At 74.6% G+C, this 55,237-nt stretch carries 56 protein-coding genes and 2 pseudogenes (2 of these 58 only partly in view); 24 read left to right on the top strand and 34 right to left on the bottom strand.

The window, feature by feature from the left end; translation table 11 throughout:
- The 7 genes from KBX06_RS11885 to pgsA all read right to left on the bottom strand — a co-directional run.
- A protein-coding gene (locus KBX06_RS11885) for a YebC/PmpR family DNA-binding transcriptional regulator (RefSeq protein ID WP_210834534.1) crosses the window boundary here: on the bottom strand, window positions 1-97 show its start. Its footprint begins 653 nt before the window's first position; 97 of the gene's 750 nt are visible here — the first part of the coding sequence; its start codon is at window positions 95-97; its stop codon lies off the left edge, out of view.
- A gap of 306 nt (window positions 98-403) precedes the next feature.
- Window positions 404-1,012, bottom strand: coding sequence for a pyridoxal 5'-phosphate synthase glutaminase subunit PdxT (gene pdxT, locus KBX06_RS11880; RefSeq protein WP_210834533.1), 609 nt, complete (start codon window positions 1,010-1,012; stop codon window positions 404-406).
- 99 nt (window positions 1,013-1,111) lie between these two features.
- Window positions 1,112-2,029: a pyridoxal 5'-phosphate synthase lyase subunit PdxS gene (gene pdxS, locus KBX06_RS11875; protein ID WP_210834532.1), complete on the bottom strand. Its 918-nt coding sequence runs from the start codon at window positions 2,027-2,029 to the stop codon at window positions 1,112-1,114.
- A 284-nt stretch (window positions 2,030-2,313) separates the two neighbouring features.
- Window positions 2,314-2,814 (bottom strand): hypothetical protein, encoded by a 501-nt coding sequence (locus KBX06_RS11870; protein ID WP_210834531.1) that lies wholly within the window; start codon window positions 2,812-2,814, stop codon window positions 2,314-2,316.
- Between the two features lie 2 nt (window positions 2,815-2,816).
- The gene (locus tag KBX06_RS11865) at window positions 2,817-3,977 is read right to left on the bottom strand and encodes a glycosyltransferase family 4 protein (RefSeq protein ID WP_210834530.1); all 1,161 of its coding nucleotides are present in this window, start codon (window positions 3,975-3,977) and stop codon (window positions 2,817-2,819) included.
- Window positions 3,978-3,992: 15 nt separating this feature from the next.
- The gene (locus tag KBX06_RS11860) at window positions 3,993-4,925 is read right to left on the bottom strand and encodes a phosphatidylinositol mannoside acyltransferase (RefSeq protein ID WP_210834529.1); all 933 of its coding nucleotides are present in this window, start codon (window positions 4,923-4,925) and stop codon (window positions 3,993-3,995) included.
- A 43-nt stretch (window positions 4,926-4,968) separates the two neighbouring features.
- Window positions 4,969-5,601, bottom strand: coding sequence for a phosphatidylinositol phosphate synthase (pgsA, locus tag KBX06_RS11855; RefSeq protein WP_210834528.1), 633 nt, complete (start codon window positions 5,599-5,601; stop codon window positions 4,969-4,971).
- 252 nt (window positions 5,602-5,853) lie between these two features.
- Here pgsA and KBX06_RS11850 point away from each other — a divergent pair, with 252 nt between their 5' ends.
- Window positions 5,854-8,016: an elongation factor G-like protein EF-G2 gene (locus tag KBX06_RS11850; RefSeq protein ID WP_210834527.1), complete on the top strand. Its 2,163-nt coding sequence runs from the start codon at window positions 5,854-5,856 to the stop codon at window positions 8,014-8,016.
- A gap of 97 nt (window positions 8,017-8,113) precedes the next feature.
- On the opposite strand, the gene KBX06_RS11845 is transcribed toward KBX06_RS11850, so the two are convergent.
- Together KBX06_RS11845 and KBX06_RS11840 are read right to left on the bottom strand one after the other, a co-directional pair.
- Entirely contained in the window at window positions 8,114-9,172 is a 1,059-nt protein-coding gene (locus KBX06_RS11845) for an aldo/keto reductase (protein ID WP_210834526.1), read from the bottom strand.
- Window positions 9,173-9,238: 66 nt separating this feature from the next.
- Window positions 9,239-9,751 (bottom strand): HIT domain-containing protein, encoded by a 513-nt coding sequence (locus KBX06_RS11840; protein WP_210834665.1) that lies wholly within the window; start codon window positions 9,749-9,751, stop codon window positions 9,239-9,241.
- A gap of 210 nt (window positions 9,752-9,961) precedes the next feature.
- Between KBX06_RS11840 and KBX06_RS28350 the strand changes: the two genes are divergently transcribed.
- Window positions 9,962-10,711: a D-Ala-D-Ala carboxypeptidase family metallohydrolase gene (locus KBX06_RS28350; RefSeq protein ID WP_374225619.1), complete on the top strand. Its 750-nt coding sequence runs from the start codon at window positions 9,962-9,964 to the stop codon at window positions 10,709-10,711.
- 78 nt (window positions 10,712-10,789) lie between these two features.
- Here the strand turns inward: KBX06_RS28350 and thrS are convergent, their stop codons facing one another.
- Complete coding sequence (thrS, locus tag KBX06_RS11830) at window positions 10,790-12,790, bottom strand: threonine--tRNA ligase (RefSeq protein ID WP_210834524.1); 2,001 nt, start codon at window positions 12,788-12,790, stop codon at window positions 10,790-10,792.
- Window positions 12,791-12,917: 127 nt separating this feature from the next.
- On the bottom strand, window positions 12,918-13,838 hold the full coding sequence (locus KBX06_RS11825) for an ADP-ribosylglycohydrolase family protein (RefSeq protein ID WP_210834523.1): 921 nt from the start codon (window positions 13,836-13,838) through the stop codon (window positions 12,918-12,920).
- A gap of 74 nt (window positions 13,839-13,912) precedes the next feature.
- Here KBX06_RS11825 and KBX06_RS11820 point away from each other — a divergent pair, with 74 nt between their 5' ends.
- Both KBX06_RS11820 and KBX06_RS11815 read left to right on the top strand, forming a co-directional pair.
- Window positions 13,913-14,602 (top strand): response regulator transcription factor, encoded by a 690-nt coding sequence (locus KBX06_RS11820; RefSeq protein WP_089001050.1) that lies wholly within the window; start codon window positions 13,913-13,915, stop codon window positions 14,600-14,602.
- 29 nt (window positions 14,603-14,631) lie between these two features.
- On the top strand, window positions 14,632-16,020 hold the full coding sequence (locus tag KBX06_RS11815) for a HAMP domain-containing sensor histidine kinase (RefSeq protein WP_210834522.1): 1,389 nt from the start codon (window positions 14,632-14,634) through the stop codon (window positions 16,018-16,020).
- 251 nt (window positions 16,021-16,271) lie between these two features.
- On the opposite strand, the gene KBX06_RS11810 is transcribed toward KBX06_RS11815, so the two are convergent.
- On the bottom strand, window positions 16,272-17,297 hold the full coding sequence (locus tag KBX06_RS11810; protein WP_210834521.1) for an adenosine deaminase: 1,026 nt from the start codon (window positions 17,295-17,297) through the stop codon (window positions 16,272-16,274).
- A pseudogene (locus KBX06_RS11805) lies at window positions 17,294-17,650 on the bottom strand (trans-aconitate 2-methyltransferase); the annotation flags it as partial. The pseudogene KBX06_RS11805 and the gene KBX06_RS11810, both read right to left, overlap by 4 nt.
- 77 nt (window positions 17,651-17,727) lie before the next feature.
- On the opposite strand from KBX06_RS11805, the gene KBX06_RS11800 reads away from it, so the two are divergent.
- Together KBX06_RS11800 and KBX06_RS11795 are read left to right on the top strand one after the other, a co-directional pair.
- Window positions 17,728-18,711, top strand: coding sequence for an aldo/keto reductase (locus tag KBX06_RS11800; RefSeq protein WP_210834520.1), 984 nt, complete (start codon window positions 17,728-17,730; stop codon window positions 18,709-18,711).
- 40 nt (window positions 18,712-18,751) lie between these two features.
- Window positions 18,752-18,946 (top strand): hypothetical protein, encoded by a 195-nt coding sequence (locus KBX06_RS11795; RefSeq protein ID WP_210834519.1) that lies wholly within the window; start codon window positions 18,752-18,754, stop codon window positions 18,944-18,946.
- A gap of 232 nt (window positions 18,947-19,178) precedes the next feature.
- On the opposite strand, the gene KBX06_RS11790 is transcribed toward KBX06_RS11795, so the two are convergent.
- The 7 genes from KBX06_RS11790 to KBX06_RS11760 form a co-directional block, all read right to left on the bottom strand.
- Entirely contained in the window at window positions 19,179-19,382 is a 204-nt protein-coding gene (locus tag KBX06_RS11790) for a cold-shock protein (RefSeq protein ID WP_007075740.1), read from the bottom strand.
- A gap of 289 nt (window positions 19,383-19,671) precedes the next feature.
- Window positions 19,672-19,944, bottom strand: a complete 273-nt coding sequence (locus tag KBX06_RS11785) for a DUF4235 domain-containing protein (protein WP_210834518.1) — start codon at window positions 19,942-19,944, stop codon at window positions 19,672-19,674.
- A complete protein-coding gene (locus tag KBX06_RS11780) occupies window positions 19,941-20,291 on the bottom strand; it encodes a DUF3618 domain-containing protein (protein WP_210834517.1) in 351 nt (116 codons plus the stop codon). Before KBX06_RS11780 ends, KBX06_RS11785 begins: the two co-directional genes overlap by 4 nt.
- A complete protein-coding gene (locus tag KBX06_RS11775; RefSeq protein ID WP_210834516.1) occupies window positions 20,288-20,722 on the bottom strand; it encodes a phage holin family protein in 435 nt (144 codons plus the stop codon). Before KBX06_RS11775 ends, KBX06_RS11780 begins: the two co-directional genes overlap by 4 nt.
- Before the next feature lie 266 nt (window positions 20,723-20,988).
- Window positions 20,989-22,185 (bottom strand): mechanosensitive ion channel family protein, encoded by a 1,197-nt coding sequence (locus KBX06_RS11770; protein ID WP_210834515.1) that lies wholly within the window; start codon window positions 22,183-22,185, stop codon window positions 20,989-20,991.
- Window positions 22,186-22,268: 83 nt separating this feature from the next.
- A complete protein-coding gene (locus KBX06_RS11765) occupies window positions 22,269-23,090 on the bottom strand; it encodes a DUF1206 domain-containing protein (RefSeq protein WP_210834514.1) in 822 nt (273 codons plus the stop codon).
- 58 nt (window positions 23,091-23,148) lie between these two features.
- The gene (locus KBX06_RS11760; RefSeq protein WP_210834513.1) at window positions 23,149-23,514 is read right to left on the bottom strand and encodes a hypothetical protein; all 366 of its coding nucleotides are present in this window, start codon (window positions 23,512-23,514) and stop codon (window positions 23,149-23,151) included.
- Window positions 23,515-23,604: 90 nt separating this feature from the next.
- On the opposite strand from KBX06_RS11760, the gene KBX06_RS11755 reads away from it, so the two are divergent.
- Both KBX06_RS11755 and KBX06_RS11750 read left to right on the top strand, forming a co-directional pair.
- Window positions 23,605-24,831 (top strand): cysteine desulfurase-like protein, encoded by a 1,227-nt coding sequence (locus KBX06_RS11755; RefSeq protein WP_210834512.1) that lies wholly within the window; start codon window positions 23,605-23,607, stop codon window positions 24,829-24,831.
- Window positions 24,828-25,115, top strand: a complete 288-nt coding sequence (locus tag KBX06_RS11750; RefSeq protein WP_210834511.1) for a GNAT family N-acetyltransferase — start codon at window positions 24,828-24,830, stop codon at window positions 25,113-25,115. The genes KBX06_RS11755 and KBX06_RS11750 overlap by 4 nt, the downstream gene beginning before the upstream one ends.
- 88 nt (window positions 25,116-25,203) lie before the next feature.
- Here the strand turns inward: KBX06_RS11750 and KBX06_RS11745 are convergent, their stop codons facing one another.
- Window positions 25,204-26,700 carry a glycoside hydrolase family 3 protein gene (locus tag KBX06_RS11745; RefSeq protein WP_210834510.1) on the bottom strand — a complete coding sequence of 499 codons (1,497 nt, stop codon included), beginning with the start codon at window positions 26,698-26,700 and terminating at the stop codon, window positions 25,204-25,206.
- Between the two features lie 178 nt (window positions 26,701-26,878).
- Between KBX06_RS11745 and KBX06_RS28225 the strand changes: the two genes are divergently transcribed.
- The 5 genes from KBX06_RS28225 (at window position 26,879) to KBX06_RS11725 (ending at window position 31,685) form a co-directional block, all read left to right on the top strand.
- On the top strand, window positions 26,879-27,001 hold the full coding sequence (locus KBX06_RS28225; RefSeq protein WP_255474757.1) for a hypothetical protein: 123 nt from the start codon (window positions 26,879-26,881) through the stop codon (window positions 26,999-27,001).
- A gap of 84 nt (window positions 27,002-27,085) precedes the next feature.
- A complete protein-coding gene (locus KBX06_RS11740) occupies window positions 27,086-28,036 on the top strand; it encodes a TIGR03557 family F420-dependent LLM class oxidoreductase (protein WP_210834509.1) in 951 nt (316 codons plus the stop codon).
- Between the two features lie 238 nt (window positions 28,037-28,274).
- Window positions 28,275-29,906: a RecQ family ATP-dependent DNA helicase gene (locus tag KBX06_RS11735; RefSeq protein WP_210834508.1), complete on the top strand. Its 1,632-nt coding sequence runs from the start codon at window positions 28,275-28,277 to the stop codon at window positions 29,904-29,906.
- Window positions 29,907-29,972: 66 nt separating this feature from the next.
- Complete coding sequence (locus tag KBX06_RS11730) at window positions 29,973-30,476, top strand: hypothetical protein (protein ID WP_101409152.1); 504 nt, start codon at window positions 29,973-29,975, stop codon at window positions 30,474-30,476.
- 171 nt (window positions 30,477-30,647) lie between these two features.
- Window positions 30,648-31,685, top strand: coding sequence for a helix-turn-helix domain-containing protein (locus tag KBX06_RS11725; RefSeq protein ID WP_210834507.1), 1,038 nt, complete (start codon window positions 30,648-30,650; stop codon window positions 31,683-31,685).
- A gap of 194 nt (window positions 31,686-31,879) precedes the next feature.
- On the opposite strand, the gene KBX06_RS11720 is transcribed toward KBX06_RS11725, so the two are convergent.
- The 8 genes and pseudogenes from KBX06_RS11720 to KBX06_RS11685 all read right to left on the bottom strand — a co-directional run bounded on the left by KBX06_RS11720 (window position 31,880) and on the right by KBX06_RS11685 (window position 40,583).
- The gene (locus tag KBX06_RS11720) at window positions 31,880-32,863 is read right to left on the bottom strand and encodes a DNA topoisomerase IB (RefSeq protein ID WP_210834506.1); all 984 of its coding nucleotides are present in this window, start codon (window positions 32,861-32,863) and stop codon (window positions 31,880-31,882) included.
- Window positions 32,847-33,800, bottom strand: coding sequence for a glycosyltransferase family 9 protein (locus tag KBX06_RS11715; RefSeq protein ID WP_210834505.1), 954 nt, complete (start codon window positions 33,798-33,800; stop codon window positions 32,847-32,849). Before KBX06_RS11715 ends, KBX06_RS11720 begins: the two co-directional genes overlap by 17 nt.
- Window positions 33,797-34,498 (bottom strand): SDR family oxidoreductase, encoded by a 702-nt coding sequence (locus tag KBX06_RS11710; RefSeq protein WP_210834504.1) that lies wholly within the window; start codon window positions 34,496-34,498, stop codon window positions 33,797-33,799. The genes KBX06_RS11715 and KBX06_RS11710 overlap by 4 nt, the downstream gene beginning before the upstream one ends.
- A gap of 86 nt (window positions 34,499-34,584) precedes the next feature.
- Window positions 34,585-36,057: pseudogene (locus KBX06_RS11705) on the bottom strand (PfkB family carbohydrate kinase); the annotation flags it as partial.
- Complete coding sequence (locus tag KBX06_RS11700) at window positions 36,054-36,719, bottom strand: SIS domain-containing protein (RefSeq protein ID WP_210834663.1); 666 nt, start codon at window positions 36,717-36,719, stop codon at window positions 36,054-36,056. The gene KBX06_RS11700 and the pseudogene KBX06_RS11705, both read right to left, overlap by 4 nt.
- On the bottom strand, window positions 36,716-37,933 hold the full coding sequence (locus KBX06_RS11695; protein WP_210834502.1) for a glycosyltransferase: 1,218 nt from the start codon (window positions 37,931-37,933) through the stop codon (window positions 36,716-36,718). The genes KBX06_RS11700 and KBX06_RS11695 overlap by 4 nt, the downstream gene beginning before the upstream one ends.
- A complete protein-coding gene (locus KBX06_RS11690) occupies window positions 37,918-38,895 on the bottom strand; it encodes a glycosyltransferase (protein ID WP_210834501.1) in 978 nt (325 codons plus the stop codon). The genes KBX06_RS11695 and KBX06_RS11690 overlap by 16 nt, the downstream gene beginning before the upstream one ends.
- Window positions 38,892-40,583, bottom strand: coding sequence for an HAD-IIIA family hydrolase (locus KBX06_RS11685; RefSeq protein ID WP_307854607.1), 1,692 nt, complete (start codon window positions 40,581-40,583; stop codon window positions 38,892-38,894). The genes KBX06_RS11690 and KBX06_RS11685 overlap by 4 nt, the downstream gene beginning before the upstream one ends.
- 236 nt (window positions 40,584-40,819) lie before the next feature.
- Here KBX06_RS11685 and KBX06_RS11680 point away from each other — a divergent pair, with 236 nt between their 5' ends.
- The 3 genes from KBX06_RS11680 to KBX06_RS11670 all read left to right on the top strand — a co-directional run bounded on the left by KBX06_RS11680 (window position 40,820) and on the right by KBX06_RS11670 (window position 43,150).
- Window positions 40,820-41,266, top strand: a complete 447-nt coding sequence (locus tag KBX06_RS11680) for an SRPBCC family protein (RefSeq protein WP_210834499.1) — start codon at window positions 40,820-40,822, stop codon at window positions 41,264-41,266.
- A complete protein-coding gene (locus KBX06_RS11675) occupies window positions 41,263-42,264 on the top strand; it encodes an SDR family oxidoreductase (RefSeq protein ID WP_210834498.1) in 1,002 nt (333 codons plus the stop codon). Before KBX06_RS11680 ends, KBX06_RS11675 begins: the two co-directional genes overlap by 4 nt.
- Before the next feature lie 118 nt (window positions 42,265-42,382).
- Window positions 42,383-43,150: a polyprenol monophosphomannose synthase gene (locus KBX06_RS11670; protein WP_210834497.1), complete on the top strand. Its 768-nt coding sequence runs from the start codon at window positions 42,383-42,385 to the stop codon at window positions 43,148-43,150.
- A 734-nt stretch (window positions 43,151-43,884) separates the two neighbouring features.
- On the opposite strand, the gene KBX06_RS11665 is transcribed toward KBX06_RS11670, so the two are convergent.
- A complete protein-coding gene (locus KBX06_RS11665) occupies window positions 43,885-45,489 on the bottom strand; it encodes an NAD(P)/FAD-dependent oxidoreductase (protein ID WP_210834496.1) in 1,605 nt (534 codons plus the stop codon).
- Between the two features lie 70 nt (window positions 45,490-45,559).
- On the opposite strand from KBX06_RS11665, the gene KBX06_RS11660 reads away from it, so the two are divergent.
- Window positions 45,560-46,993 carry an aldehyde dehydrogenase gene (locus KBX06_RS11660; RefSeq protein ID WP_210834495.1) on the top strand — a complete coding sequence of 478 codons (1,434 nt, stop codon included), beginning with the start codon at window positions 45,560-45,562 and terminating at the stop codon, window positions 46,991-46,993.
- Window positions 46,994-47,073: 80 nt separating this feature from the next.
- On the opposite strand, the gene KBX06_RS11655 is transcribed toward KBX06_RS11660, so the two are convergent.
- The gene (locus tag KBX06_RS11655) at window positions 47,074-47,475 is read right to left on the bottom strand and encodes a ChaB family protein (RefSeq protein ID WP_089001082.1); all 402 of its coding nucleotides are present in this window, start codon (window positions 47,473-47,475) and stop codon (window positions 47,074-47,076) included.
- A 161-nt stretch (window positions 47,476-47,636) separates the two neighbouring features.
- On the opposite strand from KBX06_RS11655, the gene KBX06_RS11650 reads away from it, so the two are divergent.
- From KBX06_RS11650 to KBX06_RS11635, 4 genes are all read left to right on the top strand, one after another.
- A complete protein-coding gene (locus KBX06_RS11650; protein ID WP_210834494.1) occupies window positions 47,637-48,617 on the top strand; it encodes a YihY/virulence factor BrkB family protein in 981 nt (326 codons plus the stop codon).
- Between the two features lie 95 nt (window positions 48,618-48,712).
- Entirely contained in the window at window positions 48,713-49,129 is a 417-nt protein-coding gene (locus tag KBX06_RS11645) for a DUF2795 domain-containing protein (protein WP_210834493.1), read from the top strand.
- Between the two features lie 52 nt (window positions 49,130-49,181).
- Window positions 49,182-49,643, top strand: a complete 462-nt coding sequence (locus tag KBX06_RS11640) for an SRPBCC family protein (RefSeq protein ID WP_210834492.1) — start codon at window positions 49,182-49,184, stop codon at window positions 49,641-49,643.
- A gap of 92 nt (window positions 49,644-49,735) precedes the next feature.
- Window positions 49,736-49,996 carry a hypothetical protein gene (locus KBX06_RS11635; protein ID WP_210834491.1) on the top strand — a complete coding sequence of 87 codons (261 nt, stop codon included), beginning with the start codon at window positions 49,736-49,738 and terminating at the stop codon, window positions 49,994-49,996.
- 45 nt (window positions 49,997-50,041) lie between these two features.
- On the opposite strand, the gene KBX06_RS11630 is transcribed toward KBX06_RS11635, so the two are convergent.
- On the bottom strand, window positions 50,042-51,244 hold the full coding sequence (locus KBX06_RS11630) for a sugar MFS transporter (RefSeq protein ID WP_210834490.1): 1,203 nt from the start codon (window positions 51,242-51,244) through the stop codon (window positions 50,042-50,044).
- 154 nt (window positions 51,245-51,398) lie between these two features.
- On the opposite strand from KBX06_RS11630, the gene KBX06_RS11625 reads away from it, so the two are divergent.
- Window positions 51,399-51,611: a hypothetical protein gene (locus tag KBX06_RS11625; RefSeq protein WP_210834489.1), complete on the top strand. Its 213-nt coding sequence runs from the start codon at window positions 51,399-51,401 to the stop codon at window positions 51,609-51,611.
- Window positions 51,612-51,669: 58 nt separating this feature from the next.
- Here the strand turns inward: KBX06_RS11625 and KBX06_RS11620 are convergent, their stop codons facing one another.
- Window positions 51,670-52,119, bottom strand: a complete 450-nt coding sequence (locus KBX06_RS11620; RefSeq protein WP_210834488.1) for a hypothetical protein — start codon at window positions 52,117-52,119, stop codon at window positions 51,670-51,672.
- A gap of 162 nt (window positions 52,120-52,281) precedes the next feature.
- Between KBX06_RS11620 and KBX06_RS11615 the strand changes: the two genes are divergently transcribed.
- Window positions 52,282-52,659 (top strand): DUF6401 family natural product biosynthesis protein, encoded by a 378-nt coding sequence (locus KBX06_RS11615; RefSeq protein ID WP_210834487.1) that lies wholly within the window; start codon window positions 52,282-52,284, stop codon window positions 52,657-52,659.
- Between the two features lie 186 nt (window positions 52,660-52,845).
- On the opposite strand, the gene KBX06_RS11610 is transcribed toward KBX06_RS11615, so the two are convergent.
- Entirely contained in the window at window positions 52,846-53,712 is an 867-nt protein-coding gene (locus KBX06_RS11610) for a hypothetical protein (RefSeq protein WP_210834486.1), read from the bottom strand.
- Window positions 53,713-53,901: 189 nt separating this feature from the next.
- Between KBX06_RS11610 and KBX06_RS11605 the strand changes: the two genes are divergently transcribed.
- A protein-coding gene (locus tag KBX06_RS11605) for a SpoIIE family protein phosphatase (protein ID WP_210834485.1) crosses the window boundary here: on the top strand, window positions 53,902-55,237 show its 5' portion. Its footprint extends 788 nt past the window's final position; the window shows 1,336 of its 2,124 coding nt (coding positions 1-1,336); it begins with the start codon at window positions 53,902-53,904; its stop codon lies beyond the right edge, outside the window.

Genomic DNA, 55,237 nt, shown 5'->3' with positions numbered 1-55,237 from the left:
CGACGTTCTTGATCAGCTTGGCGAACATCTTGCCGCGCTTGGCGTCGATGACCGCCTTCTTGTGCTTGGTCGTCGCCCACTTTGAGTGGCCGGACATCTGCTACCTCCGTTGCTACCCGCCGTCTGCATCGACCGACCGCGCACGCCCCGCTCCCGCCGGCGCACGCGGTGGTGCCGGTCGGCCCTGCGGGAAAGCCGTGACGGGCAGCTGGCCCCGCCGAATCTCGGCAATCCTACCGACGTCCGGCGGGTGGCTGTCACGCGCGGCACGGCGTCGGCTGGCCCCGTGCGGGTTGAACAGGGGCGACGGGGCGTCCGGGCACCGGTGCTCCGGCACGGGGCGAACGGCGCGGGCGGGGCTCCTCCCGAGGAGGAGACCCCGCCCGACGCGGCTCGGACGCGCTCAGCGGGCGGCGCGGACCAGTTCGACGAAGTACGCGTGCACCCGCGTGTCGCCGGTCAGCTCCGGGTGGAACGAGGTGGCCAGCAGGTTGCCCTGCCGCACCGCCACGATCCGGCCTGCGGCCGGGCCCTCGGTCACCGTGCCGAGCACCTCGACGCCGTCGCCGACCCGCTCGACCCACGGCGCCCGGATGAACACGGCGTGCAACGGCCCGCCCGCGACGCCGGTGATCCCCACCGACGCCTCGAACGAGTCGACCTGCCGGCCGAACGCGTTGCGCCGCACGGTCATCTCGATGCCGGCGAAGCCACGCTGGTCGGGTCGGCCGTCGAGGACGTCGCTGGCCAGCATGATCATGCCGGCGCAGGAGCCGTAGACCGGCATGCCGTCGGCGATGCGCTTGTCGATCGGCTCGCGCAGCTCGAAGATGTCGGCGAGCTTGCTGATCGTGGTGGACTCGCCGCCGGGGATCACCAGCCCGTCCACCTCGTCCAGCTCCCGCGCGCGGCGTACCGGGCGGGCGTCCGCGCCGGCCGCGGCGAGCGCGGCGACGTGCTCGCGCACGTCGCCCTGGAGGGCGAGCACGCCGATGACGGGTGCGTCGCTCATGTCACGGTTCCTCTCGTCGACCTGCCGCGGTGGCCCCTCCGCCCGCCGGGGACGCGGTGCGACACCGGCAGCCGCCGCGGCGTGCGGAAGGGCCCCTGCTCACCAGCCGCGCTCGGCCAGGCGGTGCGGCTGCGGGATGTCGTCGACGTTGATGCCGACCATCGCCTCGCCCAGGCCCCGGGAGACCTTCGCCAGCACGTCGGGGTCGTCGTGGAAGGTGGTGGCCTTCACGATCGCGGCGGCCCGCTGCGCCGGGTTGCCCGACTTGAAGATGCCGGAGCCGACGAAGACGCCCTCGGCGCCGAGCTGCATCATCATCGCGGCGTCGGCCGGAGTGGCGATCCCGCCCGCGGTGAACAGCACCACCGGCAGCTTGCCGCTCTCGGCGACCTCCTTGACCAGCTCGTACGGGGCCTGCAGCTCCTTGGCGGCCACGTACAGCTCGTCGGTCGGCAGCGAGCCCAGCCGGCGGATCTCCTGCCGGATCTTCCGCATGTGGGTGGTGGCGTTGGAGACGTCACCGGTGCCGGCCTCGCCCTTGGAGCGGATCATGGCCGCGCCCTCGGTGATCCGGCGCAGGGCCTCGCCGAGGTTGGTCGCCCCGCAGACGAAGGGCACGGTGAAGGCCCACTTGTCGATGTGGTTGGCGTAGTCGGCCGGGGTCAGCACCTCGGACTCGTCGACGTAGTCCACGCCGAGCGACTGGAGGATCTGGGCCTCCACGAAGTGGCCGATGCGGGCCTTGGCCATGACCGGGATGGAGACGGCCTCGATGATGCCGTCGATCATGTCGGGGTCGCTCATCCGGGACACCCCGCCCTGGGCGCGGATGTCGGCGGGCACCCGCTCGAGCGCCATCACCGCGACGGCACCGGCGTCCTCGGCGATCTTGGCCTGCTCGGCGTTGACCACGTCCATGATCACGCCGCCCTTGAGCATCTCGGCCATGCCGCGCTTGACGCGGGCGGTGCCGGTGACGGGGCTGGCGCTAGCGTTCTGGCCAGTGGTTTCGGGCACGGGTCATCGCTCCTCGAACGTGCTCGGGGGGGGGTGGCTGCGGAAATGCTACGACGGCCCCAACGCCGCTCCGACAGCCAATCAGGCCCACGGTGGCCTGCACTGTGGCAGTCGTCACCGCCCTCGTGCGCCCCGCCCCCACGGGCGTGAGGTCCGTCCGCCGCCCCGGCCGCCCACCCGGATCCGTTGCAGGCCGGAGGTGATCAGGACGGCATGGACCGCAGAACGACCGGATGACGTCCATGCGGTCCTGATCACGACGCGCCCGGCGTGCGGCGCCTGCGTCAGCCGGCGGGGACGTCGGCCGGGACGGTGAGCGTGGGGTCGTCGATGTCGAAGTAGCGCGGCCACGGTCGGCGGCGCCCCATCCGCAACAGCCGCACCAGCGGGCGGCCCCGCGCCGCGCGGGCGTCGCGCACCAGGTCGGTGTGCACCTGGCGGGCCAGGGCCAACCGCCGGCTGGCGGCGATCACCGCCTCGCAGTCCGGATCCCCCGGGTCCAGGTCCACCGCCCGCAACTGGCGGGTGAGGTCGTTCTCGGCGGCCTCCCGCTCGTCCGGCTCGGCGTCCAGCGCGATCCGCGCCGCCGCGTACAACTCGACGCCGTAGCGGCGCTCGGCCAGCACCGCGGCGGCCGCCGCCCGGCGCAGCAGGTGGGCCTCCAGGGCGCGGGCCGCCAGCTCCGCCCGCGCGTGCAGCCGGCCGACCCGGCCGGCGGTCCAGACGAGGTACGCCGCGACCAGCCCGACCAGCGTCGCCGCCACCACCCACCAGAAGTCCGACATCGTCAGTCCAGCCCCACCCATTCGGTGTCCATGACCCGCCCGTCGGTGGCCTCGATCGCCGCCGCGTACACCTCCAGCACCCGCCGGGCGACCACGGGCCAGTCGAAGGTGGCCACCACCTGGTCGCCGCAGGCGCTCAGCACGGCCCGGGCGTCGGGATCGTCGAGCAGGTCGGCCAGGCCGGTACGCAGCGCCGCCGGGTCCCCGGTCGGGAAGAGCCGGCCGGCCCGACCGCCGTCGAGGACGCGCCGGAACGCGTCGAGGTCGCTGGCGACGACGGTCGTGCCCGCCGCGAGCGCCTCGGTGAGGATCATGCCGAAGGACTCGCCGCCGGTATTCGGCGCCACGTAGAGGTGCACGCTGCGCAGCATGCGTGCCTTGTCCTCCTCGGAGACCAGCCCGAGGAAGGTCACCCGGTCACGCAGCTCGGCCGGGAACCTCCCGAACAGGTCGTCGGCGTCGCCGGGGCCGGCCACCAGCAGCCGCAGGCCGGGACGCTGCCGGGCCAGCTCCACGAAGGCGTCCCGGAGGATCGGGAAGCCCTTGCGGGCCTCGGTGAACCGGCCGAGGAACCCGATCGCGCCGTCGCGGCCCGGCCCGCACTCTCCCGGCCAGCCCGGCAGGGGCAGCGCGTGGCTGAACTTCGCGACGGCCACCCCGTTGGGGATCTCCACCGCGCCGCCGTCCATGTGCTCGACCTGCACCTTGCGCGCCAGGGCGCTCACCGCGATCCGGGCCGTGATCCGCTCCAGCACGATCTGGAGCACCCCCTGCGCCGCGGCCAGCGCCCGCGACCGGGTCATCGCCGTGTGGAAGGTGGCCACCACCGGCCCGCGCGCGGAGAGCACCGCCAGCAGCGACAGGCTCAGCGTCAGCGGCTCGTGCACGTGCAGCACGTCGAACTCGCCCCGGATGATCCACCGCCGCACCCGCGCGGTGGAGACCGGGCCGAAGGCGATCCGGGCCACCGAGCCGTTGTACGGCAGCGGCAGGGCCCGGCCCGCCGGCACCACGTACGGCGGCAGTGGGGAGTCCTCGTCGGCCGGGGCCAGCACGCTCACCTCGTGCCCGAGCCCGATCAGCGCCTCGGCGAGGTCCATGACGTGGTTCTGCACCCCACCGGGCACGTCGAAGGAGTACGGGCACACGATGCCGATGCGCACGTGTAAACGCCTCCCTCACGCCTGTCCGGCGGCCGGGGAGGGCAGGGCGGCGCCGCCACCCGTGCCGTGCTGGTCCAGCCACATCCGCTGCAACATGTGCCAGTCTTCCGGATGCCGGGCGATGCCCGCCGCCAGACCGTCGGCGATCCGCTGGGTCAGCGACCGGACCCGCTGGTCGAGCGGTCCCTCCTGCGGGCCGGGCAGCGGCAGCGGTCCCTCGATCGATGCGCACGCCGCGTCCGTCTCGTACCACATCGAGGCCACGTAGAGCGGCGCTCCGGTGCGCAGCGCCAGCAGGGCCGGGCCCGGGGGCATCCGGGTGCGATGGCCGAAGAACTCGACCTCCACGCCCCGCGCGGAGAGATCACGGTCGGCCAGCAGGGGCACCACCGTGCCGGCCCGGACCCGGTCGACCAGCACGTCGAAGGCGTTGCGTCCGCCGCCGTGGGTGGGCAGGATCTCCATGCCCAGGCTCCGGCGGAAGGCGAGGAACCGCTGGTAGACGCCCTCGGGCCGGAGCCGCTCCGCGACGGTGGTGATCGGCCAGCCGGTCGCCGCGACCCAGGCGCCGGCGGCGTCCCAGTTGCCGGCGTGCGGCAGCGCCACCACCGCGCCCCGGCCGGCCGCCACGTCGGCGGCGAGCTTCTCCTCGCCGTCGAGCCGGAAACCGGCCAGGATCTCCGTCCGGCTGAGCGCGGGCAGCCGGAACGCCTCCAGCCAGTACCGGGCGTACGAGCGCAGGCCACGGCGGACCAGCTCGTCGAGTTCGGCCTCCGGCAGGTCGGGGCCGACCACCCGACGCAGGTTCGCGCGCAGTCGGGCCGTACCGCCGCCGCCGCGACGGTGGGCGCGGTCGGCGCCCGCCCGGAACGCCGCCGCCGCGACGGGCCGGGGCAGCGCGCGGATGACGCGCCACCCGGCGACGTAGCCGAGCTCGGTGAGGTTCACCGGCGCCGGCCCCCCGGCCACGGCCGACCGGCGGGTGTCGCGCTCACCCCTGGCCGCCCGGGGTGTGCACCCGCTGGGCCTGGCGGTACACGTGCGCCATCCGCTGCCCGACGGTGAAGATCGACACGGCGGCCAGCAGCCAGAGCGCGACCTCCAGCGCGGGCTCGACGCCGAAGCCGGTGAGCAGCCCGCCGACGCCGACGATGAGCAGCCGTTCGGTGCGCTCGGCGATGCCCACGTTGCAGGTCATGCCGAGCCCCTCGGCGCGGGCCTTGACATAGGAGACCAGCCCGCCGGCGGCCAGGCAGAGCAGCGCGGCGGCGACGCCGGAATACTGGTGCTGGGTGGCCAGCCAGTACGCCACCGCGCCGAAGACCGCGCTGTCGGCGACCCGGTCCATGCTCGAGTCGAGGAACGCCCCGAACTTCGTGGCGCCGCCGCTCATCCGGGCCATCGTCCCGTCGAGCAGGTCGGTGAGCGCAAAGAAGGTGACTATCAGGGCCCCGGCGACCAGATGACCGCGGGCACCGAAGCCGAGCGCACCGACGAGCACCCCGAGGGTGCCCGCCACGGTGACCGCGTTGGGAGTTACGCCCGCTCGGAGCAGGCGGCGTGCGACCGGCTCGACGACGCGGGTCATCCCCGCGCGGGCCGACACTTGGAAGATCTTCGCCATGGCGGTCCCACGATAACGGTCCGCGTGTCAGCAGCGGTACGGCCGGTCCCGCGACCCGCGGAAACGGAGCCTTGTGCCGGCCCCGGATCGGGTGTGGGATCGAGCCGGGGACGTGAGCCAGCTCACCCGCCCGCCCGTTGACTACCCGCGACCCGGCACCGCACCGGAGGATGTCGCCGCGGAACCCGCACGGGCCGCTTCCCCGTCGCGCGCGGCGGTCGCCACCAACCACGGCTGAGGGAGGTGCGCCCCATGGCGCAGAAGAGTCAGGAGAAGGGGGCCGTCGGCGGCGCGCCGGCGGTGACCGAGCCCGGCAGGATCCGCAACGTGGTGCTCGTCGGGCACTCCGGAGCGGGCAAGACCACGCTGGTCGAGGCGCTGCTCGCCGCGAGCGGCACCATCGCCCGGGCCGGCGACGTCGCCGCCGGCACCACCGTCTGCGACCACGACCCGGCAGCCGTACGCCAGCAGCGTTCGGTGAGTCTGGCCTGCGCGCCGCTGCTGCACGGCGGGGTCAAGGTCAACCTGCTCGACACCCCCGGATACGCCGACTTCGTGGGCGAACTGCGGGCCGGGCTGCGGGCCGCCGACGCGGCGCTGTTCGTGGTCTCCGCCTTCGACGGGATGGACGCCGCCACCGCCGCCCTCTGGGAGGAGTGCGCGGCGGTCGACATGCCCCGGGCGGTCGCCGTCGCCCGGCTGGACCACCCGCGCGCCGACTTCGACGAGGCCGTGGCGCTGTGCCAGCGGGTCTTCGGCGACAACGTGCTCCCACTGCACCTGCCGATGCTCGGCGACGACGGGGTCTCCACCGTCGGCCTGCTCAGCCTGATCACCCGCCGGGTCTTCGACTACACCGCCGGCCTGCCGGCGCAGGTACGCGAGCCGGACCCGGAGCACCTGCCCGCCATCGTCGAGTCCCGCGACGAGCTGATCGAGGGGATCATCGCCGAGAGCGAGGACGAGTCCCTGATGGACCGCTACCTCTCCGGCGAGGAGATCGGCACCGACGTGCTCGTCGACGACCTGGAGAAGGCGGTGGCCCGCGGCCACTTCTACCCCGTGGTGCCGGTCTGCGCGGTGACCGGCGTGGGGCTGGACGTGCTGCTGGAGGTGCTCACCGCCGGCTTCCCCTCGCCGCTGGAGCACGAGGTGCCCGCCGTAGCCGGGGTGGACGGCTCCCCCCGGCCGCCGCTGACCTGCGACCCGGACGGCCCGCTGGTCGCCGAGGTGGTCAAGACGACCGTCGACCGGCACGTCGGCCGGGTCTCCCTGGTCCGGGTCTTCTCCGGCACGCTGCGGCCCGAGCAGACCGTGCACATCTGCGGGCACGGGATGGCCGAGCAGGGCCACCCCGACCACGACGCCGACGAGCGGGTCGGCCACGTCTACTCGCCGCTGGGCGCGAGCCTGCGCGAGGTGGGCGCCTGCGTGGCCGGCGACATCTGCGCGCTCACCAAGTCGGGCAGCGCGGAGACCGGCGACACCATCTCCGCCAAGGACGACCCGCTGCTGATCGCCCCCTGGGAGATGCCCGAGCCGCTGCTGCCGGTGGCCGTCGTGGCCCACCGCCGCGCCGACGAGGACGCCCTCGCCCGCAACCTGGCCCGCCTCGTCGCCGCCGACCCGACCCTGCGGCTGGAGCGCAACCCCGAGACCCACCAGCAGGTGCTCTGGTGCCTGGGCGAGGCGCACGCCGACGTGGTGCTGGAGCGTTTGCGAGCCGGCGGGGTGCAGCTGGACACCGAGCCGGTCCGGATCGCGCTGCGCGAGACGCTGACCGTACCGGCGAAGGGGCACGGCCGGCACGTCAAGCAGTCCGGCGGCCACGGCCAGTACGCCGTCTGCGACATCGAGGTCGAGCCGCTGCCGCCCGGCGCCGGCTTCGAGTTCGTCGACCGGGTGGTCGGCGGGGCGGTGCCGCACAACTACGTTCCCTCCGTCGAGAAGGGCGTACGCGCCCAGATGGAGCGCGGCCTGGTCGCCGGCCACCCGGTGGTGGACCTGCGGGTGACCCTCGTCGACGGCAGGGCGCACAGCGTCGACTCCTCCGACGCGGCCTTCCAGACCGCCGGGGCGCTGGCGCTGCGCGACGCCGCCGGGAAGGGACAGCCGGCGCTGCTGGAGCCGGTCGACGAGGTGGTGCTCCGGGTGCCCGACTCCTCGCTGGGCGCGGTGCTGGGCGACCTGTCCGGCCGGCGGGGCCGGGTGCTCGGCACCGAGGCCGACCCCGAGGCGGAGGGGCGCACCGTCGTCCACGCCGAGGTGCCCGCCACGGAACTGCTCCGCTACGCGGCCGAGCTGCGCTCGATGACCTCGGGCACCGGCACGTTCCGCCGCCACTTCGTCCGCTACGACCCGATGCCCACCCACCTGGCCGACCAACTGCGCACCACTTCCACCACCCACCCCTAGGACGAGGGACCACACCGCCGGCCGTCCAGGTCCGGCGCGACGTCACGGTCGTACCCGCAGTCGTGTCCGGGTGGGTCGGACCGACCCGACACCCCCGTCAGGGGCGGGCGGTGGGGAGGGTCGGGCTCGGCCAGTGGGGGCGGTCGGCGTCGCGCAGGGCGGCCGACCGCAGGGCAGCCAGTTGGCGCTCCACCTCGGCGAACTGGTCGGCCGGCAGCGGACCCCGGTGCAGGGCGCCGGCGTTCTCCGTCACCTGGGCCACGGTGCGACAGCCGGGAATCGGCACCGTACGGTCGCTGCGCGCCCAGAGCCAGCCGAGCGCGCCCTGCGCGAGGGTACGTCCGTCGGCGGTCAACGCGGCCCGTACGGCGGTGACGCGGCGCAGCCACTCCGGCGCCGGCCGGCCGCCCCGGAACCACTCCAACCAACCGGGGGCGCCCCCGCGTACGTCGTCGCGGGGCAGCGTGGAGCCGGCCGTGTACTTGCCGGAGAGCAGCCCCATGCCCAGTGGTGCCCGGTTGACGCTGGCGAGGTCGTACTTGTCGCAGACGGCGAGCAGTTCGGGGGCGTCCCGCAGCACCGACAGCGTGTGCTGCACGGCGGTGGCGTGCCGGGCGCCCCGGCCGAACGCGGCGGCCCGGTCGGGGCGGTCGGTGCTCCAGCCGTACGCCCGGATCAGTCCCTCGGCGACCAGGTCCTCCAGGGTTCCCACGAGCGCCTCGGCGCGGGGCACCGGCAGGTCCGCGAGGTGTAGCTGGTAGAGGTCGATCCGGTCGGTGCCCAACCGGCGCAACGAGCGCGCGACGGCCTGCCGCAGGTACGCCGGGGAGCAGTCCTCGCCGGTGGCCTGGCGGGCGGCCTCGTCGAAGGTGTAGCCCCACTTGGTGGCGATGACGGCGTCGTCGCGCCGGCCGGCGAGGGCCCGGCCGAGCACCCGCTCCCCGTGCCCGGCCCCGTAGGTGTCGGCGGTGTCGAAGAGCGTCACCCCGAGGTCGAGCGCGTGCCGGATCGCGCGGACCGACTCGTCGTCGTCGACGGCGCCCCAGCCCAGCGGCCGGGCGCCCTCGGCCCAGGGGCCGCCGATCGCCCAGCACCCCATGCCGAGGGCGCTGACCTCGATGCCGCTGCGACCCAACGTCCGCGTCGTCACTGCCATCGCCAGATCGTGCCACCTCGCGCACCGGCCCGGGGCGCGAAGTTCACCGGCGACCCGACCGGCGGGTCAGGTCGGCCAGGCCCGGGTGAACAGGTCGCGGGTGTCGGTGAGCAGCTGCGGCAGGACCTTCGTCCGCCCGATGACGGGCATGAAGTTGGCGTCCCCGCCCCAGCGGGGCACCACGTGCTGGTGCAGGTGCGCGGCGATGCCCGCGCCGGCCACGCCGCCCTGGTTCATGCCCAGGTTGAATCCGTGGGCGTTGCTCACCTTGCGCACCACCCGCATGGCGGTCTGGGTGAACGCCGCCAGCTCGGTGGTCTCGGCCAGGTCGAGTTCGGTGTAGTCGGCGACGTGTCGGTAGGGGCAGACCAGCAGGTGCCCGGGGTTGTAGGGATAGAGGTTGAGCACCGCGAACACGTGCTCGCCCCGGGCCACCACCAGGCTCTGCTCCGGCGGCAGCCCCGGGGCCCGGCAGAACGGGCAGCCGGCGGGCCGCTCGTAGCCGCCCTCGGGCCGGTCCTCCCCGGAGATGTAGGTCATCCGGTGCGGAGTCCAGAGCCGCTCCAGGTCGTCGGCCATGCCGCTGTCCATGTGCCGTTCCACCCCAGTCACGCCACCGATCCTACGTTCCCGGTGGGTGCCGCTCCCGACGCCGTACGCCGGCCCGCTCCCCGCCCTCGGCGCCCCCTGCCGGCCGGGGTCGTTCAGGGGGGCGGATAGGGGGTGAAGGTTCTTGACCAAGTCATGAACGTGAATGAAGAATCCAACCGCGTACATCATCCCCCGTCGATGGGAGTCACCGTGAGAACCGCATTCCGCCGGATCGGTCGCGCGCTCGCCGCCTGCGCCCTCGCCGCGGCCACCGCCCTCGTCGGGGTGGCGGCGACCGGCAGCGCGGCACACGCCGACGGCTGCTACACCTGGGGACGCGTCCTGCGGCAGGGGATGACCGGCGACGACGTCCGACAGCTCCAGATCCGGCTCTCCGGCTACCCCGGCTACAACGCGGTGCTCGGCCTCGACGGATCGTACGGCCCGGCCACCCGGTCCGCCGTGATCCGCTTCCAGCAGGCCTACGGACTCGCCGCCGACGGCATCGCCGGCCCGGCGACCCAGGCCAAGCTCTACGAGCTCCAGGACAACGACTGCACCCCGGTCAACTTCAGCTACGCCGAGCTGAACCGGTGCAACAGCACCTGGTCCGGCGGCGCGGTCTCCGCCAGCACCGCCCGGTTCAACGCGCTGGTGTCGATGTGGAAGCTCCAGGCCATGCGCAAGGCCCTCGGCAGCGTGTCGATCAACATCAGCAGCGGCTTCCGCAGTTACTCCTGCAACAGCGCGGTCGGCGGGGCCTCCAACAGCCGGCACCTCTACGGCGACGGCGTCGACCTGGTCGGCTCGCCCTCGTTCTGCCGGCTCGCCCAGCAGGCCCGCTACCACGGCTTCCGCAACATCCTCGGCCCCGGCTACCCGGGTCACAACGACCACGTCCACCTCGGGGCGGTCGGCGGCTGGTCCGCGCCGTCCTGCGGGATCTGACATCTGACGACCCGTCGACGAAGGCCCCCCGCGCCGCTGGATCCCAAGCGGTGCGGGGGGCCTTCGGTGCGTGGCGGGTCAGGCGGCGGACGGACCGACGTTGGTCCGGGTGCCGACCACGTCGAGCACGTGGGCCACCGCGTCGGCGACCGGCACCCCGTTGCGCTGCGAGCCGTCCCGGTAGCGGAACGAGACGGTGCCGGCGGCCACGTCGTCGTCACCGGCGATCACCATGAACGGGATCTTCTGCTGCTGGGCGGTGCGGATCTTCTTCTGCATCCGGTCGTCGCCCGCGTCGACCTGGGCGCGGACGCCCTCGGCGCGCAGCGCGGCGACGAAGCCGTGCAGATAGTCGGTGTGGTCCTCGCGGATCGGGATGCCGACCACCTGCACCGGCGCCAGCCAGGCCGGGAACGCGCCCGCGTAGTGCTCGGTGAGCACCCCGAAGAAGCGCTCGATCGAGCCGAAGAGCGCCCGGTGGATCATCACCGGCCGCTGCCGCGTGCCGTCGGCGGCCTGGAACTCCAGCCCGAAGCGCTCCGGCAGGTTGAAGTCGACCTGGATGGTGGACATCTGCCAGGTCCGGCCGATGGCGTCCTTGGCCTGCACCGAGATCTTCGGGCCGTAGAAGGCCGCGCCGGCGGGGTCCGGCACCAGGTCCAGCCCGGACTCCTCGGCGGCGGAGCGCAGGGCCTCGGTGGCCCGCTCCCAGTTCTCGTCGGTGCCGACCGACTTCTCCGGGTTCCGGGTGGACAGCTCCAGGTAGAAGTCGTCGAGCCCGTAGTCGCGCAGCAGGTCCAGCACGAACGACAGCAGCGACTTCAGCTCGCCGGCCATCTGCTCCTGGGTGCAGTAGATGTGCGCGTCGTCCTGGGTCATGCCGCGCACCCGGGTCAGGCCGTGCACCACGCCGGACTTCTCGAACCGGTAGACGGAACCGAACTCGAACAACCGCAGCGGCAGCTCCCGGTAGGACCGCCCCCGGGACCGGAAGATCAGGTTGTGGAAGGGGCAGTTCATCGGCTTGAGGTAGTAGTTCGCCCCCTCCATCTCCATGGGCGGGTACATGCCGTCGGCGTACCACTGCAGGTGCCCCGAGGTCTCGAAGAGCTGCGCCTTGGTGATGTGCGGGGTGTTGACGAACTCGTAGCCCGCCTCCTCGTGCCGGCGGCGCGAGTAGTTCTCCAGCTCGCGGCGGATGATGCCGCCCTTGGGGTGGAAGACCGCCAGGCCGCTGCCGATCTCGTCGGGGAAGCTGAACAGGTCCAGGTCCGCGCCGAGCTTGCGGTGGTCGCGCCGCGCGGCCTCCTCCAGCAGCTTCAGGTACGCCTTCAGCCCGTCGCGGGTCGGCCAGGCGGTGCCGTAGACCCGCTGGAGCTGCGGGTTCTTCTCCGACCCGCGCCAGTACGCGGCGGCCGAGCGCATCAGCTTGAACGCGCCGATCAGCCGGGTGTTCGGCAGGTGCGGGCCCCGGCACAGGTCCGACCAGCAGACCTTGTCCTCGTTGGCGGCGAGGTTGTCGTAGATGGTCAGCTCGCCGCCGCCCACCTCCATCACCTCGGAGGTGTCCAGCCCTTCGCCCTTGACCTCGATGAGCTCCAGCTTGAACGGCTCGGCGGCCAGCTCGGCCTTCGCCTCGTCCAGGTTGCCGAAGCGCCGACGACGGAACCGCTGGCCGGACTTGACGATCTCCTGCATCCGCTTCTCGAGCCTGCCGAGGTCGTCCGGCTGGAACGGCTTGTCGACGGCGAAGTCGTAGTAGAAGCCGTTCTCGATGGGCGGGCCGATGCCGAGCCTGGCCTCCGGGAAGACGTCCTGCACGGCCTGGGCGAGCACGTGCGCGCAGGAGTGCCGCAGCACGTCGAGCCCGTCCGGCGAGTCGAGGCTGACGGGCTCCACCTCGGTGTCGACCGGCGGGGCCCAGTCGAGGTCGCGCAGTTGGCCCTGCGGGTCGCGGACCACCACGATCGCCTTCGGGCCGGACGCGGGCAGACCGGCCGCGGCCACCGCGTCGGCCGCCGTGGTCCCGGCGGCGACGACGACGGGGTCGGCCACGGCGGGGGTACGGGGTGCGGACACGGTGACTCCTCCAGCAGACGGCACGGATGACGCCGAACGTTCGGCTCCTGCGATGCTATCGGTCGCCGGCCCCCGTCGACGCCGGGGAGCGGCGCCGCCAGGATCAGCCGGCCCAGCGCCGCCAGGATCAGCCGGCCCAGCCCGGCAGGGGTTCGCGGGCGGCCAGCCAGTCGGTCGGCACCCCGCCCGGGGTGCCGACCCCGGTGTGCGCGGCCACCACCGACCCGACGATCGCGGCGGTGGTGTCGACGTCCCCGCCGGCCTCGACGCAGGCGCGGATCGCCGCCGGGTAGTCGTCCAGGTGCACGGCGGCGACCCAGCAGGTGAAGGCGACGGTGTCCTGGGCGGTGACCCGGGAGCCGTTGCCGAGCACGTCGGCGGCCTCGGGGACCGACCGGTCGAGCAGGCCGGCCGCCCGGCGTACGCCCCGGTGCACCTCGGTGGCCGGGTCCAGCGCGGCGCTCACGCCGGCCAGCAGCCGGGCCGGGACGGGCCGGTGGCCGTCGAGGCGGGCACGGGCGGCCATCGACGCGGCCACCGCGACCGCCACCGCGCCGGCGACGCCCTCCGGGTGCGCGTGGGTCACCTCGGCCGACGCCCGGGCCTGTGCCGCCGCCCGCGCGGTGGAGTCGGCGAACCACGCGCCCAGCGGGCCGACCCGCATGGCCGCGCCGTTGCCGCAGGAGCCCTGCCCGTCGAAGGCCGAGGCGGCCGCCACCGGCCACGGCGTGCCGGTGCGGATCAGCCGCAGGATGGTCACGGCACCCGGCCCGTAGCCCCGGTAGGGCTCGCAGCGCTCGGCGAAGGCCGTGGCGAGGGCGTCGGAGTCGATGCGGCCGGTGTCGGCGAGGGCGGCGACCACCGAGCAGGCCATCTCGGTGTCGTCGGTCCACTGCCACGGCGGCGGGGGCAGCTTCCCGGCGGCCAGGTCGCCGGGATGCCGGCCGGGGACGAAGAACTGTGAGCCGAGCGCGTCGCCGACCGACAGGCCGGCGAGCGAGTCCCGGGCGAGCGCGAGCCGGGTGTCGGGAAAGAGCGTGAAGGACATCGTTGTACCAGCTTGCCCCTTTGCCCCGTGCGCCGCAAACGCGATCGACTTGCCACCGCGAGTACGGTCTTGCTGTGGCCACCGTGCTCCTGGTCGAAGACGACCATGTCGTACGCGGCGCGATGCTGCGGTCCCTCGCCGACCGGGGGCACGCCGTGCACGCCGTCGGCACGGCGCTGGACGCGCTGCGCCGGGTGGCGGCCGAGACCCCCGATCTCGTGGTGCTCGACCTCGGGCTGCCCGACCTCGACGGCTCGGACGCGCTGCGGATGCTGCGCGGCATCACCGACGTGCCGATCATCATCGCCACCGCCCGCGACGACGAGCAGTCGGTGGTGCGGCTGCTGCGCGCCGGGGCCGACGACTACATGGTCAAGCCGTTCACCGGCGCGCACCTCGACGCGCGGATCACCACTGTGCTGCGCCGGGCCGGGCGGGCCAGCCGGACGGTGCAACCGGCCGTGCACAGCGTCGGCGGGTTGCGGGTGGACGTCGGCGAGCGCAGCGCCCACCTCGACGGCGAACCGCTGGCGCTGACCCGCAAGGAATTCGACCTGCTGGCCTATCTCGCCGCCCGGCCGGGCCGGGTAGTGTCCCGCCGGGAACTTCTGGAGGAGGTATGGCGGCAGCCATCGGTCGGCGAGGACCAGACCATCGACGTTCACCTGTACTGGCTGCGCCGCAAAATGGGCGAGTCCGCGGCGAAGCCGCGCTACCTGCGCACCGTGCGGGGGGTCGGCTTCCGGCTGGTGGCGCCGGACTGAGGCCGTCGCTGGCCCTGCTCACGGCCGGCATGTGCACCCTGGTCGCGCTCGCGTTCCTCGTCCCGCTCGCCGTCGGTCTCGGCGACCGGGCGCGCGAGGAGGCGATCGCGGACGCGGCCCGGCGCAGCGCGCTGGTGACGGGCGCGCTCGCCGTCAGCACCGACCCCGCCGTGGTGCGGCGCGCGGTGGCGGCCAGCGGCGACGATCCGGCCACCCGGCCCGTCGTGCACGGGCTGGGGGTGGACGAGTCCACGGCCCGGGCCGACGCCGCGAGCCTGGAGCGGGCGCGGGCCGAGCGGCGCTCCGTGGTCGTCGACGTCGAGGGTGGCGTGCTCCGGCTGGACCCGGTGGTGCTCGGCGACACCACGGCCGTGGTCGAGGTCTTCGTGCCCGAGTCGACGCTGGCCGGCAACAGCCGGTGGCTGCTGCTGCTCGGGGTGGCCGCCGCCCTGGTGGGCGCCACGGTGCTGGTGGTCGACCGGGTCGCCGCCCGCGCGGTCGACTCGGCCCGGGGCCTGGTCCGGGCGGCGCTCGCGATCGGCGACGGCGACCAGGGCGTACGCGTCGACCCGAGCGGCCCACGGGAGCTGGCCGAGGCCGGGCAGGCCTTCAACCGGATGGCCGACCGGCTGGACGCGGCCCGCACCGACGAGCGGGAACTGGTCGCGGACCTGTCGCACCGGCTGCGTACCCCGCTGACCGTGCTGCGGCTGGACGCGGAGGCGCTGGAGTCCGACGACACCAGCGTCGGCTCGTTCAGCGAGGCGGAGCTGGACCGCCGTCGCGGCATCCGGCGGATCCGGCAGGCGATCGTCACCCTCGAGGGCGAGATCGACATGCTGATCAAGACCACCCGCAAGGCGGTCGCGCACGAGGCCGGGCCGGCGATGTGCGACGTGAGCGAGGTGGTGCGGGACCGGATGGTGTTCTGGGCCGCCCTGGCCGGCGACCAGAACCGCCCGCACCGGGTCAGCGGCGCCCAGCTGCGCATCCCCGCGCCGGTGCCCCGGGCCGAGCTGGCCGCCGCGCTGGACGCGGTGATCGGCAACGTCTTCCGCTACACCCCGCAGGGCACCGCGTTCGAGGTGGCGGTCTCCCGCCGCGACGGGTACGTGGCCATCCGCATCGACGACGCCGGCCCGGGGATCGCCAACCCGGACCGGGCCCTGCGCCGGGGCGCCAGCGACCGGGGCTCGACGGGGCTGGGGCTGGACATCGCCAAGCGGGTGGCGTTGCAGGCGAACGGCTCCGTGAGCATCGACCGGGCCCGGCTGGGCGGGGCGAGCGTGGTGATGCTGCTCGCCGACCCCGAGGCGACACCCCGGCAGGTGAGCCGGTTCGGCCTGGTCGGCCGCATGGCCCGGGAGCAGAAGACCGGCAGCCGGCGCTGGCCCCGCCAGCGGCCCGCGGACGACTGACTCGGCGCCCCGCACGCCGATCGGTTTCCCCGTCGCCGGGAAGGCGGGCCGGTTGTGGGGCGGCGCAAGTCTTCCTTAGATCGGAATTAACCGCGCCGCCGTGGCGGGCCGGGGCTGACAGGATCGAATCCGAACCCATCAGTTCCGCCGGTCGACGCCTCGGGGCACCCCACCGGCCGGTGGAGCCGGGCGCGCGGCGGGAGACTCGGTCCCCCACACCTGCTCCCGCCGCGCGCCGCCCCCTCCTGCGCTCAGCGGAGGGCGGCGGCCAGGTGGGCGTCGATCTCGGCGGTGATCCGCCGCTTGCCCGCCGGGTCCAGGAACGACGCGGTCACCGCGTCGCGGGCCAGCGCGGCCAGCTCCTGCGGACCCGCGTCGAGCAGCCGGGCGGCGACGGCGTACTCGTCGTTGAGGGTGGTGCCGAACATCGGCGGGTCGTCGGAGTTGATGGTGACCAGCAGGCCCGCGTCGACCAGCTGCCGCAGCGGGTGCTCCTCGATGCCGGCCACCGCCCGGGTACGCACGTTGGAGGTCGGGCAGACCTCCATGCCGATCCGGTGCTCGGCGAGGTATGCCAGCAGCTCCGGATCCCGTACGGCGGAGATGCCGTGCCCGATCCGCTCGGCGCCGAGCTCGCGCAGCGCGTCCCAGACGGTCTCGGGGCCGGTGGTCTCGCCGGCGTGCGGCACCGAGCGCAGGCCGGCCGCCCGGGCCCGGTCGAAGTACGGCTTGAACTGCGGCCGGGGCACCCCGATCTCGGGGCCGCCGAGACCGAAGCTGATCAGCCCGTCCGGGCGCTCCTCCAGCGAGATGCGCAGCGTCTCCTCGGCCGCCGCCAGGCCCGCCTCGCCGGGGATGTCGAAGCACCAGCGCAGCTCGATGCCGAAGTCGGTTTCGGCCCGCTTGCGGGCGTCCTCGATCGCCTCGCAGAAGGCGGGCGCGGGGATCCCCCGGTGCACGTGCGAGTACGGCGTGACGGTCAGCTCGGCGTAGCGGACCTGCTGGCGGGCCAGCTCGCGGGCGACCTCGTGGGTGAGCAGCCAGACGTCGTCGGGGTCGCGGACGAGGTCCACGACGCTCAGGTAGACCTCGATGAAGTGCGCGAAGTCGCGGAAGGCGAAGTAGTCGGCGAGCGCGGCCGGGTCGGCGGGCACGGGGCTGCGGCCCTCGTGGCGGGCGGCCAGCTCGGCGACGATCCGGGGCGAGGCGGAGCCGACGTGGTGCACGTGCAGCTCCACCTTGGGCAGTCCGGCGATGAAGGTTTGCAGGTCGGTCACAGGTTCTCCTCTGCGCGGGCGCCGGTGCGGGCGACGAAGAAGACGCGGCGGAACGGGAAGTGCACCTGAGCGTGCCGCACCGGGTACGCCTCGGCGAGGCGTACGCCCAGCTCGGCCCGGAAGTCGGACCCGCCGGCGGCGTCCAGGGCCGCCCGGACCGGCCGGAGCGCGGTGCCCTCCAGCCAGCTCAGCACGGGGTGGTCCGCGTCGGCGCGGGCCGGCAGCAGGTGCACGTGGGTAGTCTCCCAGGCGTCCACCACGCAGTCGGCACCGGTCAGCAGCTCGGCGTGGCCGAGGGCGGTGTCGTCCGCCGGGGGCCGGCGCAGCAGGGGGGCGACGTCGGCCCGCCACGCTTCCAAACCGTACGTCCGTCTTGTTAACCGTACGGCCCGTCGCGCGACACGACAAGCCGATCACTAGGCTCAGTGGCATGGAGCAGCGCACCTTCCCCCGGCTGGGGCGGCACGTCGGGGTGATCGGGCTGGGCGCCTGGCAGCTCGGCGCGGACTGGGGCACGGTCAGCGAGGCCGACGCCACCGCCGTACTGAGCACCGCCGTCGAGTCGGGGGTCACCTTCCTCGACACGGCGGACGTCTACGGCGACGGGCGCAGCGAGCAGCTCATCGGGCGGTTCCTGCGCAGCCGGCCCGACGCCGCGCTGACCGTGGCCACGAAGATGGGCCGCCGGGTCGCGCAGACGCCCGAGGCGTACACCCTGGCGCACTTCCGCGAATGGACCGACCGGTCCCGGCGCAACCTCGGCACGGACACCCTGGACCTGGTGCAGCTGCACTGCCCGCCCTCCGCCGTCGTCGCCGACGACGCCGTCTTCGACGCGCTGGACACCCTGGTCGCCGAGGAGCGGGTCGCCGGCTACGGGGTGAGCGTGGAGACCTGCGACCAGGCCCTCACCGCCATCGCCCGGCCCGGGGTGGCGAGCGTCCAGATCATCCTCAACGCGCTGCGCCACAAGCCCCTCGACCGGGTGCTCCCGGCCGCTGCCGCCGCCGGGGTCGGCATCATCGCCCGGGTCCCGCTGGCCAGCGGGCTGCTCTCCGGCCGGTACGACGAGCACACCACCTTCGCCGCCGACGACCACCGCACCTACAACCGGCACGGCGAGGCCTTCGACGTCGGCGAGACCTTCTCCGGCGTCGACTTCGCGCTGGGCCTGGCCGCCGTACGCCGGCTGGCGCCGCTGGTCGGCGACGGCCGCACGATGGCCCAGTTCGCGCTGCGCTGGATCGTCGACCAGCCCGGCGTCACCGTGGTCATCCCCGGCGCCCGGGACGCCGCCCAGGCCCGGGGCAACGCCGCCGTGGCCGGCCAGGCACCGCTGTCGCGACGGGACCTGGCGGCGGTGGCGGAGGTCTACGACGAACTGGTCCGCCCGCGGGTGCACGACCGGTGGTGAGTCGGGCGGCCGGTACGGGGATCGACGGAGGGGGATCGCGATGAAGGGCTGGCTGCCGCTGACCCTGGGCCTGCTCGCCGTGGTCGGCGGCGCGTTGTGGACGGTGCAGGGCCTCGGCTACGTCGAGGGCAGCGTGATGACCGACCGGCGGCTCTGGGCCGCGATCGGGCCCCTCGTCGTCCTGGTCGGACTGCTCGTGCTCTGGTTCGGGCTGCGCGCCCGCCGGCGCCACTGAGCGGCCGGGGCGGGCCCTGCCCCTCGCCACCACCGGGGCCCCGGCAGCCCACACCGGGGTTCGCGTCCCTGCCCGCACCGGGGCTCGCGTCCCTGCCGCACGCGGGCTCGCGTCCCTGCCGCGCCGGGCAGCGGCGGCACGCGGAAAGCCCCGTATCCCGGCCGGGATACGGGGCTTCGCTGGGATCCGGGCGCCGGATCACCACTGGCCGGCGGGTGCCGACCGGCACTGCTCAGATGGGGCGGACCTGCTCGGCCTGCGGACCCTTCTGACCCTGGGCGATCTCGAACTCCACCCGCTGGTTCTCCTCCAGCGTGCGGTAGCCGCTGGTCTGGATGGCCGAGAAGTGGACGAACACGTCAGCACCCCCGCCGTCGACGGTGATGAAGCCGAAGCCCTTGTCTGCGTTGAACCACTTCACGGTTCCCTGCGCCATGTGTATCTCCTTCTAAAACTGGCGGCCGAGCACGCCGTGCGGCCGATTGGCCGTTTTCGAGCAGCGGTGCCTGAGGCGGCCCCCACCAAGGAGACTGGACTCAACCCACGCCATCTCTCAACAGCGTGAAACAGCAAACCACGTAGCGAAAAATCTGCACAGCCTTCCGGACGAATTTCTTCGACATGTGACCTGACGGATGTCGAAGATCCGCTGGTGGGCCCTTGCCCCCGGCCGAGAACGCCCCCGCACCATTGCCACGGTGCGGGGGCGTCTCGCCGTTGTCCGGTCAGTCCGGCCAGCTTCCGGTGAACCGGCGTACGCCCACCGCGCCACCCCGGTCGACGGCCGCCCGGACGACCGAGAAGATCGCACCCTGCAGCGCCGCCGCGGCGAGCACCTCGCCCCAGCCACGGTCCTCGTCGGTGGCGCTGGGCGCCTCGCCGTCGCCCGCCGTCATCTTCCACACCTGCCGGAAGATCGCGCCCGCGACCGCACCGGCGGCGAGGCCCATCAGCACGCCGACCGGCTTGTACGCGGCCTTCCCGATACCCTTGCTCACCGCTGCCTCCCCCGCACGATCACCAACACGATCACCGCGGCCACCGCGCCGGCCGCGAGGGCGACGAACGGCGTCGGGTTACGCCGTACGATCTCGCCCTTCTCCTGCGCCTGACCCCGCGCGAGCTGCGCCTTCTGCGCCGCCTGCCCACGCACCCGGGCCACGGTCTGCGCGGCCTGGCCCCGCATCCGCTCCTTCGCCTGGTCGGCGGAGGACCTCAGCCGCGCCTTGACGTCGGCCTTCGCCGCCAACGCCTCCATCGTCTCGCCCAGCTCGACCCGGGTCCGCCGGATCTCCTCCCGCAGCGCCTCGGTGTCGCCGCTGCCGCGGCCGTTGCCCGTCGTCATGCTCGTCCCCTGTCCTTCACGGCGGCGGCGACCGTGTCCACGTCCGCCCGGACGCTGCGGACCGCGGCCTCCGGCACCGGCGGGACCGCCTGGCTGACCTGCTTCTTGCCCACCAGGGCCAGGATGCCGGCCATCGCGAAGAGCACCACCGCGACGATCAGGGCCGCCGCCCAGGCCGGCAGCACCAGGTCGAGCAGCAGGATCGCGGTGGCGACCAGGGCACCCAGGCCGTAGAGCGCCAGCGCCCCGCCGCCGCCGAAGAGACCGATGCCGATACCGGCGTGCTTGCCCTTCTCGGTCAGCTCCGCCCGGGCCAGGGCCAGTTCGTCGCGGACCAGGCGGGAGACCTGCTCCGTGGCCCGCTGCACCAGCTCGGCGGTGGACGGCTCGCTCCCGTTGGGGGATGTGCGGGCGTTCGCCACGTCAGCCATGCTGTCCTCCTTTCATCATCACCGCGCTGTATGCCCGGACTCGCCGCTCGTCAATCCTTCGCCCGACGGTCGGTACGCGGCGGACCGCCGACTCCCCGAGCCGCCGAGCCGCCGCCGGCGCGGAAGAAGGTGCAGAAGCGTCCCGCAGCAGGTCCCCACGAAACGCCCGGTCAAACTTCCCGAGCCACCGCACTGCGCCCCGGGCGTCGCCGGCGGGCACAACCCCACCCACACCTCCAACCGCCCCCACCCCCCACAGGTCACGCTCAGCGGCGGGCTTGGGCGGGCTCGTCGGGGCCGACGAACGCCTCGCTGCGGGCGTCGCCGTCGTCGCTGCCGCCGAAGACCCGGGCGTCGTCGGGCACGTCGGCGTCGGTGGGGCGACGCACCGGCCGGCGGGGGCGTACCCACTGCCACGGCAGGTTGCTCTCCACGTCCCCGATCTCGGTGCGCATCCGGGGCATGGCGGTCGGCCGGTGGTCCCGGATCCAGGCCACCAGGTGCTCACGAACCAGGCAGCGCAGGTCCCACAGGCTGCCGGCGTCGGCGGCACTGACCAGGGCGCGCACCGTGACCGTCCCGCCGGTCGCATCGGTCACCTGGAGTACGCAGACCCGCCCGTCCCACAGCTCGGTGCCCTCCGCGAGGCGGCGCAGCTCCTCCCGCATGGCCTGCACCGGGACCGCCCAGTCGACGTCGAACTCGGCGGTGCCCAGCACGGCCGCCTCGGTCCGGGTCCAGTTCTGGAACGGCTTGCTGGTGAAGTACGAGGTGGGCAGGATCAGCCGCCGGTCGTCCCAGATCTGCACCACCACGTAGCTCAGCGTCAGCTCCTCGACGCGGCCCCACTCCCCCTCGACCACCACCACGTCACCGAGGCGGACCGCGTCGCTGAAGGCGAGCTGGAGGCCGGCGAAGACGTTGCCCAGCAGGCTCTGCGCGGCCAGTGCGCCGACCACACCGAACACCCCGGCGCTGGTCAGCACGCCGGCGCCGATGCCGCGTACGGCCGGGAAGGTCATCAGCATCACGCCGACCGTGAGCACGACGATCACCGCGATCGTCAGCCGGCGCAGCATGACGACCTGGGTCCGTACCCGCCGCGCGTGCCGGTTGTCGGGCACGTCGACCCGGAAGCGGACCAGGGCGGTGTCCTCGGCCACGACGAGCAGCGAGGCGACCAGCCAGGCGACGCTGGCGATCACACCGAGCACCAGCAGGTGCAGCAGCACCTGCCGCCACTGGTCGCCGACCGCGTAGCCGGTGCTGAACCGCACCGCGAACTGGACGGCGAGGACGGTGGCGGCGACCTGGATCGACCGGTGCGCGTGGTCGGTGAGCTCGGTCAGCAGCAGCGAACGCCGGCCCACCCGCCGGATCACGCGGTGTGCGACCTCGACCGCGAACAGAGCGATCGCCGCCGCGGCGAGCGCGGCGACGATCGTCGCGAGGTAGCTCTGCACGGGTTGTTTCCTCCTCATGGCGCCGGACACGTGCTTCTGGGCAAAGGCCCAATAGTGCCCGGCGACGTCGGAAACGACCAGGCTCAGACCTTCCGGTACCGGGACTGGAGGAAACAGTAGATGCCGAAGGCGGCGAAACCGAGCGCCACCAGGGTGAGCAGCGCCTGACCGTAGGCCTGGTCGCGCAGCGTACGCAGGGCCGCGTCCAGACCGCGGGCCTTCTCCGGGTCGTAGTTGACGGCGGCCAGGATGATCAGCAGGCCGGTGACGCCGTACGCGATGCCCTTGGCGACGTAGCCGGCGATGCCGAGCCGGCGGGTGAGCTGACGCGTCTTCGGGCTCATCTCACCGGTCTTGAGGTGCTTCTCGAAGCGCTTGATCAGCCCGTAGACGACCAGGCCGACGCCGATCGCGGCGAGGGCCAGCCCGGCCAGTCCGACCAGCCAGCGGCCACCGGAGGACTCCATGGCCTTGCCGGTCAGCGCCTCCTGCTGGTCGGCGCTGTTGGAGCCGGCGTCCCGGAAGACCTTGAAGGCCGTCCAGGCGAAGTAGAGGTAGACGACGGTCCGCCCCACCGAGGCGAGCCGCTCCCAGACGCGCTCCTTGCCGCGCTCGGCACGGTGCCCGACGGCCGCCTCCAGCGCCTGCCAGATCGCCATGGCGAGCAGGCCGACCGCGATGGTGATGACGAGGAACCTGCCCAGCGGCTGCGCGGCGAGGGTGCGCAGCGCGCCGGCCTGGTCGCCGTCGGCGGCGGGCTTGCCGAACGCGATCTGCAACGCCAGCCAGGCGAAGAGGAGGTGCACGATGCCGTAGCCGATGAAACCGACTCTGGCCAACAGTTCGAGCCACCTGCTGTTCGCCGTGCGGGAGGCGGTGGCTTCGGCGTTCCGGGTGAGTGACATGGCGCCACATTCACCGAATACGAAGATCTCCAAACGTCGACCGCCGCCCCCGCCGGGGTCAGTTGCCCGGGCTCCGCGACACCCTGATCTTGACCTCCTGGTCGGTGACGCTGTCGAGCGTGACCGAGAAGCCACCGGCCTCGGCGGCCTGCTGGCCCATGGTCAGCGACAGCTGCTCGCCGGCGACCTCGACGGTCACCTGGTCGTCCTGCGCGCCGATGAGCTTGGCCTCCACGCCGAGGATGCTGGCGCTGGCGTTCACGCCCCGGTCGAAGGTGACCGTGCAGGCGTCGAGGCCGCAGTTGGCGCTGGCGCCCTCGGAGCTGCAACCGGCGAGCACGGCGACGCCGAGCGCCAGGCCGGCCAGCAGGCTGGCGGCCCGGCGGGTGGGGGTCAGCGGGGAGGCAACACGTCGATTCGTCACCCCGCCAAGGTTACGAGACGACGGCCACTGCGGCAGCGCGTGACCATCGGCCGAGGTGGGGGGCCCGGCGCGGGCGTTAGGGTCCCGGACATGCCGTTCGACATCGCCCGCACCCGGGCCGCCTACCCCGCCCTCGCCGAGGGCTTCGTCCACCTCGACGGGGCCGGGGGCACCCAGACCGCCGGACCGGTCATCGACGCGGTCACCGCCGCCATGCGCGCGGCGGTGGGCAACCGCAGCGCCGCCTTCGCGCCCGGCCGGCGGTCGCTGGAGATGGTGGCCGCCGCCCGCTCGGCCGTGGCCGACCTGCTCGGCGCCGAGCCCGAGGGCGTGGTGCTGGGCCCGAGCGCCACGGCGCTGACCTACACCCTGGCCCGGGCCCTGGGCGCCGGGTGGCGGCCCGGCGACGAGGTCGTGGTCTCCCGGCTCGACCACGACGCGAACGTACGCCCCTGGGTGCAGGCCGCGGAGGCGGCCGGCGCGACGGTGCGCTGGGCCGAGTTCGACCGGGACACCGCGGAGCTGCCGGTGGCCCGCTACGCGGAGCTGGTCGGCGAGCGGACCCGACTGGTCGCGGTGACCGCGGGCAGCAACGCCACCGGCACCGTGCCGGACGTTCCGGCGATCGCCGCGACCGCGCACGCCGCCGGCGCGTTGGTCTGCGTCGACGGGGTGCACTCGGTGCCGCACGGCCCCACCGACCTCGCCGCGCTGGGCGCCGACTTCCTTCTCACCAGCGCCTACAAGTGGTCGGGGCCGCACCTGGCCGCCATGGTGGCCGCGCCCGCGACGTGGGAGCGGCTGCGCCCGGCGAAGCTGCTGCCCTCCTCCGACGCGGTGCCGGACCGTTTCGAGTACGGCACCCCGAGCTTCCCCCTGCTGGCCGGCGTGGCCGCCGCGGTGGACCACCTGGCCGGATTGGACCCGACGGTCACCGGCAGCCGCCGCGAACGGCTGCTCGCCGGGCTGAGCGCCGCGCGGGCGTACGAGGAGTCGCTGCTGCGGCGGCTGCTCGCCGGGCTGGCCGCGCTGCCCGGCGTCACGGTGCTCGGCTGCCCCGCCCGGCGCTGCCCGACGGTGTCCTTCCGGCTGGCCGGGCTCTCCCCGCAGCGGGCCCAGGAGGAGCTGGGCGCCGCCGGGTTCTGCCTCTCCGCCGGCGACTACTACGCGTACGAGTACTTCCAGGCGATGGGGCTGCGCGACAGCGGCGGGGCGGTGCGCGCCAGCCTCTACCACTACAACACCGCGGACGAGGTGGACCGGTTGCTCGGCGAACTGGACCGGCTCGTCGCCGGCGGGAGCACAATGGCCGGGTGAGCACCCTCGTCGAGGACAACCCCGCCAAGCACCGGTTCGAGATCCTGGTCGACGACGCGTTGGCCGGGTTCACCGCGTACCTGCCGCGCGGCGAGGTGCTGGTCTTCACCCACACCGAGATCGACCCGAGGTTCCAGAACATGGGCGTCGGCGCGGCGCTGGTCGGGGGCACCCTCGACGAGCTGCGCGAGCGCGGCACGGCGGTGGTGCCGCGCTGCCCGTTCATGGCGGCCTTCATCGACCGCCACCCCGAGTACGCCGACCTGGTCACCCGCGAGCCGTAGCCGGGGGCGTCGGGATGCTCCGGCGCCCCTCGACGGCGGGGGACACCGGGGCACACCGCCGCAGCGGTCCGAGGAGGCGCGGAAGCGGTCAGCGGCCCGCCAGCAGCCCGGCGGCGGCGTGGGCGGCGGCCCGGGTGGCGCCGTGGGTGGCGACGTGCACCGCCCCGGTGACCAGCTCGGGCACGCCCAGCTCGACCACGACCGCGTCCGGGCGGGCGGCCAGCGCGCGGCTCACCGACGCCCGCATCCAGTCGTGCCGGTGCAGGTCGCGGACCACCAGCACCACGCACCGGCCGGCCGCCCCGGCGGTCGGGTCGACGGGCACGTCGGCCTCGGCGTAGCGGACGGTGGTGGTGCCGGCGAGCAGGGCGGCCAGCGGGGCGGCGAGTCCCCACGGGGTCTCCGGACCGATCGCGATGTTGCGGGGCGGCTCGAACTCGACCACGTGCGCGGGGCCGGCCAACGGCAGCGCGCCGACGCCGGCGGGCGCGGTGGTGACCCGCAGCGCCCGGCGCGCGGCGGCCAGCCCGACGGCCGAGCCGGCGGCGGTGGGGCGGGGCCGGGGCGGGCGGGCGGCCCGGGCCGCGACGGTCCAGGCGGCGAGCTGCCCCACCCGCTTGGCCGCCTCGGTGAGGCGTTCCTCCGGTAGTTCGCCGGAGACGACCGCGGCGACGATGGCGTCGCGCAGCAGCCGGGCCGACTCCTCGTCGGCGCGTTCCCCGCCCACGCAGACCGCGTCGGCGCCGGCGGCGAGGGCGCGTACCGCGGCACCGGCGAAGCCGTACCGGTCGGCGACCGCCCGCATCTCCACCGCGTCGGTGACCACGACACCGGAGAAACCCAGCTCGTCGCGGAGCAGCCCGCCCAGGATCCGGCCGCTGAGGGTGGCCGGCAGCTCCGGGTCCAGCGCCGGCACCAGCAGGTGGCCGGTCATCACGGCCTGCACCCCGGCGGCCACGGCGGCCCGGAACGGGGCCAGCTCCACGGCGTCGAGCCGGGCCCGGTCGGCGGCGATGCGGGGCAGGTCGTGGTGCGAGTCGACCTTGGTGTCGCCGTGCCCGGGGAAGTGCTTGGCGCAGGCGGCGACCCCGCCCGACTGGAGGCCCCGCACCCAGGCGGCGGTGTGCCGGGCGACCAGCGCCGGCTCGGCGCCGAAGGCGCGTACGCCGATGACCGGGTTGGCCGGGTTGGAGTTGACGTCGGCGTCGGGGGCGTAGTTGAGGGTGACGCCCAGCGCGGCGAGGTCGGCGCCCAGGTCGTGGGCGACCTCCTCGGTCAGCGCCGGGTCGTCGACCGCGCCGAGGGCGAAGTTGCCGGGCCGGGAACTGCCCCGGGCGGACTCGATTCGGGTCACGTCGCCGGCCTCCTCGTCGATGGCGACGACGACGTCGGGGCGTTCGGCCCGAAGGGTGGCGGTGAGGGCTGCCACCTGCTCCGGGTGCACCACGTTGCGGGCGAAGAGCACGACGGAGCCGAGGCCCTCGCCGAGCCAGCGGCAGACCCAGGGCGGGGGCGTGGTGCCGACGAACCCCGGTTGCAGGACGGCTGCGGCCAGGCTGGCCAGGCTTCCGTCGGGGGCGCTCACGCGGGCCCGCCCGCGTGGTGGCTGATGTGTCGCTCGCTCATGCGGTCGTCGTACCCCCGTCTTCTCCGCGCCCGGCGGCCCGCCACCGGCGGCGGTGTTGACATGGTCACACCGCGCGAGGAAATAGTCAATAAACCTTACAGTTGCCCTCCGGCGCGGAGCTGGGGACAGTTCGGGGATGGATCCCCTGCTGCTGGCCGACGCGACGAGCCCGGCCGACATCCCCGGCGTACGCCTGCTCGGCCTGGTCGTCGGCGGCCTGCTGCTGCTCGCCGCGATCCGCGCGATGTTCCGGCGCTGAAGCGCGCCGACGCCCGCGGTTCGGCGGCGGCCACCGGGGTACCGCCTGCCCCATGGCACCGGTACGACACCGCGAGGGGGAACGATGAGGATCGGCTACTTCCTGTCCACCGAGGAGTACACGCCCGCCGAACTGCTCGAACAGGCGCGCGGCGCGGAGCGGGCCGGCTTCGAGGCGCTCTGGATCTCCGACCACTACCACCCGTGGACCGACGCGCAGGGCCAGAGCCCCTTCGTCTGGTCGGTCATCGGCGCGCTCAGCCAGGTCTGCCGGCTCCCGGTCACCACCGCCGTCACCTGCCCGACCGTACGCATCCACCCGGCCGTCGTGGCGCAGGCGGCGGCCACCAGCGCGGTCATGCACTCCGGTCGGTTCGTGCTCGGCGTGGGCAGCGGCGAGGCGCTCAACGAGCACATCCTCGGCGACGCCTGGCCGCAGACCGACGTGCGGCTGGAGATGCTGGAGGAGGCCGTCGAGGTGATGCGCGAGCTGTGGCGGGGCGGCTTCGTCAACCACCACGGCAGGCACTACACCGTCGAGCACGCCCGGATCTACACACTGCCGGAGACTCCCCCGCCGGTCTACGTCTCGGGCTTCGGCCCCAAGGCCGTCGACCTGGCGGCCCGCATCGGCGACGGCTTCGTCAACACCTCACCCGACGCCGAACTGGTCCGGCGGTTCCGGGAGGGCGGCGGCGGCGACAAGCCGTGCCAGGCCGGCTTCAAGGCGGCGTACGCGCCGACCGAGGAGGAGGGCGTGCGGATCGCGTACGAGCGGTGGCCGAACGCCGGGGTGCCGGGCGAGCTGTCCCAGGTGCTGCCCTCGCCGCGGCACTTCGAGCAGGCCGCCGAGCTGGTCCGGCCGGAGATGATGAAGGACGCGTTCGTCTGCGGGCGGGACACCGACGCGCACCTGGCGAAGATCGATGAGTACGCCAAGGCCGGCTTCGACGAGATCTACGTGGCCAACACCGGCCCGAACTGGCAGGGCCTGCTCGACCTCTACCAGCGCGAGGTGTTCCCCCGCGTACGCTGACCGCGCCGGCCCCGGGCACCCCCGCCGGTGGGGCTGCCCGGGCTCAGCGCGAGCCCACGCTCCGGCGGCGTTCCGGCAGGCGGAAGACCCGCGAGGCGCGTGCCCCCGACGAACCACTGCCGCCGGGAACTCTGATACCCGCGCGGCATCAAATTGCCTGTGTGGTGTCGGGCGAGCGGACCGCACCGCCGTCGTCGCCGGTTTCGCCGCCGAACACGTCGGGTACCTCCGGCCCTCGATGAAACTGTCCACGCACTCCACGACACTGCGCCGCGCGGCGAAGAGCCTCTTCGGCTGGACCGCACTGCGGCCCCACCAGCTGGCCGCCATGCGGGCGGTGATGAAGCGCCGTGACGCCCTGGTGGTGCTGCCCACCGGCGCCGGCAAGTCGGCGATCTACCAGATCCCGGCCAGCCTGATCCCCGGCCCGACCGTGGTGATCTCCCCGCTGCTCGCTCTCCAGCAGGACCAGATCGCGGCGCTCAACGAGCGGCAGCGGCCGGAGCTGCGCGCCGTACGGATCAGCTCGGACGAGTCGGCCGCCCAGCAGGCGGAGGCGATCGCCGAGATCCGCGACGGGCGGGCCGAGTTCCTCTTCATCACCCCGGAGCAGCTCGCCAACCCCGACCGGACGGCCGAGGTGAAGTCGCTGAGACCGGCGCTGGTGGCGATCGACGAGGCGCACTGCATCTCCGCCTGGGGGCACGACTTCCGCCCCGACTACCTCGCGCTGGGCCACCTGATCGACGGCATCGGCCGGCCGCCGGTGGTGGCGCTGACCGCCACGGCCTCCCCGCCCGTACGCGACGACATCATCGCCCGGCTGCGGCTGACCGAACCCGAGGTGGTGGTCTCCGGGCTGGACCGGCCGAACATCTTCCTCGAGGTGGCGCACTGCCCGACCGAGGACTACCGGTGGCGACGGCTGATCGCCCTGCTGAGCGACGACACCCGGCCCGGCATCATCTACGTGCCCACCCGGCGCTCCGCCGAGGAACTGGCTGCCCGACTCACCGACGCCGGACTCCCGGCCCAGTACTACCACGGCGGGATGGCGGCCGGGGCCCGCGCGGAGCTGCACGAGGCGTTCCTCGCCGACCAGGTGCCGATCATGGTGGCCACCTCGGCCTTCGGCATGGGCATCGACAAGCCGAACATCGCCTGGGTGGTCCACATGGCGCTGCCCGACTCGCCCGACAGCTACTTCCAGGAGATCGGGCGGGCCGGTCGCGACGGCGCCCCGGCCCGGGTGCTGCTGCTGTGGCAGGCCGAGGACGTCGGGCTGCAACGCTTCTTCAGCGGCGGCCTGCCGGACGCCGACGAGCTGCGTGACCTGTCCGCGCTGCTGCGCAGGAAGGCGCGGAACAAGAAGGAGCTGCGCGAGGTCACCGGCCTGGGCCCACGCAAGCTCGGGCAGTACCTGGCCCTGCTGGAGCAGGTGGGCGCGGCCGAGCCGAGGGCGAGACAGCGCATCGGCGCGCCCCGCTACTCCCCCACGCCCGTGGACGCCGCCGCCGCGGCCCTGGCGGAGGCCGAGCGGCAGCAGACCGTGACCCGGTCGCGTACGGACATGATGCGGGCCTTCGCCGAGACCACCGCCTGCCGGGGACAGACGCTGCTGGCCTACTTCGGCGAGCAGATGACCGAGGTCTGCGGGCACTGCGACAACTGCCACGCCGGCACCAGCACGCCCGACGACGGGGCGGTCGGGCCCTTCCCCGTGCACAGCCAGGTCCGGCACCCGGAGTGGGGGCACGGCATGGTGCTGAGCTACGAGGAGGACCGGATGACGGTTCTCTTCGACGAGGTGGGGTACAAGACGCTGTCCGTCAGCGTGGTGACCGAACAGGGCCTGCTGACCCTCGACTAGCCTGAGCCGGGCTCCCCTGTCGGGGCCGCGGACGACGAGCGACATCAGTACGGAAGGGGCGGTGCCGTGATCGAGCAGCCGGCGTACACCGGGTTCGGTTTCTCCGACGAGGAGTGGGGGCTGCTGGTCGGCCTGCCGCAGTCGGTGCTGACCGCGGCGAGCGCCGCCGAGTCCGACGGCACCCGGCGCACCATGGCCGAGAACGCGGCCGGGCTGGAGACCATCGCCGCCGGCCGGGAGTCGGCCAGTCCGCTGGTCGCGGCCGTGGCCGGCGAGATCGTCTCGCGGGTGGGCGACCCGGAGGCGGGCGAGGAGCTGCCGGTCATCGCACCGTCCGACCCGCGCGCCTACCTGGAGGACGTGCTGGGCCGGGCCAGGGAGGCGGCGGTGCTGCTGGCCGCCCGCACCGACGAGGGCGAGGCCGGCGCGTACAAGCACTGGCTGGTGGACATCGCCGAGCAGGTGGTGGGCGCGGCGTCCAGCGGCGGCATCCTGGGCCTCGGCGGGGACGTGGTCAGCGACTCGGAGCGGCGCTTCCGCGACCGGCTCTCCCAGGTGCTCAACGACTGACGCGACGACGGCGGCGGCACCGGGCGAGTCCGGCGCCGCCGCCGTCGCTTGTGGCGGTCAGGCCACGCGGCGGCGGAACCGCGCCCGAACGCTCGAACGGAAACGGCCTGGGCTGACGGAGCGCCCACGATGGACAATGGCCGCCGGACCGGCGCGAGGACGGGGGAGCGGATGCTTCGGCGGACCACCATCGACACCGAACAGGTGCCGGCGCCCGAACGCCTCGGGATGTGGCTCGACCTGGTGGCGCGTACGGCGTCGCCGCTGCGGATCCGCACCGAGCACGCGCACGACTTCGCGGCCCGGGCGGAGATCGTCGAGCTCGGCCCGATCCAGGTGGTCAACTACCGGTACCCGTCGCTGGAGGGCGTCCGGACGCCGAGGCTGGCGCGCGAGTCGGCCCCGGAGATCTACACGCTGGCGCTCACCGTCAACGGCGACGGCGCGGCCAGCCAGGCCGGCCGCAGCGCCGTGCTGGGACCGGAGGAGTTCATCTTCTACGACGGGGCGCGGCCGCACGGCGTGCGGCACCTCGGCGACGACGAGGGCCGAACGCCGGCCCGCTCCGTCGTCGCGATCATCCCGCACGCCGCGCTACCGCTGCCGCCGGACCGGCTGGCCCCCCTGCTCGGCGGGCGGATGTCGGGCAGCGAGGGGATCGGCGCCCTGCTGGCCCAGTTCCTCCTCCAGATCGCCCGCCATCCCGAGCAGTACCACGCCACCGACGCCGCCCGGCTCGGCATCGTCGGGCTCGACCTGGCCACCACCATGCTCAGCCGGCACCTGGTGGCCGAGGACGCCGTGCCGACCGAGGCCCGCCAGCGCGCCCTCGTCACGCAGGTGCGGGCGTACATCCAGCGGCATCTCGGGGACGCGACGCTGAGCCCGCAGGTGGTGGCGGACGCGCACCACGTCTCGCTGCGTACCCTGCACCGGCTCTTCGAGGCCGAGGAGTCGACGGTCGCGTCGTACATCCGCGAGCTGCGGCTGGCGCGGTGCCGGCACGACCTCGCCGACCCGGGCCTGCGCGGCCAGCCGGTCCAGGCGATCGGGGCCCGCTGGGGCTTCCCCGACAAGGCGCACTTCAGCCGGGCCTTCCGCAAGGCGCACGGCGTCGGACCGCAGGCCTGGCGGGCCGACCAGGCGGAGGGAGCGGCACGGGAAGTCAACCCGGCGGCGTCCACGGTCAACCCGGTCGGGGCAGACTGACCGAGGTGGCCGGCTCCTCCCCCGCCGAGACGAGGGAGGGACCGGACGCCAACGGGGGCCGCGGCGAGGCGCCCGCCGCCACGGGGGCGGCGGGCGGCCGCCCGGTGACCATCCGACGGCCCGACCACGGGGGGGGCAAGGCGCTCGGGCGCGCGACGCCCCCGGCGCAGAACCCCAGGCCGGGGGCGGCCGTCTCAGGCGTCCTCCAGCAGTTCGAGCACGATCCGCTCGGCCTCCTCGCGCGGCGTCGCGGGGTCGACCGGGGCCACCACGCCGTCGTGGAAGAGGTCGACCACGCGCGGGTCGACGTAGGACGCGCGTGCCACGGTGGCCGTGTTGCCGAGCAGCTCCGCGACGTCGCGCATCACCGCCGCGACCGCCCGTCTGCCGGCCGTGGCCGAGCGCGGCGGGCCCACCGTCGCCAGTTCGGTCGCGGCCAGCACCGTGGCGTGCCACGTCCGGAAGTCCTTCGCCGTCATCTCCCCGCCGCTGGCGTCACGCAGGTACCCGTTGACCTCGTCGCTGCGCACGTCGCGCCAGTCCCCGCCGTCGAGGTAGCCGAACAGCCGGTCGGCCGTGCGCCGCCGCCGGCGCAGGTTGACCAGCACCCGGCACAGCTGCGGGTCCTCGATGCGACGCACCTGCTCGACGCCGCCCTTCGCCGGGAACTCGAAGACCACGCAACCGCCCCGGGACCGGGCGTGCTCGGGGCGCAGGGTCGACACCCCGAACGTCGGATCGTCGCCGGCCGCGTACTGGTCGCTGCCGACCCGGAACGTCCCCATGTCGAGCAGCCGGGTCACCGTCGCCAGCACCCGGTCGCGGTGCAGCCCCCGGCCGGACAGGTCCCGCCCGACCCGCTCACGCAGCACCGGCAGCCGGCGGGCCACCTCCAGCACGTGGTCGAACTTCGCCTCGTCGCGCTTCTCGCGCCACTTCGGGTGGTAGAGGTACTGTTTGCGCCCGGCCGCGTCGATGCCGGTGGCCTGGATGTGCCCGTTCGGGTACGGACAGATCCACACGTCACGCCAGGCGGGCGGGATCACCAGCTCGCGCAGCCGAGCCAGCTGGTCGGCGTCACGCACCGGCTGCCCGGACGGATCGAGAAAGAGCCAGCCCCGGCCGCGCCGGCGTCGCCCGTACCCCGGCCTGCCCGGATCACTACGCCGCAACCGCACCGGAGACCCGCACCGCCCGTTCCACCTCGTCCACGGCTGCCACCACCTGCTCGACCCCGATGGCCGCCAGCGTCGGATGACTCCCTGCCCCCTCCCACCTGCGTGAATCCTCCGATCCCGGCCACAGCGCCCGGTGCCGGGGCCGCCCCGGCGGCGGCCCCCACCGCGCCGGGGGGACCGGCCCGAAGAGCACCACCGACGCGGTGCGGTAGCCGGTGGCCAGATGCGCCACGCCCGTGTCCCCGCTGACCACCAGCCGGGCGTACGCCACCAGCGCCGCCAGCCGGCCCAGGTCCGTCCGGCCGGCCAGCACCGCGCCGGCCGGCAGCCCCGCGTCGGCCGCGATCCGCTGCGCCGTCGGCCGCTCGTCGCGGCTGCCGGTGAGCACCACCCGGTGCCCCTGGGCGGCCAGTTCCCGGGCCAGCGCGGCGAACCGTCCGGGCGGCCAGCGCTTCGCGGGGACCTTGGAACCCGGGTGCAGCACGGTCACGCCGGTCGGGACGCCGTCCGGGGCCGGCCGCCGCAGGTCCAGGTCGGTGCGGTCGGCGGGGATGCCGTACCAGCCGAGCAGCCGGCACCAGCGGTCGACCTCGTGCTCGTCGACGCGCCAGCCGGGGCCGTCGTGGTGACCGGCCTGCGGGCTGGCGTACGCCAGCAGCCGGCCGGGGCGGGTGCGGGTGAGCATCCGGTGCGACTCGGGGCCCCGGCCGTGCAGGTTGACGGCGACACGCGGCGTCCGCAGGGCCGGAGCGGGTCGGCCGAGCCCGTCGGTGGGCACCAGCCGGTCGACACCGCCGACCAGGTCGACCAGCGGCGCCAGCCAGCCGGGCGCGGCGAGGACGAGTTCCCGGTCGGGGTGGGCGGCGCGCAGGGCGCGCAGGGCCGGGACGGCGGTGGCGAGGTCGCCGACGCCGAGGGCCCGCAGGGCGAGGATCACGGGTAGGACGTTTCCCGGTCGGCGCAGACCACCATCTCGCGTACGGCGCAGCCCGCGGGTTGCGACAGCGCGAACATGACGGCGGCGGCGGTGTCGGCCGGATCGTTCAGCACGGCGTCGGGACCGGGCCGGTACGCGACGTCGCGGTCGTCGAAGAAGGCCGTCCGCATGCCACCGGGAACGAGCAGCGTGACGCCGACCCTGCCGGCGAGTTCGGCGGCGAGGGCGCGGGTGAAGCCGACGACCCCGAACTTCGCGGCGCAGTAGGCGGTCGCGTCGGCGACGGCCCTGACCCCCAGCGTCGAGGCGACCGTGACGATGCTGCCGCGGGAGGTCTCCAGGAAGGGCAGGGCGGCCCGGACCACGGCCGCCGTGGCGAGCAGGTCCACGGCCACGATCCGGTCCCAGGTCTCGCCGGGCACGTCCGCCAGCTTCCCGGGCACGTCCATTCCCGCCGCGGTGACCACGGCGTCCAGCCCGCCCGAGCGCTCGGCGAGCTGCCGGGTGGCCGCCTCGGCGGCACGGGTGTCGGCGAGGTCGCACTCCACCCACGGCACCCCGTCGGCGGGCGCCTGCCGGTCCAGCACCAGCGGCCGTCCGCCGTCCCGGGCCACGGCCGCGACCACGGCGGCGCCGAGCCCGCTCGATCCGCCGGTGACCAGCACGGTCCGCCCCACGCCGGGCGGCCCGCCGCTCATCGGGTGCCCCCCGCCGCGCCCGGTCCCCCGAGGGCGGGTCGCACCCGTTCGGGCCCGCCGTCGGTCTGCGCCGACGCGCCGTCGTGGGCGGGGCCGGGTGGCGGCGCGCAGGCCGGCGGCACGGTGTCGGTGAGCGGCACCCCGACGGTGCCGGTCGACCGGGCGGCGGCGATCAGCCCGGTGGTGGAGCGGCCGTCCAGGTACGGCACGACCACGGCGTTGCCGCCCCACCGGCGCAGCACCTCCGCCTCGGGCAGGGCGGGCTCGCCGCCGTCGCCGACGTAGTCGCCGCCCTTGACCCAGACGTCCGGCCGCAGCCACGACAGCGCCGCGTGCGGGGTGGACTCGTCGAAGATCATGACCGCGTCGACGCAGCTCAGCGCCGCGAGCAGCCGGGCCCGGTCGCCCTGCGGGATGACCGGCCGGTCCGGGCCCTTCAGCCCCGCCACGCTCGCGTCGGAGTTGAGGCAGACCACCAGGCAGTCACCGAGCTGACGGGCGGCCTGCAACGTCGCGACGTGCCCGGCGTGCAGCAGGTCGAAGCAGCCACCGGTGGCCACCACCGTGCCGCCGGACGCGCGTACCGCCGCCACCACGCCGGCCGCCGCGGCCACGCCGACCCGCTCCCCGCCGGGGCTGGAGACCGCCGGCGGCAGCGGACGCGCCGGCTGCGGCAGCGCCGTCGCCACTCCCCCGTTGGCCACGTACGCCGACGCCTCCGCCACCGCCTCCTGCACCGCCTCGGAGACCAGCGCCCCCCGTGCCAGGGCGAGACTGGCGGTGGCCGCGAACCGGTCGCCGGCACCGCAGGTGTCCCCCTCGGCGGTGGCCGGGGCGGGCACCACCATCGGTGTCGCGCCGGCGTGGCAGAGCAGCGCGCCGTCCCCGCCCAGGGTCACCGCGACCGCGCCGGCACGCCAGCGCTGGCGCAGCCCCTGCGCGCCCCGCGCCGCCGTCGCCAGCCGGGTCGCCCCCGGCGCGACCGTGACCAGCTCCCGCACCTCGGCCTCGTTCGGCGTGACGAGGTGCACCCCCGCGACGGCCACCGGCCCCCGCGGGTGCGGGTCCCAGACCACCGGCGCCCGGGTGGCGGCCAGCGCCGCCCGCAGCGCGGGCTGCCGCGCTACGCCTCGCCCGTAGTCGCTGACCAGCACGACGGAGGCGCGGGCGATCACCCGCAGCACCGCCTCGGACGGCTCGCCCGGCGTACCGGCCGCCCCGCCCCGGTCGTGGCGCAGCAGCACCCGGCCCCGGGCGCGCAGCCGGACCTTCTCCGGCGTGCCGCCGCGCAGCCCGAGGGGATAGACCTGCACACCGGCGTCGGTGAGCAACGAGCTGAGCCGGGCCCCGCCCGCGTCGTCCGCCAGCGCGGTCACCAGCACCACGTCGGCGCCCCGCGCGGCGGCGAAGACCGCGGCCAGTCCGGCGCCGCCGGGCCGGTCGACGTGTGCGGTCTCGTCCAGCACCGGCACCGGCGAGTCCGGGCAGAGCCGGTTCACCACCCCCTCGACGTCCCGGTCCAGCAGGGTGTCACCGACCACCACGACGGGTCCCCTCACGCTTGCCTCCTCATCACGCCCTGGGCCTGCTGGGCCGCACCGCCGTCGAGCACCACCTCGACCCCGGTCCGTACGGGCACGGCGAGCGCCACCGGCAACTCCCGCTCCACGTACTCGCAGAGGAGGTGGCTGGTCACGAGGTGCAGTTCCTGGACGACCTGGCTGTCGGGTGAGTCGACGGCCAGCACGTCGTGGCACAGCTCCGCCAGCGGGTTGGGAGCGGGGCCGGTCAGGGCCCAGCAGGTGAGCCCGCCGTCGCGTCCGGCCCGCGCCGCGGCGAGCAGGTTGGCGCTGCTGCCGCTGGTCGACAGCAGCAGCAGGATGTCGCAGTCGCGGCCGTGGGCGCGCACCTGGCGGGCGAAGACCTCGTCGTAGCCGTAGTCGTTGCCGATGGCGGTCATCGCGGAGGTCTCCGCGTGCAGCGCGAGGGCGGACAGGGGCTGACGGTCCTCGCGCAGCTTGCCGACCAGCTCGGCGGTGAGGTGCTGGGCCTCGGCGGCGCTGCCCCCGTTGCCGGCCACCAGCAGCCGGCCGCCGTCGACCAGCCGGCGGGCCAGGGCCGCCCCCCACCGGGCCAGCAGCGGCTCGTGCCGCCGGAAGGGCGCCAGCGCCGCCGCCAGGTTCGTCAGGTGCGCCTCCAGCGGGGTGTCCGCCGCCATCAGGCCACCACCCGGGTCGGCCGGCGGACCGCCGCCACGTCGCCGTAGACCTCCACCAGCCGCTCCGCGGTCGCCGCCCAGGAGTACCGCCGCCGGGCCCGCTCCCGGGCCGCCGTCGCGTACGCGAAGCGGCGGATCCGGTCGTCGAGCAGCCCCTGGATCGCGGCGCCCAGCGCACGCGGGTCCCGGGCCGGCACCAGGTCGCCGGTGACGCCCTCGACCACGGTGTCCTTGATCCCGCCGACGGCGGTACCCACCACGGGCACGCCGCAGGCCATCGCCTCCAGCGGGGTGAGCCCGAACGGCTCGTACCAGGGGGCGGCCACCAGGACGTCCGCCGAGCGGTACCAGCGGCCCATCTCCTCGCGGGGCACCGCCCCGACCAGCCGCACCCGGTCGGCCACCCCGCAGCTGACCGCGAGGGCGCGCAGCCGGCGGGCGTACGGGTCGGTCTCCAACAGGCCGGCGGGCGGGCCGCCGACCACCACGCACTCGGCTCCGGGCACGTACGCCATGGCCCGCACGACGGTCTGGAAGCCCTTGCGTTCGACCAGCCGGCCGACGGTCAGGATCCGCGCCCGGCCGTCCTCGCGCTCGGCGGTCGGCCCGAGCGGGGCGAACGTGCCCAGGTTGACGCCGGACGGCACGACCGTCATCCGGGACCGGGGCACGCCCATCCGGGTCAGTTCGCCGACCTCGTCGCGGCACTGGGCGACGACCCGGTCGACGGCCCGGCCCAGCTCCCGTTCGTAGCCGATCCGCCGGGCCGGGCTGGTGTCCTGCACGCCCTGGTGCCGGCGCTTGACCACGCCCAGGGCGTGGTACGTCTGCACGACCGGCACCCCGGTCTGCCGGCTGGCGGCCAGCGCGGCGAGGCCGCTCATCCAGAAGTGCGCGTGGATGACCTCGGGCGTCCAGTCGCCGCCCCGCCACCGGTCGACCAGCCAGCGGCTGAACTCCCTCATGTGCGGCAGCAGGGCGTCCTTGGCGACCGGCTCGGCCGGCCCCGCCGGGACGTGCACCACGTCGTAGCCGTCCGCGCTGCGTACCGCGACGGGCAGGTCGACCGCGTCGCGGCGGGTGTAGACCCGCACGTCGTGCCCGGCGGCCGCGAGGGCGGCGGAGAGCTCGGCGACATGCGTGTTCTGACCGCCCGCGTCCTCGCCGCCCAGGATGGCGAGCGGGCTGGCGTGCTCCGAGATCATCGCGATGCGCATACTTCCTCCTCCAGCAGCCGGTCCCAGTCGGCGAGGAAACGGTCGAGGCCGTAGCGGTCCCGGGCGGCGACGCGGGCCCGCTCCCCCGCCAGTCGCGCCTGCGCCGGTTCGTCGACGAACCGGCGGGCGGCGTCGAGCAGGACGTCGAGCCGGGTGGACAGTGCGCCCGCCCCGGGTGGCACCGCCATCACCGCCTCGGTGGCGGCCAGCGCCACCACCGGCATCCCGATGGACATCGCCTCGATCAGGCTCAGCCCGAGCGAGGTCCACCGGCACAGGTGCAGGTACGCCCGCCGCCGCCCCAACTCGGCGTGCATCCGGTGCTGGGGCACGTCGTCGTGGCTGGTGAGCCGGTCGGCGGGCAGGCCCAGGTGCTCGGCCAGCCCGGCGACCTTCATGCCGAAGACGTCCAGCGGGGCGATCTCGGCGAAGCGGGGCAGCAGGTCGGTACCGGTGACCCGCCAGCGGCGTACCGGCTCGTTGATGACCACCGCGAGCCGGTCGAGTTCGCCCGTGTACTCCGCGACGGGGGTGACGATGCCGTGGTCGACCACCGCGGTGCGGGTGGCGCCGGTGTCCCAGAACAGCTCGTTGAACCCGGTGACGTGGGCGACGAGCAGGTCGTCGCGGTCGGCCATGGGGTGCCGGCTGTCGGGGACGGCGCCGTCCTTGGGCGTGTTGTGCTCGACGTAGACGGCGGGGACGTCGCGGCCGGGCCGGCGTCCGAGCCACCGCTCGGCGAGGTCGATCTCCTCGGGTCGTTGCAGGACGACCAGGTCGACGTCGGCGGTACGCAACTGCTCGGGGGTCACCTCGACGGCCGTGTCGGGCCAGGGGTAGGTGCGGGCGCGGCCGAGGCCGTAGGGGCCCCGGTCCGGGGTGACGGGCACCAGGTACCGGTGCTTGCCGTGCACGAACGATGTGGTCCAGGAGCCGTGCACGTGCCAGAGCAGCAGGTTCACCGGCCGCTCCCGCCGGTGCTGGCCCCCGCCGGCACGCCGGTCGTCCGGTCCGCGGCGCGCGGCGCGGGCCGGGCCGGTGGGGTCACCCCGAGCAGCCGCAGCGCGTCGATGACCTGCCCGGGTTCGAGGCCGCCGAGGCAGGGGTGTCCGGGCACCGGGCAGCGGGCCGCGCGGGTGTCCCGGCAGGGCGCCTCGGCGTCGCCGAGCCGCACCGTGGGCACCCGCCACGGCCCCCACTGCCCGAACGGGACGGTGGGGGCGAAGAGGCTGACGACCGGCACTCGGTGGGCGGCGGCGAGATGGGCGGGGCCGGTGTTGCCGACCACGAGCGCGCCGGCACCGGCGACCGTCGCGGCCAGCGCGGCGAGGGACGTACGCCCGCCCAGGTCGACGGCCACGTCGCCGGCCACCCGCGCGGTCAGCTCGCGCTCGTCGGGGCCGCCGGTGACCACCACCCGGTGGCCGGCGGCCGTCAGGGCACGGGCGATCCGCGCGGCCAGCTCCGGCGGGCAACCCCGGGCCTGCGCCGCCGAGCCGGGGTGCAGCACCACGTAGCCCGGCGTGCCGGCCTCGGGCGGCGGCGCCGGCACCGGACGCAGGCGCAGGGCGGGTCCGTCGTGCTCGGCGAGGGCGAAGCCGGCGGCGGCGGCGAGCGAGAGCGCGCGCTCCGCCTCGGGTACGCCGAGCGGCACGCGGTGCCGGACGTCGAGCAGGCTGCCCGGGTAGTCGTCACTGATGGCGCTGACCCGGCGGATCCCGGCCAGGCGCAGCAGCAGGGCCAGGGGCAGGGGCGACTGGTGGAAGCTGGTGAAGACGACCGCCTCGTCGGCGCCCACGGCGGCGAGCCGGTCGGTGAGCTGACGGATGTCGGCGGGGTCGACCGGGGCGGGCGCGGGATCGATCCAGGGCAGCCGGTGTTCGACGATCTCGTCGACGCCGGGCAGGAGTTCCGCCGCGGCCCGCCCCCGGGGTCCGCACAGCAGCACCACCCGCTGCGCGCCGGCGGCGACGGCCCGGATACCGGGCCCGGTGACCAGCACGTCCCCCGCCGAGTCGGCGCGTACCACCAGCACCGTCCCCGTCCGCCGCCCACCGACGCCAGGTGGGTGGGCCGGGCGGGCGTCGGCGTGCCCGTACGTCGCCGGGTCGACCGCCGCCTGGCGGCGCAGGATCTCCGCCACCGCAGCCGGCAGGTCGGGCGCGACCTGGGGCGCGGCGGCCACCTCCTGCGGGCGGGTCACCGGCGTGGGCACCAGGATCCCCGACGCCCCCGCTGCCGACGCGGCGGTCATGTCCCGCCCGATGTCCCCCACCAGCACGCACCGCGACGGCACGGTGCCCAGCTCCCGGGCCACCGCATGCACCAGCCCCGGGGCCGGCTTGCGGCATCCGCATCGGTCGCCGTCGTCGTGCGGACAGACCGCCCAGGCGTCGAACGGCCCCAGCATCTGCTCGACCCGGGTGTGCACCGCCCGCAGCTGCGCCTCGCCGAACAGCCCCCGGGCCAGGCCGGACTGGTTCGTCACCACCGCCAGCCGCAGGCCCGCCGCCCGCAACCGGTCCAGGGCTGCGCGGGCCCCCGGCATCGGCCGCACCTTGTCGGGATCGCCGTTGTACGGCACGTCCTCGATGAGGGTGCCGTCGCGGTCCAGCAGCACCGCGTCGAACAGGGCGGGCCCGGACGCGATCTCGTCAGCCCCGGCGAAAACCCGGGCTGACCTGCGCTGATCCGGCTCGACCTGGTCCTGTCGCACAGCCGGCGGGTTCCCGGCGCCCCGGGGAGTAAACGTCGTGGTGGACGCGCCGCCGCGTCGATCGCCGGCGGTGTCGACACGCCGGCCCACAGCTGCCGTTACCCGTCGCCCGGGAGAAGCTAACCCACCGGCACCGTTAGCCCCGGACGCGCTCGGGGTACGGAAGTGGGGTGGCGATCGTGGAGAAGGTGATCGAGGCTCCCCCGGAGCAGGTCTGGGCGGTGTTGGCGGACGGATGGACGTACAGCGACTGGGTCGTGGGCACGGTGCACGTCCGCGACGTGGACGACGCCTGGCCCCGGGTGGGCAGCCAGCTGCACCACAAGGCCGGGCCGTGGCCGTGTTCCCTGCACGACTCCTCGACGGTGCTGACGTGCGAGCCGCCGCGTCGGTTGGTCATCCGCGCCGGCCTCTGGCCGGCCGGGGAGGCCGTCGTGGTGTTCACCCTCGAAGCGGTCGGCACGGACGCCACCCGGGTACGCATCGGTGAGGACTTCGCCGCCGGCCCGCTGCGCTGGGTGCGCAACAAGGTCAACGACCTGGTGCTGCACCAACGCAACAAGGAGACCCTGACCAGGCTGGCCGACATCGCGATGCGGCAGAAGGGGGAGGCATGACGCGGACCGTCGTGGTCACCGGGGCGAGCGCCGGCGTGGGACGGGCGGTCGCCCGCCGGTACGCCGAGCGCGGTGCCCGGCTCGCGCTGCTCGCCCGGGGCGAGGCCGGGTTGGCCGCCGCCGAGCGCGACTGCCGGGAACTGGGCGCCTCGGACGTGCGCACGTACCGGGTGGACGTGGCCGACGCCGGGGCGGTGCAGCAGGCCGCCGACGACGTGGTGCACCGCTTCGGCGGCATCGACGTGTGGGTGAACAACGCCATGGCCTCGGTCTTCGCCCCGGCGTGGGAGATTTCGGCCACCGAGTTCCGGCGGGTCACCGAGGTCAACTACCTCGGCACCGTGCACGGCACCCTCGCGGCGCTGCGGCACATGCGGGCCCGTGGTCGGGGTGCGATCGTGCAGGTGGGCTCCGCCCTGGCCTACCGGGGGATCCCGTTGCAGTCGGCGTACTGCGCTAGCAAGCACGCGGTGCAGGGCTTCAACGACTCGCTGCGGGCGGAGCTGCTGCACGACTGTCCCGGCGTGCGGCTGTCGATGGTGCAACTGCCGGCGATAAACACCCCACAGTTCTCCTGGGTACGCACCCGGCTGCCCCGGCACCCCCAGCCCGTACCGCCGATCTTCGCGCCCGAGGTGGCGGCGAGGGCGATCGTCTGGGCGGCCGACCACGGGCCGCGCGAGCTGAACGTGGGTGGACCGACCTGGCGTGCCCGCCTCGGCGACGTCCTCGCGCCCGGCCTGCTCGACCGGAAGCTGGCGCGCGACGGCTACGAAAGCCAGCAGACCGAGGCCCTGATCGACCCGGCCACCTGGCGGGACAACCTGGACAGTCCCGGTGACGACGACCGGGACCGGGGCGCGGAGGGAGTCTTCACCGATCGGGCCCGCGCCCGCTCGGCGGCCCTGTGGGTCGGTACGCACAAGCCGGCCGTCTCCGGCGTCGCCCTGGCCGGGCTGACGGTGGCCCTCGCCGCGCTGGCCCGTCGCCTCCGCTGACCCCGGACTCGTCCCCGTCGGGCCGGATGACGGGGCGGTAGGGGTGGCCTTTTCGACCCGGATGTGGCAACTGGCTACGCTCTGAGGGAGCCCTGTCCGCCGACCGAGGATGTCCGACATGATCGAACCCGTGCAGTTGCCCGTGCCGTGGCGGGACGCACGCCTGACCGTCGTGGTTCCCACCTACAACGAGGCGGGCAACCTCCCGGTGCTGGTCGAGCGGCTGCTGGCCCTGCCGCTGCCGGGCCTGAAGATCCTGGTCGCCGACGACAACTCGCCGGACGGCACGGGTGAGGTCGGGGACAAGCTGGCCATCGAGCACCCCGACCGGGTCGAGGTCGTGCACCGGGCCGGCAAGGAGGGCCTCGGCCGGGCGTACGTGGACGGCATCGGGCGCGCGCTCGACGGCGGCGCCGAGTACGTGGCGCAGATGGACGCCGACCTGTCGCACCCACCGGAGGCGCTGCCGGGCATGCTCGGCGCGCTGCTCTCCACCCAGGCCGGCGTGGTGATCGGCTCCCGTTACGTGCCCGGCGGCGAGCTGGACGAGAACTGGCCGCTCTACCGGCGGGCGCTCAGCGGCTGGGCCAACCTCTACGTGCACACGCTGCTGCGGGTGCGGATCCGCGACCTCACCGCCGGCTTCAAGATCTGGCGGGCGGACGCGCTGCGCGACATCGGCCTGGAGCGGGTGCAGTCCAACGGCTACAGCTTCCAGGTGGAGATGCACTACCTGGCCACCAAGTTGGGACACACCATCCTGGAGGTGCCGATCCGCTTCGAGGAGCGGCGCGACGGCGCGTCGAAGATGACCACCTCGACCAAGATCGAGAGCGCGCTGATGCCGTTCAAGCTGCGCAGCAAGCACCGCAACATCGAACGCTGAGCGGCCGGTCGCCACCCGGCCCACCCGCCTTGCCCCTGCCTGCCCCTGCCTGCCTCTGCCTGCCTCTGCCCTGCGTCGTCCCGCCAGCTCCGACCCGAGTTCCGCCCTGCCCCGCCTTGCCCGCTGTCCCGCCTTGCCTCGCGCTGTCCCGTCAGGCCGCTGTCCGTCTCGGGCCAGCAGAGCGGCGGGCCGGCGCGGGCAGGGCGGCAGGCCGGCGGGCAGGGCGGCAGGCCGGCGGGCAGGGGAACGAGGGGGCCCAGGGCTTCCCGGCCCGTGGGCATGGACATGACGGCGTGGCCCTCGGCGCCGGCCATCGAGGCCCATCACCGACCCCACGATTACGGAGCGCAGCCTTACTCCGCGTTACCCGCGTGCCGGCCTCGGCCTTGCCGTCGCCCGCCCTTTGCTCTGCAGCCAGGGACGCACCACGCCATCGACCTGGCCTTCATCCCTCCACGATGTGGTGGCACTACCTACCAACGGTTACCCACGGCAACCGTTGCGTATGTGGCTGCAGAGCAAAGGGCGGGACGGACGGTCTGGCCAACCAGCGCGAATTCACTCCCTGTGAGCGACAACATCCATGTCGTGTGGCTCGCGGGGCCCCAACGTCCGGCCGGTCCCGCCTTGGCCGAGTTCCGGATACGTAGGTGGCAGGACGGACACCGATCGGCTGGTCGGCCGGTGAGGCCCCCCGCTCGTCCGGGCGCAACGGGGGCCAACGGGCCAACGGCTCAACGGTAGATCGCGCGGTGCGCGGCCCCGATCCCGGCCGCGTACAGGGGGCCGGTCAGGGCACGGTCGCGGGCCAGGGCGGCGCGGGCGGCGTTCGCGCCGGGGGCACCGTGCACGCCGCCGCCCGGGTGCGCCGACGCGCTGGCCAGGAACAGGCGGTCCACCGGGGTGTCCGCGCGGCCCAGGCCGGGGATCGGGCGCAGGAACAGCTGCTGGTACGCGGCGGCGGTGCCGCCGCCGAGCGCGCCGCCGACCAGGCTCGGGTCGCCCGCCTCCAGTTCGGCCGGCCCGGCCACGTGCCGCCCCACGATCAGGCTGCGGAAGCCCGGCGCGGCCTCCTCCAGCACCTGTTCCATCCGCTCCACGTGCGCGGCGATGTCCTCGGCCCGCCACTGCCGGCGAAACGGCAGGTGGGTGTACGACCACAGCGACTCCGTGCCCGGCGGCGAGTGGCTCGGGTCGGCCACCGACATCTGCCCCAGCAGCAGGAACGGGTCGCGCGGGATCTCCTTACGGGCCAGCGCGGCGGCGTAGCCGGTGAGCCCGTCCAGGTCCGCGCCGAGGTGCACCGTACCGGCGGTGGCGACCGCCCGGTTGGTCCACGGCACGGGGGCCGACAACGCCCAGTCCACCTTCAGCGTCGAGCCGTCCCAGCGGAAGTGCGCCAGGTCCTCCACGAGCCGCGGCGGCAGCGCCGCCGCACCGACCAGGTCCAGGTAGAGCGCGGGCGCGGGGACGTCCGCGAGCACCGCCCGGCGGGCCCGCCAGAGGGCGCCGCCGACGCTACGCACGCCCATCGCCCGGCCGCGCGCGGTCAGCACCCGGTCGACGTGTGCGCCGTAGAGGATCCGGCCGCCGCGCTCGGTCAGCCGGGCCACCAGCGCGTCGGTGATCTTCTGCGCCCCGCCGTCGGGCACCGGCCAGCCGACCTGCTGGCCGAGCATGGCGAGCAGCCAGCCGTACACGCCCGAACCGGCCTCCTCGGGCGAGAGGTCGGTGTGCAGGGCACAACCGGCCAGCAACGCCGGGCCCCCCGCGCCCTCGAAGAGTTCGTCGCCGAGCTTGCGCACCGGCACCACCAGCCGCCGGGCCAGCCGCAGCGCCCCGGACGCCCGAAGCCGACGCAGCAGGCCCACGCCCCCGCGTACCGGCGGGAACGGCGAGGTGATGGCCGTCAGCATCGGCTCGGCCACCTGGCACCAGTCGTCGTACGCGTGCAGCCAGCGCCTGCCGTCGCCCGGCGCGAACGCCTCCAGCGAGGCCGCGGTGGCCTCCGGGTCGCGGTTGAGCACCGCCGCCCGCCCGTCGGGCATCAGGTGGGCCAGCACGTCCGGGGAGTGCCGCCAGCGCAGCCCGTGACGGTCGAGCCCCAGCCCGCGCAGCACCGGCGAGGCGTAGCCGAGGGGGTAGAAGGAGCTGTAGAGGTCGCTCAGGTAGCCGGGCGCCGTCACCTCGGCCGAGCGTACCGCCCCACCCGGCGCGGCCGTGGCCTCCAACACCAGCACGTCCCAGCCGGCGTCGGCCAGCAGGTTGGCGGCGACCAGGCCGTTGTGGCCGGCTCCGACGACGACGGCATCCGCGCTCTCCGCGCCGGGGGAACTCATCCGACCCGCCTACCCGGCCAGCAACCGGGCGAAACGCGTTTGCCGCGCCGGGACCGGGGCATGCACTGCCATGTACACGGTTGCGCAGCTCATAGGCGGAGTGTGGGGCGCGGGCGGCGAGGGTGGCGAGCTGGTCGTACACGATCCGGCCGACGGCTCCCCGGTCAGCTCGGCGCCGGTGGCGACGGCCGACGAGGTCGGCAAGGCGGTGGAGGCGACACGCGGCGCCGCGGCGGAGTGGGCGGCGACCGCTCCCGCGGAACGCGCGGCGGCCCTGCACCGGGCGGCGGACGCCGTGGCGGCGGTCGCGGAAGACCTGGCCCGGGCGACGACGACCGAGATGGGCAAGCCCCTGTCGGACGCCCGGGGCGGTGTCGAGGCGGGGATCGCCACGCTGCGGCAGTACGCGGAGCTGGCCCCGGTGCGCGGCGGGCGGACCCTGCACGGCGGCACCCACGCCCTCGACTTCATGACGCCGCAGCCGCGCGGGGTGGTCGCCGCGATCACCCCGTGGAACGACCCGGTGGCGGTCTCCTGCGGGCTGCTCGGCGCGGCCCTGGTCACCGGCAACGTGGTGCTGCACAAGCCGAGCGAGCGCACCCCGGCGACCGGCTGGCTGCTGGCGAAGGCGCTGGACTCCGCGCTGCCGCCCGGGGTGCTGTCGCTGCTGACCGGGGGTGCGGAGGTCGGCGCGGCGCTGGCCGCGCAGGAGGTGGACGTCGTCGCCCACGTCGGCTCCACCGCCACCGGGCGGGCCATCGCGGCCGCGGCGGCGCGGACCGGGGCGAAGGTGCTGCTGGAGAACGGCGGCAGCGACCCGCTCGTCGTGGACGGCGACGTCGACCCGGTGTGGGCGGCCGCGCAGGCGGCGCTCGGCGCGTTCGCCAACGCGGGGCAGATCTGCGTCGCCGTGGAGCGGATCTACGTGCACCGGGACGTCGTGGAGGACTTCGCGCAGGCGCTGGTGGAGCGGGCCGAGCAGTTGCGGACGGGCCCGGGACGCGACCCGCGTACCGGGCTGGGGCCGCTGGTGGACCGGCGGCACCGCGACCACGTGCACGGGCAGGTGACCGCGGCGGTGGCCCAGGGCGCGCGGATCCGCACCGGCGGCACGCTGCCCGACGGTCCCGGGTCGTTCTACCCGGCGACCGTGCTCACCGACTGCCGGCACGACATGACGGTGGTGCGGGAGGAGACGTTCGGTCCGGTCGCCCCGATCGTCGCCGTCGACTCGTTCTCCGAGGCGCTGCGGTGCGCGGCCGACTCGCCGTACGGGCTGGCCGCGACGGTGCTGACCGGGTCGATGAGCCACGCCCAGCGCGCCTGGCGGGAGCTGCCGGTCGGCACCGTGAAGGTCAACGCGGTGTTCGGCGGGGCGCCGGGCGGCGCCGCGCACCCGCGCCGCGCCAGCGGGCACGGCTTCGGCTACGGCCCGGAACTGCTGGACGAGTTCACCGCGACGAAGGCGGTCCACATCGAGGCGCCCGGCGGCGGCCACTGGTGAGGTCCGGCAGGGGCTCTTGAGACACGCGCAGGGGCTGTCCGCGCGCGGACAGCCCCTGCGTCGCGTACCCGAAACATGGGTCAGCGGCCGCGGGCCTTGGCGGTCTGCCGGTTGTTCGCCTTCTCGATGGCCTTGACCAGTTCCGGCTTGGTCATCGTCGAACGGCCGGGCACGTCCAGCTTGCGGGCCACCTTCATCAGGTGGTCCTTGGTGGCGTTGGCGTCCACCCCGCCGGCCGTGGGCGCGCGGCGCTCCGGTCCGCCGCCGGCCGCCTGGCGGTCGCTCGGCCCCTTGCGGCCCTTGGGCTCCCAGTGGTCGCCCACCTTCTCGAACTCGTGCTTGACGGCGGCGAAGGCGGTGCGGTGCGCCCGCTCCCCCTCGCCGTACGTCTCCACGGCCGAGTCGTGCGTCTTCTCCCAGGTGCGCTGCGCCTTCTTGGGGGAGCGTCGCAGCGTGCTGGGCAGTACCTCGCGCCCGGGCATCTCTCGTCCTCCTCCTCGTCGATGGGTTCCGTGTCGATCGTTCCCCCGCGCCCGACCGGCAAACCGGGTGGTCGGGTTTGTCGATTTCCGGCCAGGGGTACGGGCGGGCCAGGCGAAGCCGGATGCGCCGGGTCATCCGGGGCCGGGGACAGGGAGCGGACATGACGACGACGGAACCCGGCGCGGCGCGCACCGGGGAGCGGCGGCCGCTGGTCCCCCGCCGGGTGCGGCAGCTGAGCTGGCGTACGTGGCGTGGCGTGCTGGTGCGCAGCGTGCGCAACTTCGTCAAGGACAACTGCGCGGACTGGGCCGCCGCGCTCACCTACTACGGGGTGCTCGCGCTCTTCCCGTCCACGATCGTGGTGGTCGCCCTGGTCGGGCTGGTGTCCAAGGGCGAGCGGACCGTCGACACCGTGCTGGACCTGGCCCGGGACATGGGCGCCGGCTCGGTGGTGGCCAACGAGGGCTTCGTCGGCGTCGTCCGGGGCGTGGTGGACCAGAACGACTCGGCCAGCGCGCTGCTGAGCTTCGGTCTGCTCGGTGCCCTCTGGTCGGCCTCCAACTTCATCGGCGCGTTCACCCGGGCCTCCAACGCCGTCTACGGGGTCGAGGAGGGGCGGCCGGTCTGGAAGCTGCGGCCGATCCAGATCGGCCTGGCGGCGGTGTCGCTGGTGCTCATGGCGGTCGTCGCCACCGGGCTGATCGTCAGCGGGCCGGTCACCGACGCGGTGGGCGACCTGATCAACGCCGGCGGACTGACACGTACGGCGTGGAGCATCGCCAAGTGGCCCGTGCTCGCGCTGGTCATGATGGTGCTGCTCAGCCTGCTGTTCTGGATCGCGCCCAACGTCCGACAGCCCCGGTTCCGCTGGCTCACCCCGGGCGGCGCGGTCGCCCTGGTCGCCTGGGCCCTCGCCTCCTTCGGCTTCGGCCTCTACGTGGCCAACTTCGGCTCGTACGACGCCACCTACGGCAGCCTGGGGGCGGTGATCGCGTTCCTGGTCTGGCTCTACCTGTCCAACTCGGCGCTGATGCTCGGGGTGCAGATCAACGCGGAGCTCCAGCGCGGCCGGATGCTCCAGGCCGGCGAGCCGGACGCCGAGGAGCCGGTCCTGCCCCCGAAGACGCCGGCCGCCACGTGACGCGCGACGGGTCTACCGGCCCGCACCGTCGCCGCCCGCGGCAAGGAGCCGCGCCGGACCGTTTACCGCCGGCGCCACCGGGTAGCGCAGAAGGCATGGAACGTGGCAGCAGCAAGCACGGACCGAGGGTCGACGAGCAGATGAGCCGGGAGGTCAGCGGCCTCGTGCAGGGGCCGGGGACCGGCGGCTCGCGGGTCGACGAGTCCCGTGTGCCGGAGCCGGCGGGTGAGGACCAGCCGGAACCGACCACGGCCCCCGCCGGCGAACTGCGTACGGGCGCTCCCAAGGGGATGAGCTCCGAGGACGTCGAGCGACGCAGCCGGCTCGGCCGGTTCATCACGATGACCGCCCTGCCCGGTGACCGGGAGACGCTGATCGCCAACGCGCGGGACAACGAGGCGCCAGCGGACATCGTCACCGAACTGGAACGGTTGCCCGAGGGCACCCGCTACCAGACGGTTTCCGAGGTGTGGGCGGCGCTCGGCCACAAGAACGAGACGACCCGCTGGTGACCGGATCCCCGCATGATCCGGCCCGCCGCCGGCGGACGAAGGAGGATGTCTGATGAGTGGCGTTACCGAACACGTGGACGTCTCCGTCCCGGTGCGCACCGCCTACGACCAGTGGACCCAGTTCGAGGACTTCCCCCAGTTCATGGAGGGGGTGCAGGAGATCCGGCAGCTGACGGACACGATGACCCACTGGACGGTGGAGATCGCGGGGGTGAAGCGGGAGTTCGACGCCGAGATCACCGAGCAGCTCCCGGACGAGCGGGTCGCCTGGCGCTCGACGGGCGGCACCCAGCACGCGGGCGTGGTGACCTTCCACCGGCTGGACGCGGACACCACCCGGGTCACGCTCCAGCTTGAGTTCGAACCGCACGGCGTGGTCGAGCAGGCCGGCGACAAGCTCGGCATCGTCGACCGGCGGGCGAAGGGCGACCTGGAGCGGTTCAAGCAGTTCATCGAGCGACGCGGTCAGGAGACCGGTGCGTGGCGCGGCAAGGTCGACCGTCCGCAGCCCTGATCCCCGCCCCCGGGTACGAACGTCCGATGGCCGCCGGCTCTGCCGGCGGCCATCGTCGTTTGCCCGCACCGGGGCGGGGTACCGCGATGGACATGACGGACGACGACAAGGTGTGGCGGGACGAGGAACGGACGCCCCTGCGGGAACTGGACCGGGCCGTGGCCCGGTCGACCCTGGACGGCCAGGCTGACGACGTGACGGGCAACGACGCCGGCGAGGAGGCGGCCTTCGGGCACGGCCCGGAGGCGGCGGACCGCGGCGGGCAGGCCGCCGGCGCGGGCCGCGAGCCGACCGACCCGGACCGCGCGTACCGACCCTCGACGACGGGGCGGACCGGGCCCGACACGATGTGAGCCGCCGTGCGGCGCCGCGGCCTCGTGGTCCGCGCGCCGCACCGCTCAGCTGGGTGCCGGTCGGCGGGTACCGGCCGTCCGCAGGGCGATCAGGCCCAGCGCGAGCACGACCAGCGCCGGCCCGAGCAGCTCGACCGAGGTGTTGCCGAGCAGCACCCCGATCCCGGCCGGCAGCAGCGCGCCGCCCAGCCCGGCCGCGGCGATCTGGAGCCCGATGGTCCGGTCCGCGTGCGCCGCGCCGACCCGCTCGGCGGTGGTGAGGGTGAGCAGCGGGAAGACCGGGGCGGCGGCGAAACCGACGACGAACAGCCCGGTCACGGCGACCCAGGCCGGTGCGGGCAGCGCGACCAGGACCGCACCGACCGCCATCCCGACCAGGCTGCCCCGCAGCACCGTCGCCGCGCCCAGCCGCTCGGCCACCACGCCCTGCACCACCCGCCCGACGAACAGGCTTCCCCAGTAGCCCGAGACGCAGACACCCGCGACGGCCGCGCCGAGACCTCGCCCCTCGGTCAACAGCAGGAACGCCCAGAGCCCGGCGGCCACCTCGATGGCCACGTAGACGGCGAAGGCCGCGGTGCCGAGCCAGACCGCAGGCAGCCGCAGCGTGTCGCGTACCCGGGTGACGGCCGGTGCGGCGACGACCGCCTCCCCCGCCGTGGACCCGGCGGGCCCCCGGGCCGGGGCGCGGTCCCGCCAGGCCCGCACGGTCAGCGCGAAGGCGGCGGCCAGCGCGAGCTGGGCCCCGGCCACCAGGCCGTAGCCCCAGCGCCAGGAGAGCCCGACGCTGAGCGCGCCGGTCATGATGAGCGGCCCGAGCGCCACGCCGAGGCCGAAGAACGCGTGCATCCAGTTCATGTGCCGGGGGCCGAAGGCGCCCGCCGCGTACGCGTTCAGACCGGAGTCGATCGCGCCGGAGCCCAGACCGAGCACCAGCGCGCAGCCCACCATCAGGGCGAGCCCGGGGGTCGACGCGTAGCCGCCGAGCGCCAGGCTGGCCAGCAGCGTGCTGCCGGCGAGCAGCCAGCCGACGCCGAGCCGGGCCAGCGTGAAGCCGGCCAGCACGCTGGAGGTCAGGTATCCGGCCGTACCGGCGGTGAGCACCAGGCCGACGGCCTCGGTGGGCACGCCGAAGTCGGCCCGGATCGAGGGCCAGCCCACGCCGATCAGGCCGTCGGGCAGGCCGAGGCTGACGAAGGCGAGGTAGGCCAGCAGGAGCAGTGAGGCGCGGGGCGGGGCGGTGGACACGGGGGTCCATCCTGCCCCGCGCCGGCGGCGGCGCCACCCGACCTCCCCCGGTGGGACGGAGATTACGGTCCAGACGGTCGGTGAAACGGACAGCTCATCCAGAATCGGCCGTTCGGCTGACGGCAAGCCCCGGGTCACGCGCAAGACTTTCGGGATGCATCAGGGCTCCGGCATCCTCTCCGCGCGTCAGCGCCGCCTGGCATGGCTCGGCTTTCTCCTCGCCGCGCTCCAGGCCCCCGTCTCCGCCAAGCTGGTCTCGGACGACTCCTGGTTGTTCAGCCTCTGCGTGGCGCTGATGGTGGCGACGGTGATCATCGCCGACGACGCGGACCGGCGCCGCCCGGCCGGCGCCCGCTCCACGGACTGACGACGCGCCCGGCCGGGTCCGTCGCCGGCAGCCGGCCGCCGCCTCCTCGGGTCGGTGGCTATTTCTCGCCGTCGGGACGCGCCTCGTGTCCGGGCCGGCCCCGGCTGCGCCGGCGCTCCTTCATCTCCGCCTCGTAGAGGTGCCGGCGACCGTCGACCAGTTCCTCGCGGGCGGCCCGCTCGAGGTCTTGGAAGAGGGCGTAGTAGCCGTCGTCGAAGTCCTCGACGATCTGGAACGTCCACCGCCCGGCGATGACGTTGCGGCCCAGCAGGTCGGTGTCGATCCGGTCGGCGATCCGGTCGTGCCCGGCCGCGCGGAACATCTCCACGGCGTCGTCGAGCATCAGGTCGGCGTGCCCCACGAGCTGGTGCAGCGAGTAGAGGTGGCCGCGGACCCGCTCGACGCACTCCAGCGCCTCGCTGAGCTTGCCGAGCGCCGCCACCGTCCCGTCGCTGACCCCGGCGGGCCTGCGGTGCCGCTCGTCCGGCCCGTCCTCGTGTCGTCCCATCCGTTCCTCCAGGTGTCGGCTGTGCCCCTCCGGGCGGTCCTCCTCCTGCCCCGCCCGCGTCGGATCAATCCCCGTGCCGCCCGCTGACCGTTCGGACGAGGGGCAAAAACCCGCCGACCGGCCGAGGCCGACCAGGGGAGCGGCCGGCTAGCCTCGGTCACCATGCGTGTGCCGTTCACCCGGGCCGAGACCCGTTCCGCCGCCGGCTCGGCGCGAGCCACCCTCGCCCTCCTGTCCGCCTCCGTCGGCGCCGAGGGGTTGGCCGCTGCCGCCGCGCGTCCGGGCCTGCTCGCCCTGGTCGACCAGCACGCCGCCGCGGTGCGGGAGAGCCTGGACGGCGACCGCCGGCCGCTGAGCGCCGCCGCGCTCGCCGGCTACGCGGAGGGCGTCCGCGCCGCCGCGTCGGAGCACGGCTGGCAGCCCCCGGCGACGCCGGTGGACTGGTCCGCGCCGGACTGGCTGCTCACCCGGCTGCTCGCGGTCTGCGCGCTGTCCCGTTCGCTCGGCGCCCCGGCGCCCGCCCCGCTCCCGCTGGTCTGAGGCGGCGGCCGCCGGGCAGGTGGGCAGCCCGGCGAGGACGCGCTCCCGCCGGTCCGGGCGGCGAACCCGCGCGGTTGCCCACCGCCGGCACACGCCCCCGACCGTCGTGGCCCCGGCGACGCGGCTCCGGGCACGCCGGAGGGGCGCCCGCAGGTTCGCGGACACCCCTCCCGTCGCGGGTCACCGTCAGCGGCGGAACTGCTGGGTCTCGTCGCCCACGTTGCCCGACTGGTAGGTGCCACGCCCGCCGGCCGTCGCGGACTCCTGCCCGCGCGGCATCACCTCGGTACGCTCGGCCACCGTCCGGTCGGCCATCTGCCGGCCGACGTCGCTCCGGCCTGCGTCCCGGGCCCGGCGGTGCTCCTGCACCGCCCGTGACTCCTCGGCCATCCGGTTCAGCCAGCCCTCCCAACGGTTCTGCATCGGCCGCACCAGGCCACCGCCGACGCCGATGATCAGGATGCCGGCCACCGTGGCGAGCACCGCGATCAGCACCGGCGTGGTCACCGCGGTGGCGATGCCCACCTGGTTCAGTGCGGCGATCACACCCAGCGCGATGATGAAGACCGCCGTCAGGTCGGCGAGGATCTTGCCGTACGAGAGTCCGCCCAGCGCCCCGGTGACCAGATCCCGGACGGCGCTGGCGATCGCGGCGGCCACGACGATGATGATGATCGCCACGAAGGCGCGTGGCAGCCAGGCGACCACACCGCCGATCAGGTCACTGATCGCGTTGGGTCCCCACACCCCGAAGGCGAACTGCAGGGTGAACAGCAGCACCGCGTAGTACGCCAGCTTCGCCAGGATGTCGCTGGCGTCGTACTTGGTGCGTTCCAGCGCGCGCTTGATGCCGCCCCGTTCCACCGCCTTGTCGAAGCCGACCCGTTCGAGCGCCGCGTCGACGAGCTTGAGCACTGCTCTGGCGATGAGCCATCCGACCACGAGGATCGCGATGAAAGCGATGGCCCGCGGTATGAACAGCAGCACCGACCTCCACATGTCGGCCACGGCGTCGCCGATGTCGACCTGCCTGACCGCGAGGCTTTCCGGCATGATGTCCCTCCTGTCGCATGGACTGCGCCGCGCGCATACCCGGTCACCGACGCGGCACGCCGTCCCGGTCCCCGAGTTTTTCCCGACAGGTCACCGCAGACTGGTCATGACCTGCCCGAACGTCCGGCTGCGACGACGCACGGGGCATGATCGGAAACCGGCGACAGGGCCTCCGGCTAGGCTGCGCTCATGCCAGGAACGGTCGGACGGGTGCCGAACCCACCAGTCCCGGTCTCGGGAACACCCTCCGCGTCGCACACGGCGGCCATCGTCCTGCGTCACGACTGGGGTGGCACCCCGCTCGGCCCGTGGCGCACGTGGGACCCGGCGGTCCGGGCCGCCACCGAACTGCTCCTCGCCTCGCCCGTGCCGATGGCCCTCACCCTGGGCGACGAGCACCTGCTCGTCTACAACGACGCGTACGCCGAGCTGATCGGCGACCGGCACCCCGACGCGGTGGGCCGGCCGGCGGCCGAGGTGTTCGCCGAGTCGTGGCCGCTGCCCGGCGTCGGCGACGCCATCGAGCACACCTACCGCTCCGGCGAGCCGTTCCTGGAGAAGGAGACGACCCTCCCGCTGCACCGCCGTCCCGGCCTGGTCGAGCAGTCGGTCTTCACCCGGGGCTACTCGCCCGTACGCGACAGCGCGGGGCGGATCATCGGCGTGCTGACCGTCGCCGCGGAGACCACCCAGGTCACCCAGCAGTTGCAGAGCCTCAGCGACTTCGCCGCGGCGCTCGCCGGCACCCTCACCCTGGACGACGTGGCCCGGGTCGCGCTGCGCTACGCGATCACGGCGTTCGACGCCGACCGGGTCTCGTTCGCCGTCGACGAGGGCGGTGGCTGGCGGATGGTCCGGCGCATCCGTGGCGAGCTGATGGACGAGGCCGACGAGCGGCTCCCCCCGCTGTGGCGGCGCATCCCCCCGGAGTGGCAGGCACCGGTGGTGACCGCCGCCCGCAACGGCGTGCCGTACTTCGTCGACGACGACCAGCCGCTGCGGGAGATCGCGGTGGACCGGCACGACCAGAAGGTCCGCTCGCTCGCGGCGGTGCCGCTGCGGGCCTCGGTGGTGCGCGGCGGCCTGACGGTCGGCTACCAGGTGCCGCACGTCTGGTCGGCCGCCCGGCGCGCGCTGCTGGCCGCCTCGGCCGAGCTGGTCGGTCAGGCCGCCGAACGGGCTCGCCGGTTCGAGACCCAGCACGGCACCGCCCAGCTGCTGCAACGCAGCATGCTGCCGGAGCACCTGCCCGACCTGCCCCGGATGCGGATCGCCGCCCGCTACGACCCGGGCGTCGACGGCAACGCCGCCGGCGGGGACTTCTACGACGCCTTCCTGCTGCCCGACGGCGGCCTGGGCATCGTGCTCGGCGACGTCGCCGGCCACGACGTGCAGGCCGCGGCCCGGATGGGTCAGGTCCGCGCCGCGCTGCGGGCGCTGGCGCTGAGCGATCCCCGCCCGGACGCCGTGCTGGCCGGGCTCGACCGGCTGGTCACCAGCCTGGGCGCCGAGGGCGAAACCCACG

Source organism: Micromonospora sp. C31, assembly GCF_018070575.1.
Classification (GTDB): domain Bacteria; phylum Actinomycetota; class Actinomycetes; order Mycobacteriales; family Micromonosporaceae; genus Micromonospora.
This window is presented reverse-complemented; position numbering and strand designations above follow the sequence as displayed.

Bases quoted from the DNA above. Each gene is read 5' to 3' on its own strand.
- pdxT (WP_210834533.1), bottom strand. From the start codon at position 1,012: ATGAGCGACGCACCCGTCATCGGCGTGCTCGCCCTCCAGGGCGACGTG.
- KBX06_RS11870 (WP_210834531.1), bottom strand. From the start codon at position 2,814: ATGTCGGACTTCTGGTGGGTGGTGGCGGCGACGCTGGTCGGGCTGGTC.
- pgsA (WP_210834528.1), bottom strand. From the start codon at position 5,601: ATGGCGAAGATCTTCCAAGTGTCGGCCCGCGCGGGGATGACCCGCGTC.
- KBX06_RS11850 (WP_210834527.1), top strand. From the start codon at position 5,854: ATGGCGCAGAAGAGTCAGGAGAAGGGGGCCGTCGGCGGCGCGCCGGCG.
- KBX06_RS11845 (WP_210834526.1), bottom strand. From the start codon at position 9,172: ATGGCAGTGACGACGCGGACGTTGGGTCGCAGCGGCATCGAGGTCAGC.
- KBX06_RS11840 (WP_210834665.1), bottom strand. From the start codon at position 9,751: ATGGCCGACGACCTGGAGCGGCTCTGGACTCCGCACCGGATGACCTAC.
- KBX06_RS28350 (WP_374225619.1), top strand. From the start codon at position 9,962: ATGGGAGTCACCGTGAGAACCGCATTCCGCCGGATCGGTCGCGCGCTC.
- KBX06_RS11825 (WP_210834523.1), bottom strand. From the start codon at position 13,838: ATGTCCTTCACGCTCTTTCCCGACACCCGGCTCGCGCTCGCCCGGGAC.
- KBX06_RS11815 (WP_210834522.1), top strand. From the start codon at position 14,632: ATGTGCACCCTGGTCGCGCTCGCGTTCCTCGTCCCGCTCGCCGTCGGT.
- KBX06_RS11800 (WP_210834520.1), top strand. From the start codon at position 17,728: ATGGAGCAGCGCACCTTCCCCCGGCTGGGGCGGCACGTCGGGGTGATC.
- KBX06_RS11795 (WP_210834519.1), top strand. From the start codon at position 18,752: ATGAAGGGCTGGCTGCCGCTGACCCTGGGCCTGCTCGCCGTGGTCGGC.
- KBX06_RS11790 (WP_007075740.1), bottom strand. From the start codon at position 19,382: ATGGCGCAGGGAACCGTGAAGTGGTTCAACGCAGACAAGGGCTTCGGC.
- KBX06_RS11780 (WP_210834517.1), bottom strand. From the start codon at position 20,291: ATGACGACGGGCAACGGCCGCGGCAGCGGCGACACCGAGGCGCTGCGG.
- KBX06_RS11775 (WP_210834516.1), bottom strand. From the start codon at position 20,722: ATGGCTGACGTGGCGAACGCCCGCACATCCCCCAACGGGAGCGAGCCG.
- KBX06_RS11765 (WP_210834514.1), bottom strand. From the start codon at position 23,090: ATGTCACTCACCCGGAACGCCGAAGCCACCGCCTCCCGCACGGCGAAC.
- KBX06_RS11755 (WP_210834512.1), top strand. From the start codon at position 23,605: ATGCCGTTCGACATCGCCCGCACCCGGGCCGCCTACCCCGCCCTCGCC.
- KBX06_RS28225 (WP_255474757.1), top strand. From the start codon at position 26,879: ATGGATCCCCTGCTGCTGGCCGACGCGACGAGCCCGGCCGACATCCCC.
- KBX06_RS11740 (WP_210834509.1), top strand. From the start codon at position 27,086: ATGAGGATCGGCTACTTCCTGTCCACCGAGGAGTACACGCCCGCCGAA.
- KBX06_RS11735 (WP_210834508.1), top strand. From the start codon at position 28,275: ATGAAACTGTCCACGCACTCCACGACACTGCGCCGCGCGGCGAAGAGC.
- KBX06_RS11725 (WP_210834507.1), top strand. From the start codon at position 30,648: ATGCTTCGGCGGACCACCATCGACACCGAACAGGTGCCGGCGCCCGAA.
- KBX06_RS11710 (WP_210834504.1), bottom strand. From the start codon at position 34,498: ATGAGCGGCGGGCCGCCCGGCGTGGGGCGGACCGTGCTGGTCACCGGC.
- KBX06_RS11695 (WP_210834502.1), bottom strand. From the start codon at position 37,933: ATGCGCATCGCGATGATCTCGGAGCACGCCAGCCCGCTCGCCATCCTG.
- KBX06_RS11675 (WP_210834498.1), top strand. From the start codon at position 41,263: ATGACGCGGACCGTCGTGGTCACCGGGGCGAGCGCCGGCGTGGGACGG.
- KBX06_RS11670 (WP_210834497.1), top strand. From the start codon at position 42,383: ATGATCGAACCCGTGCAGTTGCCCGTGCCGTGGCGGGACGCACGCCTG.
- KBX06_RS11665 (WP_210834496.1), bottom strand. From the start codon at position 45,489: ATGAGTTCCCCCGGCGCGGAGAGCGCGGATGCCGTCGTCGTCGGAGCC.
- KBX06_RS11660 (WP_210834495.1), top strand. From the start codon at position 45,560: ATGTACACGGTTGCGCAGCTCATAGGCGGAGTGTGGGGCGCGGGCGGC.
- KBX06_RS11655 (WP_089001082.1), bottom strand. From the start codon at position 47,475: ATGCCCGGGCGCGAGGTACTGCCCAGCACGCTGCGACGCTCCCCCAAG.
- KBX06_RS11650 (WP_210834494.1), top strand. From the start codon at position 47,637: ATGACGACGACGGAACCCGGCGCGGCGCGCACCGGGGAGCGGCGGCCG.
- KBX06_RS11645 (WP_210834493.1), top strand. From the start codon at position 48,713: ATGGAACGTGGCAGCAGCAAGCACGGACCGAGGGTCGACGAGCAGATG.
- KBX06_RS11640 (WP_210834492.1), top strand. From the start codon at position 49,182: ATGAGTGGCGTTACCGAACACGTGGACGTCTCCGTCCCGGTGCGCACC.
- KBX06_RS11635 (WP_210834491.1), top strand. From the start codon at position 49,736: ATGACGGACGACGACAAGGTGTGGCGGGACGAGGAACGGACGCCCCTG.
- KBX06_RS11625 (WP_210834489.1), top strand. From the start codon at position 51,399: ATGCATCAGGGCTCCGGCATCCTCTCCGCGCGTCAGCGCCGCCTGGCA.
- KBX06_RS11620 (WP_210834488.1), bottom strand. From the start codon at position 52,119: ATGGGACGACACGAGGACGGGCCGGACGAGCGGCACCGCAGGCCCGCC.
- KBX06_RS11615 (WP_210834487.1), top strand. From the start codon at position 52,282: ATGCGTGTGCCGTTCACCCGGGCCGAGACCCGTTCCGCCGCCGGCTCG.
- KBX06_RS11610 (WP_210834486.1), bottom strand. From the start codon at position 53,712: ATGCCGGAAAGCCTCGCGGTCAGGCAGGTCGACATCGGCGACGCCGTG.